Annotated in this window: 50 protein-coding genes, 2 pseudogenes and 1 riboswitch; of the genes and pseudogenes, 30 read left to right on the top strand and 22 right to left on the bottom strand. The window is 73.4% G+C overall.

Annotated elements, in window-relative coordinates:
- The coding region (locus AC07CM_RS20290; RefSeq protein WP_478877783.1) for a cbb3-type cytochrome c oxidase subunit I at positions 1 to 326 on the bottom strand (326 nt) is incomplete at its 3' end.
- A 106-nt stretch (positions 327 to 432) separates the two neighbouring features.
- Here AC07CM_RS20290 and AC07CM_RS20285 point away from each other — a divergent pair.
- Together AC07CM_RS20285 and AC07CM_RS20280 are read left to right on the top strand one after the other, a co-directional pair.
- Positions 433 to 996, top strand: coding sequence for an RNA polymerase sigma factor (locus tag AC07CM_RS20285; protein ID WP_478877782.1), 564 nt, complete (start codon positions 433 to 435; stop codon positions 994 to 996).
- Positions 989 to 2,011, top strand: coding sequence for a CU044_5270 family protein (locus AC07CM_RS20280; RefSeq protein WP_478877781.1), 1,023 nt, complete (start codon positions 989 to 991; stop codon positions 2,009 to 2,011). The genes AC07CM_RS20285 and AC07CM_RS20280 overlap by 8 nt, the downstream gene beginning before the upstream one ends.
- Here the strand turns inward: AC07CM_RS20280 and AC07CM_RS20275 are convergent, their stop codons facing one another.
- On the bottom strand, positions 2,012 to 2,860 hold the full coding sequence (locus AC07CM_RS20275; protein ID WP_478877780.1) for a bifunctional 5,10-methylenetetrahydrofolate dehydrogenase/5,10-methenyltetrahydrofolate cyclohydrolase: 849 nt from the start codon (positions 2,858 to 2,860) through the stop codon (positions 2,012 to 2,014). It abuts the gene before it with no gap.
- A gap of 22 nt (positions 2,861 to 2,882) precedes the next feature.
- Positions 2,883 to 2,963, bottom strand: a riboswitch (ZMP/ZTP riboswitch).
- Between the two features lie 217 nt (positions 2,964 to 3,180).
- Positions 3,181 to 4,080, bottom strand: coding sequence for a hypothetical protein (locus tag AC07CM_RS20270; RefSeq protein WP_478877779.1), 900 nt, complete (start codon positions 4,078 to 4,080; stop codon positions 3,181 to 3,183).
- Between the two features lie 60 nt (positions 4,081 to 4,140).
- On the opposite strand from AC07CM_RS20270, the gene AC07CM_RS20265 reads away from it, so the two are divergent.
- Positions 4,141 to 4,689, top strand: a complete 549-nt coding sequence (locus AC07CM_RS20265; RefSeq protein ID WP_478877778.1) for a MarR family winged helix-turn-helix transcriptional regulator — start codon at positions 4,141 to 4,143, stop codon at positions 4,687 to 4,689.
- Between the two features lie 24 nt (positions 4,690 to 4,713).
- Here AC07CM_RS20265 and AC07CM_RS20260 read toward each other — a convergent pair whose 3' ends face one another.
- Positions 4,714 to 5,079 (bottom strand): nuclear transport factor 2 family protein, encoded by a 366-nt coding sequence (locus AC07CM_RS20260; RefSeq protein ID WP_478877777.1) that lies wholly within the window; start codon positions 5,077 to 5,079, stop codon positions 4,714 to 4,716.
- A 172-nt stretch (positions 5,080 to 5,251) separates the two neighbouring features.
- Here AC07CM_RS20260 and AC07CM_RS20255 point away from each other — a divergent pair, with 172 nt between their 5' ends.
- The 6 genes from AC07CM_RS20255 to AC07CM_RS20230 all read left to right on the top strand — a co-directional run bounded on the left by AC07CM_RS20255 (position 5,252) and on the right by AC07CM_RS20230 (position 9,768).
- Positions 5,252 to 5,557, top strand: a complete 306-nt coding sequence (locus AC07CM_RS20255) for a hypothetical protein (RefSeq protein ID WP_478877776.1) — start codon at positions 5,252 to 5,254, stop codon at positions 5,555 to 5,557.
- Positions 5,558 to 5,841: 284 nt separating this feature from the next.
- On the top strand, positions 5,842 to 6,930 hold the full coding sequence (locus AC07CM_RS20250) for an S-(hydroxymethyl)mycothiol dehydrogenase (protein WP_478877775.1): 1,089 nt from the start codon (positions 5,842 to 5,844) through the stop codon (positions 6,928 to 6,930).
- Positions 6,930 to 7,559: an MBL fold metallo-hydrolase gene (locus AC07CM_RS20245; protein WP_478877774.1), complete on the top strand. Its 630-nt coding sequence runs from the start codon at positions 6,930 to 6,932 to the stop codon at positions 7,557 to 7,559. Before AC07CM_RS20250 ends, AC07CM_RS20245 begins: the two co-directional genes overlap by 1 nt.
- Before the next feature lie 28 nt (positions 7,560 to 7,587).
- Positions 7,588 to 7,956 carry a DUF4180 domain-containing protein gene (locus AC07CM_RS20240; protein WP_478877773.1) on the top strand — a complete coding sequence of 123 codons (369 nt, stop codon included), beginning with the start codon at positions 7,588 to 7,590 and terminating at the stop codon, positions 7,954 to 7,956.
- Between the two features lie 77 nt (positions 7,957 to 8,033).
- On the top strand, positions 8,034 to 8,948 hold the full coding sequence (locus AC07CM_RS20235; RefSeq protein WP_478877772.1) for an SDR family oxidoreductase: 915 nt from the start codon (positions 8,034 to 8,036) through the stop codon (positions 8,946 to 8,948).
- A gap of 31 nt (positions 8,949 to 8,979) precedes the next feature.
- Positions 8,980 to 9,768, top strand: coding sequence for an SDR family NAD(P)-dependent oxidoreductase (locus AC07CM_RS20230; RefSeq protein WP_478877771.1), 789 nt, complete (start codon positions 8,980 to 8,982; stop codon positions 9,766 to 9,768).
- A 4-nt stretch (positions 9,769 to 9,772) separates the two neighbouring features.
- Here the strand turns inward: AC07CM_RS20230 and AC07CM_RS20225 are convergent, their stop codons facing one another.
- The gene (locus AC07CM_RS20225) at positions 9,773 to 11,164 is read right to left on the bottom strand and encodes a pyridoxal phosphate-dependent decarboxylase family protein (RefSeq protein ID WP_478877770.1); all 1,392 of its coding nucleotides are present in this window, start codon (positions 11,162 to 11,164) and stop codon (positions 9,773 to 9,775) included.
- 62 nt (positions 11,165 to 11,226) lie between these two features.
- Between AC07CM_RS20225 and AC07CM_RS20220 the strand changes: the two genes are divergently transcribed.
- The 4 genes from AC07CM_RS20220 to AC07CM_RS20205 all read left to right on the top strand — a co-directional run bounded on the left by AC07CM_RS20220 (position 11,227) and on the right by AC07CM_RS20205 (position 14,161).
- A complete protein-coding gene (locus tag AC07CM_RS20220) occupies positions 11,227 to 11,961 on the top strand; it encodes a GntR family transcriptional regulator (protein ID WP_478877769.1) in 735 nt (244 codons plus the stop codon).
- Positions 11,847 to 12,617, top strand: a complete 771-nt coding sequence (locus AC07CM_RS20215; RefSeq protein WP_478877799.1) for an aminotransferase class I/II-fold pyridoxal phosphate-dependent enzyme — start codon at positions 11,847 to 11,849, stop codon at positions 12,615 to 12,617. The genes AC07CM_RS20220 and AC07CM_RS20215 overlap by 115 nt, the downstream gene beginning before the upstream one ends.
- 14 nt (positions 12,618 to 12,631) lie before the next feature.
- Positions 12,632 to 13,285, top strand: a complete 654-nt coding sequence (locus AC07CM_RS20210; RefSeq protein ID WP_478877768.1) for a maleylpyruvate isomerase N-terminal domain-containing protein — start codon at positions 12,632 to 12,634, stop codon at positions 13,283 to 13,285.
- Between the two features lie 180 nt (positions 13,286 to 13,465).
- Positions 13,466 to 14,161, top strand: a complete 696-nt coding sequence (locus tag AC07CM_RS20205; RefSeq protein ID WP_478877767.1) for a L,D-transpeptidase — start codon at positions 13,466 to 13,468, stop codon at positions 14,159 to 14,161.
- 37 nt (positions 14,162 to 14,198) lie between these two features.
- On the opposite strand, the gene AC07CM_RS20200 is transcribed toward AC07CM_RS20205, so the two are convergent.
- A complete protein-coding gene (locus tag AC07CM_RS20200; protein WP_478877766.1) occupies positions 14,199 to 15,401 on the bottom strand; it encodes a Gfo/Idh/MocA family protein in 1,203 nt (400 codons plus the stop codon).
- Positions 15,402 to 15,529: 128 nt separating this feature from the next.
- Here AC07CM_RS20200 and AC07CM_RS20195 point away from each other — a divergent pair, with 128 nt between their 5' ends.
- Together AC07CM_RS20195 and AC07CM_RS20190 are read left to right on the top strand one after the other, a co-directional pair.
- Complete coding sequence (locus tag AC07CM_RS20195; protein WP_478877765.1) at positions 15,530 to 16,678, top strand: ROK family protein; 1,149 nt, start codon at positions 15,530 to 15,532, stop codon at positions 16,676 to 16,678.
- A gap of 99 nt (positions 16,679 to 16,777) precedes the next feature.
- Positions 16,778 to 16,963, top strand: a complete 186-nt coding sequence (locus AC07CM_RS20190; RefSeq protein ID WP_478877764.1) for a hypothetical protein — start codon at positions 16,778 to 16,780, stop codon at positions 16,961 to 16,963.
- Between the two features lie 113 nt (positions 16,964 to 17,076).
- Here the strand turns inward: AC07CM_RS20190 and AC07CM_RS20185 are convergent, their stop codons facing one another.
- Positions 17,077 to 18,462, bottom strand: a complete 1,386-nt coding sequence (locus tag AC07CM_RS20185) for a S1 family peptidase (RefSeq protein ID WP_478877763.1) — start codon at positions 18,460 to 18,462, stop codon at positions 17,077 to 17,079.
- Between the two features lie 139 nt (positions 18,463 to 18,601).
- Positions 18,602 to 19,432 carry an SAM-dependent methyltransferase gene (locus tag AC07CM_RS20180; RefSeq protein WP_478877762.1) on the bottom strand — a complete coding sequence of 277 codons (831 nt, stop codon included), beginning with the start codon at positions 19,430 to 19,432 and terminating at the stop codon, positions 18,602 to 18,604.
- Positions 19,433 to 19,626: 194 nt separating this feature from the next.
- Here AC07CM_RS20180 and AC07CM_RS20175 point away from each other — a divergent pair, with 194 nt between their 5' ends.
- Together AC07CM_RS20175 and AC07CM_RS20170 are read left to right on the top strand one after the other, a co-directional pair.
- On the top strand, positions 19,627 to 20,805 hold the full coding sequence (locus AC07CM_RS20175) for a MalY/PatB family protein (protein ID WP_478877761.1): 1,179 nt from the start codon (positions 19,627 to 19,629) through the stop codon (positions 20,803 to 20,805).
- Between the two features lie 59 nt (positions 20,806 to 20,864).
- Positions 20,865 to 21,251 (top strand): PPOX class F420-dependent oxidoreductase, encoded by a 387-nt coding sequence (locus AC07CM_RS20170; RefSeq protein WP_478877760.1) that lies wholly within the window; start codon positions 20,865 to 20,867, stop codon positions 21,249 to 21,251.
- A 104-nt stretch (positions 21,252 to 21,355) separates the two neighbouring features.
- On the opposite strand, the gene AC07CM_RS20165 is transcribed toward AC07CM_RS20170, so the two are convergent.
- From AC07CM_RS20165 to AC07CM_RS20145, 5 genes are all read right to left on the bottom strand, one after another.
- Positions 21,356 to 24,121, bottom strand: coding sequence for a hypothetical protein (locus AC07CM_RS20165; RefSeq protein ID WP_478877759.1), 2,766 nt, complete (start codon positions 24,119 to 24,121; stop codon positions 21,356 to 21,358).
- Positions 24,122 to 24,364: 243 nt separating this feature from the next.
- Positions 24,365 to 24,481, bottom strand: coding sequence for a 3-hydroxyacyl-CoA dehydrogenase NAD-binding domain-containing protein (locus AC07CM_RS20160; RefSeq protein WP_478877758.1), 117 nt, complete (start codon positions 24,479 to 24,481; stop codon positions 24,365 to 24,367).
- A gap of 38 nt (positions 24,482 to 24,519) precedes the next feature.
- Positions 24,520 to 24,924: a nuclear transport factor 2 family protein gene (locus AC07CM_RS20155; RefSeq protein ID WP_478877757.1), complete on the bottom strand. Its 405-nt coding sequence runs from the start codon at positions 24,922 to 24,924 to the stop codon at positions 24,520 to 24,522.
- Between the two features lie 44 nt (positions 24,925 to 24,968).
- A complete protein-coding gene (locus AC07CM_RS20150) occupies positions 24,969 to 25,385 on the bottom strand; it encodes a Zn-ribbon domain-containing OB-fold protein (protein ID WP_478877756.1) in 417 nt (138 codons plus the stop codon).
- Positions 25,386 to 25,575: 190 nt separating this feature from the next.
- Positions 25,576 to 26,361 (bottom strand): TetR family transcriptional regulator, encoded by a 786-nt coding sequence (locus tag AC07CM_RS20145; protein WP_478877755.1) that lies wholly within the window; start codon positions 26,359 to 26,361, stop codon positions 25,576 to 25,578.
- 185 nt (positions 26,362 to 26,546) lie between these two features.
- Here AC07CM_RS20145 and AC07CM_RS20140 point away from each other — a divergent pair, with 185 nt between their 5' ends.
- The 7 genes and pseudogenes from AC07CM_RS20140 (at position 26,547) to AC07CM_RS20110 (ending at position 30,912) form a co-directional block, all read left to right on the top strand.
- Complete coding sequence (locus AC07CM_RS20140; RefSeq protein ID WP_478877754.1) at positions 26,547 to 27,644, top strand: substrate-binding domain-containing protein; 1,098 nt, start codon at positions 26,547 to 26,549, stop codon at positions 27,642 to 27,644.
- A gap of 146 nt (positions 27,645 to 27,790) precedes the next feature.
- The gene (locus AC07CM_RS20135; RefSeq protein ID WP_478877753.1) at positions 27,791 to 28,039 is read left to right on the top strand and encodes a hypothetical protein; all 249 of its coding nucleotides are present in this window, start codon (positions 27,791 to 27,793) and stop codon (positions 28,037 to 28,039) included.
- Positions 27,922 to 28,407 (top strand): annotated as a pseudogene (locus AC07CM_RS20130) (NAD(P)-dependent oxidoreductase); the annotation flags it as partial. The gene AC07CM_RS20135 and the pseudogene AC07CM_RS20130, both read left to right, overlap by 118 nt.
- A gap of 40 nt (positions 28,408 to 28,447) precedes the next feature.
- A pseudogene (locus tag AC07CM_RS20125) lies at positions 28,448 to 28,603 on the top strand (HAD-IA family hydrolase); the annotation flags it as partial.
- Positions 28,604 to 28,647: 44 nt separating this feature from the next.
- On the top strand, positions 28,648 to 29,406 hold the full coding sequence (locus tag AC07CM_RS20120) for an alkaline phosphatase family protein (RefSeq protein WP_478877752.1): 759 nt from the start codon (positions 28,648 to 28,650) through the stop codon (positions 29,404 to 29,406).
- Positions 29,334 to 29,915, top strand: coding sequence for an HAD-IA family hydrolase (locus tag AC07CM_RS20115; protein WP_478877751.1), 582 nt, complete (start codon positions 29,334 to 29,336; stop codon positions 29,913 to 29,915). The genes AC07CM_RS20120 and AC07CM_RS20115 overlap by 73 nt, the downstream gene beginning before the upstream one ends.
- Before the next feature lie 145 nt (positions 29,916 to 30,060).
- Positions 30,061 to 30,912 carry an ATP-grasp domain-containing protein gene (locus AC07CM_RS20110; protein WP_478877750.1) on the top strand — a complete coding sequence of 284 codons (852 nt, stop codon included), beginning with the start codon at positions 30,061 to 30,063 and terminating at the stop codon, positions 30,910 to 30,912.
- Here the strand turns inward: AC07CM_RS20110 and AC07CM_RS20105 are convergent.
- The gene (locus AC07CM_RS20105; protein WP_478877749.1) at positions 30,899 to 31,081 is read right to left on the bottom strand and encodes a hypothetical protein; all 183 of its coding nucleotides are present in this window, start codon (positions 31,079 to 31,081) and stop codon (positions 30,899 to 30,901) included. The two genes, AC07CM_RS20110 and AC07CM_RS20105, sit on opposite strands and share 14 nt — an antisense overlap.
- A 5-nt stretch (positions 31,082 to 31,086) precedes the next feature.
- Positions 31,087 to 31,356: a hypothetical protein gene (locus AC07CM_RS20100; RefSeq protein ID WP_478877748.1), complete on the bottom strand. Its 270-nt coding sequence runs from the start codon at positions 31,354 to 31,356 to the stop codon at positions 31,087 to 31,089.
- Positions 31,357 to 31,524: 168 nt separating this feature from the next.
- On the opposite strand from AC07CM_RS20100, the gene AC07CM_RS20095 reads away from it, so the two are divergent.
- A complete protein-coding gene (locus AC07CM_RS20095) occupies positions 31,525 to 32,274 on the top strand; it encodes a peptidoglycan-binding domain-containing protein (RefSeq protein ID WP_478877747.1) in 750 nt (249 codons plus the stop codon).
- Between the two features lie 115 nt (positions 32,275 to 32,389).
- On the top strand, positions 32,390 to 32,872 hold the full coding sequence (locus AC07CM_RS20090) for a flavin reductase family protein (protein WP_478877746.1): 483 nt from the start codon (positions 32,390 to 32,392) through the stop codon (positions 32,870 to 32,872).
- Positions 32,873 to 33,148: 276 nt separating this feature from the next.
- Here the strand turns inward: AC07CM_RS20090 and AC07CM_RS20085 are convergent, their stop codons facing one another.
- The 4 genes from AC07CM_RS20085 to AC07CM_RS20070 all read right to left on the bottom strand — a co-directional run bounded on the left by AC07CM_RS20085 (position 33,149) and on the right by AC07CM_RS20070 (position 39,234).
- Positions 33,149 to 35,548 carry a SpoIIE family protein phosphatase gene (locus AC07CM_RS20085; RefSeq protein ID WP_478877798.1) on the bottom strand — a complete coding sequence of 800 codons (2,400 nt, stop codon included), beginning with the start codon at positions 35,546 to 35,548 and terminating at the stop codon, positions 33,149 to 33,151.
- Between the two features lie 151 nt (positions 35,549 to 35,699).
- A complete protein-coding gene (locus AC07CM_RS20080; protein ID WP_478877745.1) occupies positions 35,700 to 36,074 on the bottom strand; it encodes a hypothetical protein in 375 nt (124 codons plus the stop codon).
- A 453-nt stretch (positions 36,075 to 36,527) separates the two neighbouring features.
- Entirely contained in the window at positions 36,528 to 37,445 is a 918-nt protein-coding gene (locus AC07CM_RS20075) for a MurR/RpiR family transcriptional regulator (protein ID WP_478877744.1), read from the bottom strand.
- A gap of 82 nt (positions 37,446 to 37,527) precedes the next feature.
- Entirely contained in the window at positions 37,528 to 39,234 is a 1,707-nt protein-coding gene (locus AC07CM_RS20070) for an ArnT family glycosyltransferase (protein WP_478877743.1), read from the bottom strand.
- A gap of 227 nt (positions 39,235 to 39,461) precedes the next feature.
- On the opposite strand from AC07CM_RS20070, the gene AC07CM_RS20065 reads away from it, so the two are divergent.
- Positions 39,462 to 39,614: a hypothetical protein gene (locus AC07CM_RS20065; RefSeq protein WP_478877742.1), complete on the top strand. Its 153-nt coding sequence runs from the start codon at positions 39,462 to 39,464 to the stop codon at positions 39,612 to 39,614.
- Between the two features lie 6 nt (positions 39,615 to 39,620).
- On the top strand, positions 39,621 to 41,450 hold the full coding sequence (locus tag AC07CM_RS20060) for a hypothetical protein (RefSeq protein WP_478877741.1): 1,830 nt from the start codon (positions 39,621 to 39,623) through the stop codon (positions 41,448 to 41,450).
- A 22-nt stretch (positions 41,451 to 41,472) separates the two neighbouring features.
- Here AC07CM_RS20060 and AC07CM_RS20055 read toward each other — a convergent pair whose 3' ends face one another.
- Positions 41,473 to 42,141 (bottom strand): nucleoside/nucleotide kinase family protein, encoded by a 669-nt coding sequence (locus AC07CM_RS20055; protein ID WP_478877740.1) that lies wholly within the window; start codon positions 42,139 to 42,141, stop codon positions 41,473 to 41,475.
- A gap of 119 nt (positions 42,142 to 42,260) precedes the next feature.
- Here AC07CM_RS20055 and AC07CM_RS20050 point away from each other — a divergent pair, with 119 nt between their 5' ends.
- Complete coding sequence (locus AC07CM_RS20050) at positions 42,261 to 43,001, top strand: HAD family hydrolase (RefSeq protein ID WP_478877739.1); 741 nt, start codon at positions 42,261 to 42,263, stop codon at positions 42,999 to 43,001.
- Positions 42,998 to 45,340 carry a glycoside hydrolase family 65 protein gene (locus AC07CM_RS20045; protein ID WP_478877738.1) on the top strand — a complete coding sequence of 781 codons (2,343 nt, stop codon included), beginning with the start codon at positions 42,998 to 43,000 and terminating at the stop codon, positions 45,338 to 45,340. The genes AC07CM_RS20050 and AC07CM_RS20045 overlap by 4 nt, the downstream gene beginning before the upstream one ends.
- 138 nt (positions 45,341 to 45,478) lie before the next feature.
- On the opposite strand, the gene AC07CM_RS20040 is transcribed toward AC07CM_RS20045, so the two are convergent.
- Together AC07CM_RS20040 and AC07CM_RS20035 are read right to left on the bottom strand one after the other, a co-directional pair.
- Positions 45,479 to 46,372: a M48 family metalloprotease gene (locus tag AC07CM_RS20040; RefSeq protein ID WP_478877737.1), complete on the bottom strand. Its 894-nt coding sequence runs from the start codon at positions 46,370 to 46,372 to the stop codon at positions 45,479 to 45,481.
- Positions 46,369 to 46,752, bottom strand: coding sequence for a BlaI/MecI/CopY family transcriptional regulator (locus AC07CM_RS20035; RefSeq protein ID WP_478877736.1), 384 nt, complete (start codon positions 46,750 to 46,752; stop codon positions 46,369 to 46,371). Before AC07CM_RS20035 ends, AC07CM_RS20040 begins: the two co-directional genes overlap by 4 nt.
- Positions 46,753 to 47,042: the final 290 nt, after the last annotated feature.

The raw sequence follows: 47,042 nt of genomic DNA, 5'->3' as shown, positions 1-47,042 counted from the left end.
AGCCAGTAGGCGAACATGTTCAGCCGCGGGAACGCCACGTCGGGCGCGCCGATCTGCAGCGGCATGATCCAGTTCGTGAAACCGGCGAACAGCGGGGTGGCGAACATCAGCAGCATGATCGTGCCGTGCATCGTGAACGCCTGGTTGAACTGCTCGTTCGACATGATCTGCAGGCCCGGCCGGGCCAGCTCGGCGCGCATCAGCAGCGCCATGACGCCACCGATCAGGAAGAACGCGAACGCCGTGACCAAGTAGAGCGTGCCGATCGTCTTGTGGTCGGTGGTCGTCAGCCACCGTACGGCCCTGATGTCTCTGATCCTCTTCACGCCCCGCCTGTGTCCGCGCCCCGCCCGTCGGTCACACTCGGACGGCGCGACGAGCGTCACGGAAGAAGGGTGTGACGATCCGGCCGGTGCCGGACACGAACCGAACATGAGCAACGACGAGATCTTCGCCGCTGCCTATCGCGAGCACTACTGGGCGGTCAGCCGCTATGTCGCCAGGCGACTTCAGGGGCCGGCCGGCGAGGTGGAGGAAGTGGTGGCGGAGGTGTTCACGGTCGCCTGGCGCCGCCGGGCCGACCTGCCCGGGGCACCGCTGCCCTGGCTGTACGGGGTGGCACGCAACTGCCTGGCGAACGCGGTACGCGGCTACGGGCGCCGACGCCGGCTGGTGGACCGCATCGGCAACGACGAGGCCGCGCACGGCCGGCACATCGTGGACAGCCCCGACGCGGAGGCCCCCGGCGCCTGGGTGCACGAGGCGCTGGACCGGCTCTCCCCGGCCGACCGGGAGGTGCTGCGCCTGGCCGCCTGGGAGGAACTCGGCGCCGACGAGATCGCGGTGGCCCTGGGCTGCGGCAGGCGGGCGGCGGCCATGCGCCTGCACCGGGCACGGGGTCGCCTGCGGGCCGAGATCGACCGGCTGCGTGCCCTGGTCCCGCATCCCGCGCCCACCACCGACGCGACCGTCCGTGAGGAGCACCGACATGGCTGACGAACTCGAACTCCTGCGCAGCGCCAACCCCGTGCCGGCCGGCGGACCCCACTTCGGCGACGGGCCGCTGGACCACCGTGCCGAGCGACAGCTGGAACGGCTGCTGCACGAGGCCCGCCCTCGGCGCCGTTTCCGGCCGCTCCCGCCGCTGCCCGGGCGTACCCCGCGCGCCCGGCTGCTCTGGGGCCTCGCCGCCACCGCCGTCGTCCTGGCGATCGCCGTCGACGCGGTGCTCGGCGGTCCGAGCACATCGCCGGCCGTCGCCGCGCCGCGCCCGCTGACCGTCCACGTCCACTCCACGCCCGTACCCCTGAAGGAGATGGTCGCCCTCGCCGACGCGTCGGCGGCGGGCGGCTCACCGGCCCTGCGCAAGGGCACACACGTGCAGTCGTGGAGCTTGGGAATGAGCGACGACAAACCGCCCGTCACCCTCCCCGAGGAACGCGTCGTGCGCTGGCGGGCGGACGACAGCCACACCGAGCTGGTCGTGGCGACCGACCCGCGCAGGCCGGGCCGCCCGGTCCTCACCGACGAGGGCGACACCCCTCACCTGGTGGCGGACGGCCATGTGATCAGCCGGACCACGTACCCGCCGATGTGGAGCGACGCCCCGCCCGAGGGAACGCCGCCGCACACGGCGGCGGCGCTGCGGGCCTACCTCACCGAGGTCGCGCGCCCCCAGGTCGACCGCGGCACCGCTGCACTGAGCACCGCCGAACTCCTCGACGCCGTCGCGGAACTGCTCGACCACTGGACCCCCGGTGCCCGTGAGTCGGCGGCCCTCGTCCGGCTGTTCGCGCAGGCCGAGGGGCTGCGGCCGGCCGGCGAGTTGACCGACCGCCTCGGCCGGCCCGGACAGGCCTACGTGTACGACACCGGCGGCATCCGGCACATGCTGATCCTGGAGCCGCGCACCGGTGCCGTCCTAGGCATGGAGAACACCTTCACCGAGGACGACCCGGAATACGGCGTGCGGGCCGGGGACGTCATGGGCTACAGCGCCTGGATGCGCTGATCACACCCCGAGCTGCCGGGCGGCGGCGGTCACGGTCTGCTCCAGCAGCGTGGCGATCGTCATCGGGCCGACACCGCCCGGCACCGGCGTGATCAGCGAGGCCCGCTCCACGGCCGAGTCGAAGTCGACGTCACCGACGTTGCCGGGGTTGTAGCCCGCGTCGATCACCACCGCGCCCGGCTTGATGTCCTGCCCCCGGATCAGGCGAGGCCGGCCGACGGCGGCCACGACGATGTCCGCCTCGCGGACCGCCGCCGACAGGTCCCGGGTGCGCGAGTGGCAGTACGTCACGGTCGCGTCGCGGGCGAGCAGGAGCATGCCCACCGGCTTGCCGAGGATGGCGCTGCGGCCCACGACCACGGCGCGCTTCCCGGCCGGGTCGACGCCGTACTCGTCGAGCAGCCGCAGGATGCCGCCGGGCGTGCACGACACGAAGCCCGGCAGCCCGAAGCTCATCGTGGCGAACGAGGCGAAGGTGACGCCGTCGACGTCCTTCTCCGGCGCGATCGCCTCGAACGCGGCCCGCTCGTCGACGTGGTCGCCCACCGGGTGTTGCAGCAGGATGCCGTGCACGCCCGGATCGGCCGACAACTCCCGCAGGGTTCCGACGAGTTCGTCGGTGGTCGTGGTGGCGGGCAGTGCCACGTGGCGGGACTCGACACCGGCCTTCCGGCACCGGTTCTGCTTCATCCGGACGTACGTCACGGACGCCGGGTCCGCACCGACCAGCACCGTGGCCAGACAGGGCGCGCCGCCCGTACGCGCGGTGAGGTCGGCGGCCTTCTTCGCGGTCTCCTCGACGATGCGGCGGGCCGGAGCGGTGCCGTCCATGAGCCGGGCCTGTGTCATCTGCACTCCTGGGCTGGTTGGCCTTCATCGCCCAGGCGCGCGGCATCCACCATGGACCGCTCCCCGGTGGTACTCCACCTCAGCGCCAGTCACGACCCGCCCACAGCGTAACCGAGCCCTCGAGCGGGGCTCTGGCCGCGTCCGGGGAACAGTTGATGTGAGCTGAGGGGAGCCGGTGCCGCGGAGTCCGTGGTGGGGCGCGGTTCGGGCCTCGAATCGGTGGAGTGGGTGCCGTTGCCGCCAAGTGGAGGGCGCGGGCGGCGCGCAGGCCGGGACCGGGGATGCGGGTGCCGGTCCCTGCCTGGGCCGCGGGCGATGGCTCAGGTCGTGCCCTGGGCGGTGGGGGCCGTGGTGTCTATGTCGAGGGCGTGGCTGGTGCTCGGGGCCGGAGCCTCGGCAGGTGGCGCCGTGGGGTCCTCACCGGCGAGGAAGGCGGTGGCCGTGGCCTCCAGGCGGGCGGCGCCGATGGCGTTGGCCCAGCGGGCGATCTCCGTCGTGATGGCGCGGGCCCCCGCCTCGTCGCCCGCGTCGCGTGCCAGCACCGCCAGCAGCAGCTGCTGGGAGAGGGTGCCGGGCACCGTGCCGGCCCCGGCGCCCAGCGCGGTGGCCCGGCGCCAGCGCTCGCCGGCCCGCTCGTGGTCGCCGGCGTCGTGGTCGTGGTCGCCGAGGTGCCGCAGGGCCTCACGGGCCAGCAGGTCGTCCGCGCCGTCCTCCGCGGCCCGCAGCGCGGCCGCGTAGTGCGTGGCGGCGGCCGGCCGGTCGGCGAAGTGGTTGTCCGCGATCAGCCCGCGGTACATCGCCGCCCAGCCCCGGCGCACCTCGTCCGGGGCCCGGTCGTGCAGGTCCCGAGCCCGGTCGCGGAGGGCGGCGAGCGCTTCGGGGTCCTTGCCGAAGGGGCCGATCCGCAGGCTGCCATGGACGAGGAGCAGCCGGCCGTAGGTGTGCCTGAGACCGAGGAAGTCCGTGTCCCAGTCACCGTCCGGGAACTCCTTCCCGGCCGCCTCGATCCACTCGGCCGCGGTGTCCGTCCCGGCGAACCAGTCGCGGTCCAGCGCGACTTCGGCCGCGGTCCGGGCGATCCGGGCGCGGTCGGCGGGCTCCTGGGCGGTGGCCGAGGCCAGCAGCCCCGCGGCCCGCTCCCAGCGGCCCGCGACGCTCAGTTCTCGTACAGCGGCGAGGAGTTCATCGACATCTATGAAGAGGTGCGCGGCAAGGGTCATGGCGGGCAAGGTAGTTATGCGAAAAACGATCCACAAGAAAACCACTGCGGGAGGCAGACAGTGCAGGACTCGGTGGACCGGCACGTGGCCGTCTGGGCGCGCGAACTGGACTGGCTGGACCCGGTCAGGGAGGCGATCGTCGCCCGGCTGGCGATCCTCGCCCGGCACACCGCCCAGGCCCGCCGGGACGTGCTGGACACCGACGGCCTGAAGTACTGGCAGTACAAGGTGCTGTTGATGCTGCGCAGGTCCGGGCCGCCCTACGAGTCCAGCCCCTCGCGGCTCGCCGACCGGCTCGGGCTGACCCGGGGCGCGCTGTCGGCGCGGTTGGGGCCCATCGAGGAGGCCGGGCTCATCACCCGTACCCACGAGACCGGCGATCGCCGGCGCGTGCGAGTACGGCTCACCGGGGCCGGGCACGCCGCGTTCGAGACGCACGCGGCAGCTGAGGACGCGGGTGAGGGCGCGCTGCTCTCAGCACTGAGCGAAGAAGAACGGCGGACACTCGCAGACCTGCTGCGGAAACTGGTCCTGGCCGCCGAGGGCGTGGCGGACGCGCCCGCCCCAGCCCCGCCCGAGCCGAGAAGGTCCAGGTCAACCGGGAGGTGACCTGGACCCTCGCGACCTTCCTCCCTACTCGTCCCATGCCTGGATCAGGATCTGTTCGGCGATCTTCCCGTCACGCAGCGTGATCATCGACTCGGCGAGGACGCGGGTGCCGTCGCCGTACTCGCAGGACTCGGTGAACGCGGCGTGGTCGCCCTGCACGACGCACTGGTCCAGCTTGTGCGTCATGTCGCGCTTGTAGACGTCGTCCAGCAGCTCGGCTATCTGTCCCCGGCCGTGCAGGACCTTGGGGTGGCTCGGCTGGGTGTTGCGGTCGATGATGCGGATCTCCGCGTCGTCCGCGTAGAGGGACAGCAGGGTGTTCCCCGTGTTCCCCTCTATCGCCCGGCGCAGCGTCTCGGTGTCGAAGGTGGAGCCTGTCGCGGTGCCCATGGTGACCTCCTTCAGGCGCCCGCGGCCCGGCGGGGAGCGGGCCGCCCGGACCCCACATTCGAGACTCCTCCGCCCCGGCGGCCTCGGCAAGCGCAGGGGCCGTGCTCCGCCTGACGAGTGAGCGCCGCCCGGCGGCCGTGTCCGACCGGGGGGAACCGCCGTTGCTGAGGGCATGATCTCAACACGACGCATCGTCGCCGCCGTCGGTCTGGCCGTCGGGGTCACGGGTCTCGCCGCACCGCTGGCCAACGCGGCCGGCGCGAGCGCACCGCACACCGGGCGGATCAACCCGATGACCACGCTGGACTCGCTCGCCGTCAGCGACATCCCGGAGCAGTACCAGGCCCGGATGCCGCGGGTCTCGGACCAGCTGCGCCCGATGAACCGGGTCGGCGAACTGAACCGGCTGAACGAACTGCACCAGGTCACCGACCTCGCCGCCCCCGCCACCGGCCTGCTGCCGGCCGTCCACGCCTGACCCGCCCGCGGATCCGAGGGGCCGCCCGGCCGGGGCGGCCCTCACCTACGCGTCCGTGCCACCTCGGCGACCAGGCGCGATCAGCGGGATCCGCAGACCACGCCCGCGAACGGCGCGGCCCGTCGGCGTGCCCCGCCCGGCGGGTAGTTGGCCCGCGCATTGATCGACGCGGCCGTCCGGCACGACAACCACTTCCTCGACATGATGGAGGAGCGGACGGACGAGCCGAGCGCCGATCGCGCGTAGGGTCGGTTCGGCAGACACATCGAGGAAAGGGCCAGGCCATGGCGCAGGAAGTACGCGGCGTGATCGCACCGGGGAAGGACGAGCCCGTACGGGTCGAGACGATCGTGGTCCCCGACCCGGGACCCGGCGAAGCCGTCGTACGCGTCCAGGCCTGCGGCGTCTGTCACACCGACCTGCACTACAAACAGGGCGGTATCTCGGACGACTTCCCCTTCCTGCTCGGCCACGAGGCCGCCGGTGTCGTGGAGTCGGTCGGCGAGGGCGTCACCGACGTCGCCCCCGGTGACTTCGTCGTCCTCAACTGGCGTGCCGTCTGCGGCCAGTGCCGTGCCTGCCTGCGCGGCCGGCCCTGGTACTGCTTCAACACCCACAACGCCACGCAGAAGATGACCCTCGCCGCCACCGGGCAGGAGCTCTCCCCGGCGCTCGGCATCGGCGCCTTCGCCGAGAAGACGCTCGTCGCGGCCGGACAGTGCACCAAGGTCGACCCGGCCGTCTCCCCGGCCGTGGCCGGGCTGCTCGGCTGCGGTGTGATGGCCGGCATCGGCGCCGCCCTCAACACCGGGAACGTCGGCCGCGGCGACTCCGTGGCCGTGATCGGCTGCGGCGGCGTCGGTGACGCGGCCATCGCCGGATCGAACCTCGCCGGCGCGGGGCGGATCATCGCCGTGGACATCGACGAGCGCAAGCTGGACAAGGCCCGCGCCCTGGGCGCCACGCACACCGTCAACTCCAAGGAGACCGACCCGGTCGAGGCCGTCCGCGAGCTGACCGGCGGCTTCGGCGCCGACGTCGTCATCGAGGCGGTCGGCCGCCCCGAGACCTACAAGCAGGCCTTCTACGCCCGCGACCTCGCCGGCACCGTCGTCCTGGTCGGCGTGCCCACCCCCGAGATGAAGCTCGAACTGCCCCTGCTGGACGTCTTCGGGCGCGGCGGCGCGCTCAAGTCCAGCTGGTACGGCGACTGCCTGCCCTCCCGGGACTTCCCGATGCTCATCGACCTCCACCTGCAGGGCAGGCTGCCGCTCGACGCGTTCGTCACCGAGACCATCCGACTGGACGAGGTGGAGCAGGCGTTCGAGCGGATGCACCAGGGCGACGTGCTGCGCTCGGTGGTGGAGCTCTGATGACCGTACGCATCGAACGTCTCGTCACCTCAGGGCGGTTCACCCTCGACGGCGGCACCTGGGACGTCGAGAACAACGTGTGGATCGTCGGCGACGAGCGGGAGGTGATCGTCATCGACGCCGCGCACGACGCCGAGGCGATCGCCCGCGCCGTGGACGACCGGCGGCTGATCGCGATCGTGTGCACCCACGCCCACAACGACCACATCGACGCGGCCCCCGCCCTCGCCGACCTCACCGGCGCCACCATCTGGCTCCACCCCGACGACCTGCCGCTGTGGAAGCTCACCCACCCCGACCGCGACCCCGACCGGCACCTCCAGGACGGCCAGGTCATCGAGGCCGCCGGCGCCGACCTGACCGTCCTGCACACGCCCGGTCACGCGCCCGGCGCCGTCTGCCTGTACGACCCCGGGCTCGGGACCGTCTTCACCGGCGACACCCTCTTCCAGGGCGGCCCGGGCGCCACCGGACGGTCGTACTCCCACTTCCCGACGATCATCGACTCCATCCGCGACCGGCTGCTCACCCTCCCGCCGGAGACCAAGGTGCTCACCGGACACGGCGACTCCACGACCATCGGGGCCGAGGCACCGCACCTGGAGGAGTGGATCGAACGCGGGCACTGATCCGGGTCCCGGCCGTACGATCACGGCCATGACCACCAACACGCTCGAAACACTCCACGACGTGCCCGTTCTGCGCTGCGCCCCCGAAGGCCCCGTCCTCGACAGCGAGGGCGCGGCCCTCGATCTGATCGGTGACGCGCTGGGGCAGGGTGCGGAACTGGTCGTGGTGCCCGTGCAGCGGGTCGCGGACGAGTTCTTCCGGCTGCGGTCGGGCGTCGCCGGCGCGGTCGTGCAGAAGTTCGTGACCTACCGGCTGCGGCTCGCCGTCGTCGGCGACATCTCCCGGCACGTCGACGCGAGCGACGCACTGCGGGACTTCGTGTACGAGTCGAACCAGGGCCGCCAGCTCTGGTTCGTCACCGACCACCAGGACCTGGACGGCCGGCTGCGCCGCTGAGAAAAGGCGACAGTGGATGTCCGGCTTTCCCGTGAGAGTGGACGACGATGAGAGTCGTACCGCACGGGAGGTCGGACATGTCGGGTCCGTTGCAGGGCAGGGTGGCGCTGGTCGCAGGGGCGACCCGGGGCGCCGGGCGGGGCATCGCCGTGGAACTCGGCGCGGCCGGCGCCACCGTGTACGTCACCGGACGCAGCACCCGCGCCCACCGCTCCGAGTACGACCGCCCCGAGACCATCGAGGACACCGCCGACCTCGTCTCGGCGGCCGGCGGACAAGGCATCGCCGTCCGCGTCGACCACCTGGAGAAGTCCGCGGTGCGGGCCCTGGTGGAGCGCATCGCGGACGAGCAGGGCCGCCTGGACGTCCTCGTCAACGACATCTGGGGCGGCGAGAAACTCTTCGAGTGGGACGCGCCGGTGTGGGAGCACGACCTCGACAACGGGCTCAGGCTCCTCCGGCTCGCCGTCGAAACGCACGCCGTCACCAGCCACTTCGCGCTGCCGCTGCTGCTGCGCCGGCCCGGCGGCCTGGTCGTGGAGGTCACCGACGGCACCGCCGCCTACAACCGCGACACCTACCGCGTGAACCTCTTCTACGACCTCGCCAAGACCTCCGTGCTGCGCATGGCCTTCGCGCTCGGTCACGAACTCGGCCCGCGCGGCGCCACCGCGCTCGCCCTGACCCCCGGCTGGCTGCGCTCGGAGATCATGCTCGACGCCTTCGGCGTACGCGAGGACAACTGGCGCGACGCCCTCGACCGCGAACCGCACTTCGCCATCTCCGAGACCCCGCGCTACGTCGGCCGCGCCGTCGCCGCGCTCGCCGGCGACCCCGACGTGTCCCGCTTCAACGGGCAGTCCCTCTCCAGCGGGGGCCTCGCCCGGGTGTACGGCTTCACCGACCTCGACGGCAGCCGGCCCGACGCCTGGCGGTACCTCGTCGAGGTGCAGGACGCGGGGAAGCCGGCGGACGTGACCGGATACCGGTGAAACCGGGACCGCGCGGCCCTACGGTCACCCCATGACCGATCTCAAGCGCTTCGCAGGACACGGAGTTCTCGTCACGGGCGCGGCCCGCGGCATCGGCGCCGCCACCGCACGGCGGCTCGCCGAGGAGGGCGGGCAGGTGCTCGTGACCGACCGGGACGCGGCCGAGGCGGAGTGGACCGCGGCCGGACTGCGCCGGCTCGGCCTGACCGCCGAGGCGTTCGCCTGCGACGTCGCCGACCGGGACTCCGTCGAGGCGGCGGTGGCCCGCGCCGTAGACGCCTTCGGCTCGCTCGACGTGCTGGTCAACTGCGCGGCCAGCTGCAGCCCCGACGTGCCGCTCTTCGAGGACGACCCGGACGAGACCTGGGCCCGCGACCTCGACATCACCCTCACCGGCGCCTACCGCTGCTGCCGGGCCGCGCTGCCCCATCTCGCGGCCTCCGGACGCGGCGCCGTCGTCGGCGTCGGATCCGTCAACGGCCTGCAGGACTTCGGCAACCACGCCTACAGCGCGGCCAAGGCCGGCCTCGCCTCCCTGACCCGGACCCTGGCCGGGCACGCCGCCGTCCGCGGGGTCCGGGTGAACCTCGTGGCACCGGGCACGGTCCGTACCTCGGCCTGGGACGGGCGCGACGACGAACTCGCCGCCGTCCGTGCCCTCTACCCGCTCGGCCGGGTCGGCGAACCCGGGGACATCGCCGCCGCGGTGGCCTTCCTCGCCTCGCGCGACGCCGCCTGGATCACCGGCACCACCCTCGTGGTCGACGGCGGACTCACCGCCGTGCACACCGGGTTCAGGGCCGCACTGCGGCAACGGTGAGCCATCAGGGGGCGGTTGCGGCGAGCACGTCCAGGACCCGGCGCGTGTCGGCCTCGGTGGTGCGCCAGTTGCTGAACGCGGCCCGCAGCGCGGGCACCCCGGCATACACCGTCGGCGTCAGATACGCCTCCCCGGACTCGGCGACCGCCCGGGCCAGCGCGTCCACCCGCTCCTGCCCGGGCCGGTCGGCGGCGAGCGTGAAGCACACGACGTTGAGCCGCACCGGGGCCAGCAGGCGCAGGCCCGGCAGGGCGTCGACCCCCTCGCCCAGCAGTCGGGCGAGGGCCACGTTCCGCTCGACGATCTCGCGGTGCCCGGACCGCCCGTAGGCCACCAGGGAGAACCAGGCCGGCAGGGCCCGCAGCCGCCGGGAGTTCTCCGGGGTGAGGTGCAGGAAGTCGGGCTCGCCGGTGGGCGGGCCCAGGTACGGCGAGGCGTTGTGGAACACCGCCACCTGCAGGTCGCGGCGCCTGGTGAACTGGACGGCCGCGTCATAGGGCACGTTGAGCCACTTGTGCAGGTCCACACAGACCGAGTCGGCCGCGTCGAGTCCGTCGAGCAGGGCGGCGTACGCGGGGGAGAGGGCGGCGAAGCCGCCGAACGCGGCGTCCACGTGCAGCCAGAAGTCGTGGCGCTCCTTCAGGGCGGCGATCGCCCGCAGATCGTCGAAGTCGACGGTGTTCACCGTGCCGGCGTTCGCGACGACGACCGCCGGCCGCCCACCCAGCTCCGCGAGCGCCGTGTCCAGCGCGGCCACGTCCACGGCCTCCCGGTTGCCCGGCAGCAGCGGCACCCGCCGCAGCCGGTCCCGGCCCACGCCCAGCACCGACAGGGCCTTGGCGACACTGGAGTGCGGGCTGCCGGAGAGCACGTCCACCGGGCCGAGCGCGGCCGCGCCCGCGCGGGAGACGTCCACTCCGAGCCGTTCGCCGAGCCACTCGCGGGCGATCGCAAGACCGACCGTGTTGGACGCGGTAGCCCCGGTCACGAACGCCCCGCTGTGCGCCTCGCCCAGCCCGAACAGCTCCCGCAGCCAAGCCACGGTCTCCCGCTCCAGCTCCGCGGCCCACGAGCCGCCCGCCCCGGCGACGTTCTGGTCGAACGCGGACGTCAGCCAGTCCCCGGCCACCGACGCGGGCGTGGCGCCGCCGGTGACGAAGCCCAGATACCGGGGCCCGGCCGAGCCGGAGAAGCCCGGCGACCACCGCTCGGCGAACCGCGCGAGGGCGCCCGCGCCGCCCACTCCCTCGTCGGGCAGGGGCGCGCGCCTGGGCGCCCGCCCGGCTGCTGCGACCGGCCGCTCGGCCAGGCCGGCGACCTCGCGCGCGGCGAAGTCGCGGGTGGACTGCAGGAGTTCGGGAAGCCGGGAGAGATCCTCGGCGAGTGTGCGGTGCATGAGCCGCAGCGTAGGGCCACGGGGGAGTCGTACGCCTGGTCCACTTGGGGGAAACTGGACCGGTGGAGACAGGTTTCGTCGCCGCGCTCGGCGACTGGCGCGCCCGCTCGGGCCCCCTCGCCCGCTCCCTCGCGACGGCGGTGCGCGAGGCCGTCGTCGACGGCCGGCTCCCGGCCGGCGCCCGCCTGCCCTCGGAACGGGAACTCGCCCGCACCCTGCGCCTCAGCCGCGGCACGGTCGTCACCGCGCTGACCCTGCTGCGCGACGACGGCTGGCTCGCCACCCGGCACGGCAGCGGCAGCGTCGTCCGCCTGCCCGCCCGGCTCACCGAGCGCACCACCCCCTGGTCCCAGGACCGGGGCGGCGCCCCCGACGCCGACCTCGACCTCACCCTCGCGGTCACCGCCGCACCCCACGAGGCCTACCTGGCCGCGCTCGCCCGCGCCGCCGGGCGCAGCGCGGCCCTGCTCGTCGACTCCGGTGTCACGGGTGCGGGCCTGCCCCGCCTGCGCGAACTGCTCGCCGACCGCTACACCCGCGGCGGCCTCGCCACCCGCCCCGAGCAGATCCTCGTCACCGCGGGCGCCCAGGCGGCCCTCAGCCTGCTCTGGACCACCTGCACACCGACCGCCGGTCCCCCGTCGTCGTGGAGAACCCCACCTACCCCGGCGCCCTCGCCGTCCTGCGCGCGCGCCGCACCCGCCTGCTGCCCGTCCCCGTCACGGCACTCGGCGGCTGGGACACCGCCCGCCTCACCGACGCGGTACGCCACGACCGGCCCCGACTCGCCTATCTGATGCCCGACTTCCACAACCCGACCGGCGCCCACATGGACCCGCCGACCCGCCGCACGATCGCCTCCCTCGCCGACCGGTACGGCCTGACCGTCCTCGCCGACGAGACGATGCGCGACCTGGACCTGAGAATCCCGCCCGGCACCGAACCCCACCTCGCCGGGGCCCGGGTGGTCCAGATCGGCTCGGCGAGCAAGGTCCTGTGGAGCGGCCTGCGGATCGGCTGGATCAGGGCGGACGCCGACCTCGTACGACAGTTGCGGCGCGGCCCGCTCCAGGCGCAGCTGTCCCCGCCCCCGCTGGAACAGCTCATCGCCGCCGAACTCCTCGGCGCACCGCTCCCGGACCTGCTCGCAGACCGCAGGGACCGGCTGCGCGCCCAGCGCGACCACCTCGCGACGCTGCTCGCCGCGACCGGATGGACGTACACCGTCCCCGACGGCGGCCTGACCCTGTGGCTGCGCCTCGGGGACGGCGCGAGCGCCACCGACCTCGCGGCCCGGGCCGCCGCACGCGGACTCGCGGTGACCCCCGGACCGCACTTCGCCGCCGACCGCGCCACCCTCACCCGGTACCTGCGCCTGCCGTTCACGGCGACCGAGGAGACGCTGACACGGGCGGTGGACGTGCTGACGGAGTGCGCGCGAGCGGCGCGCTGACGTACCGTGCCGCGGTGGACCTCTTCTCACGCTCGTGGACGGCGTTGCGCTCGGCGGTCGCCGAACTCGCGGACGAGGACTTCGACCGGCCGTCGGGATGCACCGGCTGGCTCGTGCGGGACCTGGTCTGCCATCTGGTCATCGACGCCCAGGACGTCCTCATCACCCTGGTCACGCCCGCCGAGACCGAACCGACCGTGGACGCGGTCACCTACTGGCAGCTCGTCGAACCACCCACCGGCGAGGACCCCCTCGACGCGCTGATTCCCCGGCTGGCCGCCGCGTACGGCGAGCCCCGGCTGCTCAAGTTCCACCTGGACGACGTCGGTTCCGCCGCTGGCCGCGCCGCCGCGCTCGCCGATCCCGCCGCCCGGGTCGCCACCCGTGACGAGGTGCTGACCGCCGCCGACTACCTGTCGGCGTACGTGCTCGAATGGACCCTGCACCACCTCGACCTGATCGCGCATCTGCCGTCGGCCGCGGAGCCGCCCGCCGAGACCCTCGCGGCGGCACGCGCGTCGCTGGAGAAGATCGCCGGGACCCCGTTCCCCGCCTCGTTCCCCGACCGGGACGTGCTGCTGATCGGCACCGGCCGCCGCACACCGACCGACCCGCAGCAGGCCGCCCTGGGCGACGCCGCCGACAGGCTCCCCCTCATCCTCGGCTGAGCGGCCCGTACCCCGCCGGCCGGCCGCGCGGCGACGAAGTTCACCGTTTCGTCACAGCCTGGCCGGAACCACAACCGTCGGGCACCCGCGCAGGTCTAGTAGGCCGAAGTCGCGGGAATCGCGAAGAGAACCACCCGGGGGAGGCCCTGGGGAAAAAGGGGAGAAGGGGAAGAAGCCGACATGGGGGACATACGCAGACGAGGTGCCGTCGCGCTCGGTGTCACCGGGCTGGTGGCGCCGCTCACGCTCGCCTTCACCGCGGCACCGGCCCAGGCCGCGAGCTGCACCACGCAGGCGGGGCCGTATCAGAAGCAGGTGGAGAAGTTCCTCGGCCGCCCGGTCGACGGCAAGCAGTCCGCCACCGACTGCAAGGCCATCCAGGCCTTCCAGAACAAGCACGGCATCACGCCCGCCGTGGGTTACGCGGGTCCCGTCACCTGGGGCGTGATGGACCTGATGAACAAGCAGAAGGCCGTGGGGAGCAATCCCAACAAGGACGGCAAGTGCCCGGTGAACAAGGGCCGGATCGCCTGCGTGAACCTCACGCTCCAGCTGAGCTGGATCCAGGACGGCAGCAGGCTCGTCTACGGGCCCGTGCCGGTGCGCACCGGCCGTGACGGCTACGAGACCCGCACCGGTCTGAAAAAGATCTACTGGCGGGACATCGACCACGTCTCGAACATCTACAACGTGCCGATGCCCTACAGCCAGTTCTTCGACGGCGGCCAGGCCTTCCACTCGGTGAACCTCAGCATGTGGAACCCGCCGGGTTCGCACGGCTGCGTCAACATGACCACCACCACGGCAAAGAAGTACTGGTCGCTGCTGAAGACGGGTGACGACGTCTTCGTGTACGGCCGCAAGCCGGGCACCTGAGCCGCCACGGGCACCCGGCCCCCGAGCGCCCGGGGGCTCAGCTCCCGGGCGCGTCCCCGAAGTCCGGGATCTCCAGCCGGACCCCGCCCTGCCGCGCGGAGTCGTGCGCGACGATGCCCGGCAGGGTGTAGCGGGCTGCCACCCACGCGTTCACCGACGGCAGTGCGCGCGAGTTGACGGCGGTCACGAAGTCGTCCACCAGGAAGTGGTGGCTGCCCTCGTGTCCGTTGTGGAGGTGGTCGAACTCCCGCGGCAGCCGCGCCCGGTCGTGCACCGGCGCCGAACCCGAGGTGAAGGCGGCCCGCAGCTCCGGCGCGATGTGCCGCAGCGACGGATCGTCGGGCGCCAGGGTCGGCTTGGGCTCCAGCAGCTCGCTGATGTCCTTCACGCCGTTCTTGTCCTGCCACAGCGCCACCGTCGCCAGCTGCTCCATGCTGGCCTCCGTGCCGAAGAACCGGAAGCGGGACTCGCGTATGTGCGAGGGATAGCCGACCCGCCGGAACTCGTTCGTGCGGAACGAGCCGCCGCCCGCCACCTCGAACAGCGCGGTCGCGTTGGACATGTCGTTGCCGAACTGACTGACCGAACGGTCGAAGACGCCGTCGTCGCGGTCGTCGCGCACGCCGATCGCCGACACGCTCACCGCGTGCGTCCGCCAGGCCCCGAGCACCCCGCCCACCGAGTGCGTCGGGTACAGCAGCGGCGGATAGCTGGCGGTCGCCTTCCAGTTCTCGCCGCCGCTGTAGCGGTAGGCGTCGTAGAAGCCGAGGTCCATGTCGTGGACGTAGTCGCCCTCGGCGTAGAACAGCCGGCCGAAGGCGCCCTCGGCGATCTGGTTGCGGGCGTGGACTGTGGCCGGGTTGTACTGACTGGTCTCGCCCATCATGTACGTCAGCCCGGTCGCCCGGACCGCGTCGATGATCGCGGCCGTCTCCTCGACGGTGATCGCCATCGGCACCGCCGAGTACACGTGCTTGCCCGCGCCCAGGCCCGCCAGGACCAGCGGGCCGTGGGTCCAGCGCTGCGTGAAGATCGCGACCGCGTCCACGGCCGGCGACTCCAGCATGGCCTCGTAGGACGGGAAGGTGCCCGTGAGCCGCTGCGCGGCCGCGAGCCGCTCGGCCCGCTCGGGCAGCAGGTCGGTGACGTAGACGTCGCCCACGCCCGGGTGGGCCTGGAACAGCGTCGCGAACTGGCCGGAGAACTGGCCGGCGCCGACGATACCGAGGGAGAAGGTCATGCGCGTTACTTTCACGTCGGAAGAATCAGTCCGTCAAGAGGGTGGTCACCGTTGCGCTTGGCGCGACCGTGTCCCAGTAGAGTGTGCATGTTACTTTCGACTCAAAAGAAACGCAGAGGTCGGACCTCATGACCAGTTGGCTGCCGCTGAGCCCGGGTGAGCGCTCCGTCGCGATCGAGGTCCTCGTGCACGGGCCGCTGTCGCGCACCGAGCTGGCCCGCCGCCTGGACCTCTCGCAGGGCAGCCTGACCCGGCTGACCAAACCGCTCATCGAGTCCGGCCTCCTGGTCGAGGTGGCCGAGGCGGGTGCCTCGGCGGAGGTCCGCCAGGGCCGGCCGTCGCAGCCGCTCGACATCGTCGCCGAGTCCCGTTCCTTTCTCGGCTTCAAGATCGCCGAGGACATGGTCTACGGCGTCGTCACCACCCTGCGCAGCGACGTCGTCACCCGCCTCGACCGGCCGCTCCCCGGCCGCGACCCCGCGGGCGTCGCCGACCTGCTCGCGGAGATGACCGCCGAACTGGCCGCCCGCCATCCGGCGCTCGCCGGCATCGGCATCGGAGTAGGCGGCCTCGTGCGCGGACGCGCGGTGGTGGGCGAGTCGCCCTTCCTGCACTGGCGGGACGTTCCGCTCGCCGAGCTGGTCCGGGAGCGCACCGGGCTGCCGGTGGTCGTGGAGAACGACCTGGCCGCCCTGGTCGAGGCCGAGACCTGGTTCGGGGCGGGCCGGGGACTCGACCGCTTCGTGGTCCTGACCATCGGCGCCGGCATCGGCTACGGGCTGGTGCTGGGCGGGAAGCGGGTGCCCTGTCCCGAGGACGGCCGCGGCTTCGGCCGGCACTGGATCATCGACCCGCACGGCCCGCTCACACCGAGCGGCGAACGCGGCAGCGCCGTGTCCCTGCTCACCATCCCGAGCATCCGCTACCAGATCCAGGCGGCCACCGGCCGCGACGCCGGCTACGAGGAGATCCTCGCCGGCGCCGCCGCGCGCGAGCCGATGGCCTCCCGGGTGATCGACGAGGCCGCCCGGGCCCTGGGCACACTGGTCGCGCAGATCGCCAACTTCGTGATGCCGCAGAAGATCCTGCTCGCCGGCGAGGGCGTCGGCCTCATGGATGTGGCGGGGGACACGGTGCGGGCGACCCTCCGCGGCCACCGGCATCCGTCGGCCGCGCCGGTCGACCTGGAGACCAAGGTCTCCGACTTCCACGACTGGGCGCGCGGTGCGGCGGTACTGGCCATCCAGGTGCTCGTACTCGGAGCGGCGCGGGACTGAACTTCCGCCCCCGCTCGGCTCATTGACGTGATGAGTAACACGGTCCGATATGTCCATATCGGGGGTACTTACTCACAACGCCTTCACGTCCAGCGGCATATGCTTCACAGCATGTCCACCACTGTTGAAGCCGCCTCCGAGCGATCGGCCGCGGAGGTCAACGAGGAGATCAGGGCCCTGTGGCGCCGGTCGGGCGGGACACTGACCAGCGAGCAGCGCGCGGAGTACCAGCGCCTCGTGCTGGAGTGGGCCGCAGCGGCCCCGCAGCCGCACCGGGCGGCCTGAAACCGGCCGGCGGACCACCGCCGAAGCGTCCGGGCACCCGTGAGCCCACGGGTGCCCTTCTCATAGGACCTCCCAGCAGCCGAACGGCTGCCGGCCTTTCTCGTCAGCTCTCGTCAGCCCCACGTGGCCGAGTAGTACCGCTGGTACGCCTTGCGGTCCTGCTCGGCGCGGAAGTAGCGGGTGGCGACGAGCGCGATCAGACTGCCCGCGATCACCAGCAGCCCGGGACCGACGTTCCGGGTGTCCGTCAGCCGTGCCAGCAGCGTCTGCCCCTCGGCGGCGCCCGTGACCGGTGCCGAGGAGCCCGGGGAGGCCGCGCTCGGCGCCACCGAACCCTGCCCGGCCGGTGCGGACGGTGCGGGGGAGGACGGGGCGTTCTGCGCACCGCCGGCGTTCTGCGCCGACACGATCAGCCGGACGTTCAGCGCCGCCATCGCCTTCGTCACCGGCTGGAAGAACGTCGTACCGCCCGTGGTGCAGTCGCCGCTGCCGCCCGAGGTGACGCCCAGCGCCACGCCCTCGGAGAACAGCGGGCCGCCGCTGTCGCCGGGTTCGGCGCACACGTTGGTCTCGATCAGTCCGGTGACGGTGCCCTCGGGATAGTTCACGGTCGCGTTCAGCGCGCTCACCTGGCCGTCGTGCAGACCGCTGGTGCTGCCGCTGCGGAACACCCGCTGCCCCACCGCCGGATCGGCCACCCCGGTGATCCGCACACCCTTGCCGCCGCCGATCGCGACCACGTCGGCGCCGTCACCGGCCTTGCCGGAGTTGTACTGGACGAGCGAGAAGTCGTTGCCTGGGAAGGTGCTGCTGACCGTCCTGCCCAGCTGCTGGTTTCCCTGGTTGTCGGCGAACCAGGTCGATCCGGACGGCCCGCAGTGGCCGGCGGTGAGAATGAAGTCGGTCTGCCCGTTGGTGACGTTGAACCCCGCCGAGCAGCGGCCGCCCGTGGACAGGATCGGCTGCGCCCCGTTCAGCCGCGTCGTGAAGGTGCCCTGCGTGCGCTCCATGTGCACGAAGCTGCCGATGCCGGAGGCGACTTGGGTCATCCGGGACCAGTCGGACGCCGACACCGTGCGGTCCGCCTGTACCACGACCCGGTTGGTCCGGTAGTCCACCGACCACGCGGTGCCCGCCACCCGGGGCGCCGAACGCAGCGTGGCGGTGGCCGACTTCAGCTCGTTCATGCTGTGCGACACGAGCTTCGCCTCGGCCCCCGCCCGCCGCACGGTCCGTGCCGTCTCGGAGTCGGTCACCGCAACGACCGGACGCCCGTCGCCGCCGATCCAGTTGCCCGCCGTCCGCGCCGAGCCGAGCCGCGCCACCAGCGCGGCTCCGGTGTCACCGGTCGTCCCGGCCGCACGCAACGCTCTGGCGGACGCCGGGGGAGTCTCGCTCGCCATGGCCGCCTGAGCGACCATCCCGCCTCCCAGGAGGAGTCCGCCGACCGCCGCCAGCCGTGTCACTCGCCGGACGACCCGTCGTCGTGCGTGCCTCATGCATGGCTCCCGAACCCCGAACGCGCGATGCCCGGCCGGCACCGCGGGGCCCTCCGGTCGTCGAGCGCCCGACCGTGAGTACGTGCCCCGGCCCGGTGGCGTTCACGACGGCGGTGATCCTCTCGGCCCGGGCGCGGGGTCAGTTCTTGCGGGCCACCCCGCCGAACATGGCGACCTCCTCGGGCTCGGCCCCGTGGCCGTTGTCCGGCCGCCAGCGCGAGCAGGACACCACGCCCGGCTCCAGCAGCTCCAGGCCGTCGAAGAACCGCGTGACGTCCTGCGGGGTCCGCTGGGTCAGCTTCGGAGTGCCGTGCTCGTTCCAGAACTTGACCGCCTCGTCCACGTCCGGCATCGACGGACTGGTGATCGTGTGCGACAGCACCAGATGACTGCCGGACGGCAGCCGGTCCGTCAACTGCCGTACCAGTCCGTAGGGGTCTTCGTCGTCACCGATGAAGATGACCACGCCGAGCAGCATCAGCGCGACCGGCTGACTGAAGTCGATCGTCTTCGCCGCGTGTTCGAGGATCGCGTCGACGTTGCGCAGATCCTCGTCCAGATAGTCGGTACGGCCCTCGGGCGTGCTGGTGAGCAGGGCACGGGCGTGCGCGAGGACGAGCGGGTCGTTGTCGACGTACACGATCCGTGTCTCCGGCGCGATGCGCTGCGCGACCTCGTGCGTGTTGTCGGCTGTGGGCAGCCCCGTGCCGATGTCGAGGAACTGCCGGATGCCGAGATCGCCGACCAGGTGACGCACGGCCCGGCCCAGGAACAGCCGGTCGGCCCGCGCGTACTCCCCGATGCCCGGGTGCAAGTGGCGGATCTGGTCGCCGGCCGCGCGGTCGACCTCGTAGTTGTCCTTGCCGCCGAGCCAGTAGTTCCATATCCGGGCCGTGTGCGGCTGGCTGGTGTTGATGCGGGCGCGCAGCGACACGGCCACGTCGTTCGTGGCTGCCGGGTTGTCGGTCACGTGGGTCAGCTCCTGGATGACTGATGAGAGGTGCGCCGGTTCAAGACGCAATCTAGACGCCCGAGTTGATCTGTGCCGCAGGTCCGGGCTTTTCCGCGGCCGGGCCGGGCCGCGACCGGCTGTGCCGCCACCCGGGCCCACCTGCCCGGCTCGCCCCGCTTCCGCACGCGCCACAGCCCCCTATCGTGAGCCCCATGAGCGGCATCCCGCACGACACACCCGGCGAACCCGACCCGCTGCGCGCCCTCTCCCTGGACCGGCTGCGACGTCGCACGAGCATGAAGTGGCGCACCTACCCCGAGGACGTGCTGCCGCTGTGGGTGGCCGAGATGGACGTCCCCCTCGCCGAGGTGGTCGTCCGCGCCGTCACCGACGCCCTCGCCCTCGGGGACACCGGCTACCCGGCGGGCACCGCCTACGCCGAAGCACTGGCCGGCTTCGCCGCCAAGCGCTGGAATTGGCACGGACTCGCCGTGGAGCGCACCGCGATCGTCCCGGACGTGATGCTCGGCGTGGTCGAAATGCTCAAGCTGGTCACCGGGCCCGGCGATCCGGTGATCGTGAACTCTCCGGTGTACCCGCCGTTCTACCAGTTCGTCACCCACATGGACCGCCGCGTGGTGGAGGCCCCGCTCGGCGCCGGCCTGCGCATCGACCTCGATCTGCTGGCGGACACGTTCCGGCGCGCGACCGCCGGCGGCGGCCGCGCCGCCTTCCTGCTGTGCAGCCCGCACAACCCCACCGGCACCGTGCACACCGCCGCCGAACTGGCCGCCGTCGCGGACCTGGCCGAACACCACGGCGTCCGGGTCGTCGCGGACGAGATCCACGCCCCGCTGGTCGCCCCCGGCGTCACCTTCGCGCCGTACCTGAGCGTGCCCGGGGCCGGACGCGGCCTGTCGCTGATGTCCGCGTCCAAGGGCTGGAACCTGGCCGGACTCAAGGCCGCGCTCGCCCTGGCCGGACCGGGAGCGGCCGCCGACCTCGCCCGGCTGCCCGAGGAGGTGGGCCACGGCCCCAGCCACATCGGCGTCATCGCCCACACGGCCGCCCTGAATGACGGCATCGGTTGGCTGGACGCCCTGCTGGCCGGTCTCGACACCAACCGGCGCCTGCTCACCGCCCTGCTCGCCGAGCACCTGCCCGCGATCCGCCCCTGTCCCGCCGAGGCCACCTTCCTGGCCTGGCTCGACTGCCGTGCCCTCGGCCTCGGCGACGACCCCGCCGAGGTGTTCCTGGAGCGCGGCCGGATAGCTCTCAGCTCGGGCCTCCCCTTCGGCAGCGGCGGTGCCGGGCACGCACGCCTGAACCTGGCGACCTCCCCGGAGATCCTGACGGAGGCGGTACGGCGCATGGCGGCGGCGCTCGCCTGAGCGGTGGCCGCACGGCAGGGGTGTCCCGCGAGGGAACGCGGCCTCCTAGACTGCCGGACATGGACGACACACGGCGGGACCCGCTCGGCTCCGGCAAGTACCTGCTGGTCACCAGCTACCGCAAGGACGGCAGCTCCGTCGCCACCCCGGTGTGGGTGGTCCCGGACGGCGACGCCCTCGGGGTGTGGACGGCCGCCGACAGCTGGAAGGTCAAGCGGATCCGCCGGCGCGCGGACGTCCTCGTCGGCCCCTGCGACGTGCGCGGCCGTCCCACCGGGGACCAGCACCCGGCCACCGCCGAGATCGCCGACGCGGCCACCACCGCCCGCTACCGCACCCTCATCGCCCGCAAGTACGGCGTCCTCGGCCGGCTCACGCTGCTGGGCAGCCGGCTGCGGCGCGGCCTGGACGGCACGGTCGGGATCCGGGTGACCCTGGAGCCGTGATCCGGACGGTCGGGATCCGGGGGACCCCGAAGCCGTGATCAGGTCGCGCGTCGTGGTGTCCCGGGGCCCCGGGGAAGCCGCCGTGTCCCCGGGGCCCCGGGCGGCTACGACGCGTCCAGCAACGTGCCGGTGAACTCCAGCCCACCGGGCTGCGGTTCGCCGGTCTGCTGGTCGATCTGCCGGAACCGCACCGACTCGGCCGGCTCCGTCACCCGGTCCTTGCCCGTGGGAATGGTGACGTCCGCGCTGGTGCTGCCCGCCGGGACGCCCACCCACAGATAGAGACCGCCGTCCAGCTTGGACAGGGGCCGTTCCGGGTCGGGCGACGCGCCGGTGGTGTCCCGCAGCCAGCGTGCGGTCACGTCCTTGGTGGACAGCTCGGGGCCGGTGGCCGGGGCGACGGCCGTGAAGACCGCGCCCATGTCCACGTCGACGGGTTCGGACAGCGACAGCCGCCACTTCAGGGCCTGCCCCTCGGTCACCTTGTCGGCGACCGGGGTGACGGTCATCCTGGGCGCCGGGTCGTCGTCGTGCACGGTGATCCCGCCCCGGTACGAGCCGACGACCGCGCCCCGGACCGCCTTGACGGCGATGTCGTACGACACGTCGGAGCCGTAGCGCGTGTTGCCCTTCACCTCGACCGGAACATCGATGTCGTGGCCGCCCGGACGCACGGTGACCAGCCGGTCCTTGCCCCGGCCGGTGGCCGGGTCCAGAACGTACACCCGGACCTGGCCGCTGCCGTGTCCCGAGACGTCCACGGGCACGTGGTAGGTGCGCACGCCGGAGTCGCCCTCGTCGACGGTCGTCCGGCCGACGTCCACCCGGGGCAGAGCCGCGGCCCGCACCGCCGGCAGACCGGGCCGCCAGCCCCAGGCGTCCATCAGCCACGCCCGGCCGGAGCCCGAACGCGGGGTCAGCTCCAGGGACTTGACCGTGTGCAGGTCGAGCCCGGCACGGCCGGCCGCCGCCAGCGGGACCCGGATCTCGCGCGCCCAGTAGGAGGCGGTGCGCTCGCTGCCGGGCAGCCCGTCGATCCGGACCTTGCCCAGGACCGCCCTGCGGCCGGAGGCGTCGGTGACGGACACGTCCAGGCGCGTGTTCCGGGAGTTCGGGGGCACGAACAGCCGCAGCGCCAGCGCCTTGTCACCGGCCAGCGAGACCGGGTTCTTCACCCGCACCCGAGCAGGGGTGCCGGCGCGGGTCCAGCGCAGGGCGATCGCGCTGCGGCCGGTCTCCCGGTCCGTCTGCCACTGCGCGAAGTGCGGCGAGATGCCCTTGGCGCCCTGGCCCAGGCAGGCCTTGGCCGGTGCGGGATCCACCACCGCGCAGAGCCGGCCGCCGGTAACGGACACCCCGCCGTCCGGCAGGAACCCGGCATCGCGGCGCCCGCCCACGGCGTGGGTGAGGACACGGGCCGGGTCCGCCGACGGCGCCCGCTTCCCGGAACCGTCCAGCAGCGGCCGCACCCGGTCGTCACCGGCGAGGAACAGCCGCGCGGCGGCAGCGATGTAGGTCGAGCCGGCCCGGTGCTGCTGGTCGGCGGTCAGCCGGGTGGCGGCGTGTTTGGAGCAGACCGGGTCGTGCCGCTGCGGGTCGTCCGAGAAGTCGTCCTCGGCGGGGGCGGCCGCCTGCCCCGGCGTCCACTCGGAGTTGAAGAAGTTGTGGTTGGCGCCGAGGACGTACACCGCGCTGTGCAGGGCGCTGCCGCGGCTGACCGCGCGCGTCCCGTCGACGTACACCTCGCCCTGGAGGTCGGAGACGTCGCCGTCGCAGCCGGGCAGGATGGTCGCCGACGGCACGTCGGGCACCGGGTTCTGGCCGAAGACGGTGGGGCCGATGAGGACCAGACCGCGGATGGTCCAGCGCACCGGTCCGTGGTAGCCGTCCTGCGCGGCGGGCGGCGGGTAGAGGCTGTCCAGCGCCGCCCGGTTCACGCCCTCGCCACCGCGCGAGTGCCCGACCAGCAGAACGCGGGACAGATCGGCCCGGGGTGCGTCCCGGACGACCGCCGGTGCCGTGTCGGGGTGTTCGGCCCAGTCGGCCCACCGCGCCAGGTGCAGACGCACGAGGGAGGAACGCGCCTGCGCGCCGCCGTCCTCGGCCGCCCAGTCCTGGCCGTTGATGCCGTTCGCGGAGATCGACACGGTCACATAGCCCTGGGACGCCAGCAGTTTCTGGTCCCGCAGATAACCGCGATGGCTCGGCACCGGCTTGGTCCCGGCCGCGCAGGGCCAGTCACCGGTGATGTCGTGGCCCTTGTAGCACGTGTAGTGGCGGCCGTGCAGGAACAGCGCCAGCGGGCGGGGCCCTCGGGCGCCGGTCGGGGCGACGACCACCGCTCGCATCTCCACCGGCGCCGAGAGGCCCGGCAGCCGGACCGACTCGAGTCGGTACTCACCCGACCTGGTGTGGTAGGAACCCGGCTTGCCCGGGTCCACGGAGTTGGCCGGCAGCGGCGCCGGCGGCCGGCCGGCCGACGTGGCCGGGGCGGGGCTCGCGCCGTCCAGCCGGCGTCCGCCGGACCACACTTGAAGCCCGCGCAGCGCCTCGGGGCGCCGGCCGTCGAGCCGCAGCCGGAAGGTGCGACCGTCCGCGGCGGGCCGCGGAACACCCAGCAGCCGTCCGCCGGAACGGAATTCGACACGCGCGTCGCCCATGGGCACAGGCCGGCCGGACCGCCACACCAGCTGCGGCGTCGCACGGCCGCCGGTGATGCCCCACCCGGGCGGCAGCGTCCCGTCTGCCCCGGCGGTCAACGCCGCGGGCGATGACGGTGGTTGACCTTGTGCGACTGCCGATCCCGGGGACGCTCCCGCCACCGCGAGTAACGCGGCGGCGGTGACCCATATGCGCCGGGCACGGACCACAGTTCCTCCTCTGACCACGACCTCGGGCGTCCCGGCGGTCCCGGGCGCCCCTCGCCCCCGGAGGACGGGCAGGAGACTCTGTGGGTTGCCTGTGCAGGGCAGTTGTTCGATCACATCGGGCGGTCAGCGGCCCGACGGACGGCACCCGCGCGGTTCCCGAGCCGGACGCCCGGTGGCGATCTCGTCCGCGACGAGCCGCCCGGCCACGGGAGCCCGGGTGGCGGCGGAGTGCGCGACGGCCGGTCACCCCGGCGGCCGGGCGTGGCGCCCGATCGACAGGGTGACCGGCACACCCCGGCGGGCCGGGTGACGGGCGATGGAGGAACCGAGGATCCCGGCACCCACGACCACGACGGACATGGCATTGCACCCTCGGCCCGGGCTCGACGGCGGTCCGGCTATGCGTCCCCGGACGGCACCGGAGTGGCCTGGTGGTAGTACATCCGCCAGCCCGAGTGCTCGTCCCTGCGGCGCCACAGCGAACTGCGGCGCGCACGGCGGCCGTCGAGCACCGTCTCGTACGTCAGATGCACCAGACCCGGGGCGAGCCGAACCCCCTTGAACTCCGAGGGCTCGTAACGCGGGCCCTGCTCCGTGCCGCCCGCCATGTCCGGCAGCTCGGCCAGGAGGTCCTCCAGGGTCCATCGCCTGCCCGAGGCGCCGACCTCGACGAAGTCCGGGTCGAGCCACTGCCGCGCCAGGTCCCGCGAGGCGCGCACCGTGGGGTCCATGAGCCGAAGCTCACCCTCTACGGCCGCGCGCACCTGCTCCGATGCCGATTCCGATGCTGATTGCGTGCTCATGCAGGCATCTTGACCCGGATCGCGGGTCCGCCGTCGGCATGCCCTCAGGTCCAGGCGCGGTACGGCTCGTCGAGCAGTTGGAAGACCGGCTCGCCGCGCACCGGGTCCTTGGCCGTGGACAGCCGGACCCGGTCCCCGCTGTGGATGCCGACGGGCGGGCCCATGACCCGGCCCCGCACCACGAACCCCTCGGCCATCTCGATCAGCGACACATTGCGCGCCGCGGGCGTGTTGCGGTGCACCACGGTGGAGTGGCGCACGGTACCCGTGCCCTCGCTGCGCTCCGTGCGCAACTCGCTGCCCTGGCAAACCGGACACAGCAGCCGGTGGTACATCGCGGTGCCGCACCAGGTGCAGCGCTGGAAGACGATGGCGTCCCTGGAGTCCGCGGCAGCGGGGTCGAGAACACCCGCCGCGGAGCCGGCCGCCGGATACGAGGTGCTTGCTGAGTGGTGGTACACGCTGGTCAACTCCCTGCGCTCGGCCGGAATCCCGCGCGCCCGGCGCGAACCGCGCACGCATGTGCGCGGCTCCGGTGCCACCGTGCACGCCGACAGAGTATGGCACTCAGTGTCACTCGTAAAGGCACTCCGTACCCCGAATCTGCGGAGGCTTTGTGCAGGGACGCCAGCCGGGCCGGCGCCCGCCGGCTCAGGCCCGGCCGAGTGCCGACTCGAACCGCTGCACCACCCGCCACAGCGGCGCGTTCCGGCGGGCGACCAGCACGATCACGTCGTCGGGGCGCTCGATGCCGGGGTCCTCGACGTCGGGCTGCCCGGCCCGCCCCGTGTCGTACCCGAGGACCGCGGGACTGGAGTGGGCCGGGGTGGGACGCGGGTGTGCCGCGTGACCGAAGGCCGCCTGGACGTACCCCAGGGCGTGGTCCACCGCCGCGCCCGCGTCGTCCTTGCCGTCCGAACGCAGCCAGGAGCGCAGGGCGTTGTTGTGCGCGGCGACGACCGAGGCCGCGATCACGTCGGCGCGCAGCGTCCCGTCGGGCCGGCCCGCGAACCGCTCGCGCAGGTACTCGGCGAGCGCGCGCTCGTAGCGCCACACCACCGACAGCTCGTAGGCGCGCAGCCCGGGCACCTCCTTGGTGAGCCGGTAGCGCTGCACGGAGAAGGTCGGGTTCTCCGCATACATCCGCAGCACCAGCCGGGCCGCGTCGCACACGCGCCGCACCGGCTCGTCCGCCTCGTCGCTCGCTGCGAGGAACGCGGTCATGTCCGCGAGACAGCGCTCGTGGTCGGGGAAGACCACGTCCTCCTTCGAGGGGAAGTAGCGGAAGAACGAGCGCCGGCCGACCCCGGCCAGCGTCACGATGTCGTCCACGGTGGTCTGCTCGTACCCGCGTTCCAGGAAGAGCCGGAAGGCCGCCTCGACCAGGGCGTCCCGCATCGGCGGCTTGGCGGCCGACGCCGCGCTGCTGGAGCTCATGGACGGGAACGTAGCACCCGGCCCGGATTCATGACACTCAGTGCAGCAGGAACTCCCAAGCAGGGGAACTGAGTGCACTGCAGCCGCGATTCCGAACACCGGAGCGATCGAATTGATTGGAAACGATCGATACGATTGTGGGCGTAGAGTAAGTCACTCGGGATCACTGTTCCAGGGGGAGCCCCATGCGACTGCACGTCGACCAGCGCCACGAGCGGGTGCTCGAACTCGTCCGGGAGCGGGGCAGTCTCCGCGTCGCCGAACTGGCGGCCGAACTCGGCGTCTCCGCGGTCACACTGAGGCGCGACGTGGAGGCGCTGGCGGCCCAGGGCCGGGTGCACCGGCTGCACGGGGCGGTCGTCTGGCCCGGTGACACCGCGGCGGCCCCCGAGCGCCGGCGGGAGCCCGCCGAAGGCGCCGTGATCGGCATGATCGTGCCCACCACGAACTACATCTTCGCCGACATCGTGCGCGGCGCCCGCGAGGCGGTCGGCGCCCAGGGCGGCCGGCTGGTGCTCGGCGTCTCCGGCTATGTCGACACCGAGGACCCCGTCCAGGCGGAACACCTGGTCGCGGGCGGTGCCCAGGGGCTCCTGGTGGCGCCCAGCTGGTTCGGCGGCGTCCCCGAGGACGGCCAGGAGAAGTGGCTCATGGAGTGCGAGGTGCCCACCGTCCTGGTCGAGCGCTCCGCGCTGCCCGGCAACCCCGCGGCCGACCTCGACCGGGTGCGCACCGACCGCGCCCACGGCGCCGCCGTCGCCGTCGGCCACTTCGCCGCCCTCGGTCACCGCCGGATCACCGCCGTCCTCCAGGAGGGCCCGCATGCCGTCCAGATCAGCGCCGGCTTCCAGGCCGCCGTGCGCTCGCGCGGCATCGACGTCGACCAGGGCGCCCCGAGCGTGCGTGAACACGGCGACTACGACGCTTCCGTCGACTACCTCGTGCAGGCGGTGCGCGAACGCGGGGTGACCGCCGCGCTGGTGCACAGCGACGAGGACGCCATCGTGCTGGTGCCCCGGCTCCAGGCGCGCGGCGTACGGGTGCCCGACGACCTGGCCCTCATCGCCTACGACGACGAGGTCGCCGGACTCGCCGACGTGCCCCTGTCCGCCATCGCCCCGCCCAAGCGCGCGGTGGGCGAACTCGCCGCGAAGCTGCTGCTGCGCCGCCTCGCCGAGCGGACCGCGGGCCGTCGGCCCGGTCCCCGGCAACACCTCGACCTGCTCCCCGAGTTGCGGATCCGCTCCTCGTGCGGGGGAGTGGCGCCCGTCGACGGCTCCTGACGGCACCAGAAGAAGCGCACGAGCGAACTGATCGGATCGCGATCGTTTTGATTATCTTGCGCGAACGTTCTTGGCGCTGATCGTGTCGGCACAAAAGATGTCCTGCGACCGCCTCTTCCCGTACGAGGTCTCGTAGGAGCCGTGCCATGACGCGTACGTCACGATCGTTCCGTGCAGCCGTAACCGCCGCCCTCGCCGCCCTGGGTCTGCTCGCCACCGCCTGCGGCGGCAGCGGCGGTTCCACCGGTGCCGCGTCCGACGGCAAGCCGGTGACCATCGACTACTGGACCTGCACGTCCTGCTCCACGACCCGTACCTCGACCCCACCGAGGCCCACGCGCTCGGCACCGAGCCCGTCGGCCTGGACGAACTGGCCGCGCGCAGCCATGTGGTGACCATCCACGCCCCGCAACTACCCGAGACACACCACATGCTCGACGCCCGCCGACTCGCCCTCCTGCCGGACGGCGCGACGCTCGTCAACACCGCCCGCGGCTCCCTCGTCGACACCGACGCCCTCGTCGCCCACCTGCTCACCGGCCGCCTCAACGCCGTCCTCGACGTCACCGAACCCGACGTGCCCCCGGCCGACTCCCCCCTCTACCGCTTGCCGAACGTACTGCTCACCCCGCACGTAGCCGGCTCCCTGGGCAACGAACTGGGCCGCATGACCGACTGGGCCGTCGAGGAGGTCGCCCGCTACGCACGCGGCCTGCCGTTCGCGCACGGCGTCGGCCCCGAGGAGCTGAGCCGGTCGGCGTGACGCCTCACAGCCCCGACTCCCGTGCCCCGAAAGGACCTTCATGCCCGCCCAGCGTGTCCTCGTCGTCGGCGTCGACGGCGTACGCATCGACGTCCTGCGCCTCCTGCCCACCCCGCGCCTCGACGCCCTGGCCGCCGACGGCTTCCTCACCCACGTCGAGGTCGACGACGACACCCCCACCATGTCGGGCCCCTGCTGGGCGACGATCGTCACCGGTGTGGGCGTCGCCAAGCACGGTGTGTGGAGCAACGACCTCTCCGCCACCGTCTCGACGTCTTCCCGGACTTCGCCACCCGCCTCGACCGGCTCGACGGCCGCCGCACCTTCGTCGCCGCCGGCCGGCGCCCGCTGCTGCAGCCGCGCGACGGCGGCCCCCTCTTCCGCGCCCCCTCCGGCTCGGTGCACATCGCCCCGCGCGCCGACACCCCCGAGGCTTGGGAGGAGTGCGACGAGCGGATCACCGAGGCCGCCGCGCGCGTCCTGGCCGAGGACGACGTCGACGCCGCCTTCGTCCATCTCGGCGCACCCGACGAGACCGCACACGCCATCGGCTGCGGGAAGGCGTACGAGACGTCGGTGCGCCGCGCCGACGCCCGTCCGGGCAGACTGCTCGCCGCCGTGCGCTCCCGCCCCGCCCATGCCGACGAGCAGTGGACGTACCTGGTGGTCACCGATCACGGCCACGTCGACGCGGGCGGACACGGCGGCCGGTCCGGCGCCGAGCGCACCGCCTGGCCGGCCGCCGCCGGTCGCGGCATCGGCCGCGCACCGGACCGGATCCGGCACGCCGACGTCGCCGCCCAGGTGTTCGCCGCGCTCGGCCGCCGTCCGGACCGCCACTGGACGCTCGACGGCCGCCCCTTCGCCGCCCGGCCGGACGCGGTCCTGCTCGACATGGACGGCACCCTCGTCGACACCGAGTCCCTGTGGCTGCGCACGGTCCGCGAGACGGCACCCGGCATCGACCCGGACGACCTGTTCGCCGCCCTCGGCCGCTAGGCCGCCGACACCGCGGCCCACCTGCACACCCTCACCGGCACCGACCCCGACGCCCTCGCCGCCGGTTCCTCGGCGCCGTCGAGCAGCAGGCGACGCCCCTGCCGGGGGCGCTGGAACTCCTCGCTCTGCTCCGGGAGTCGGACATTCCCGCGGCCCTCGTCACCGCGTCCTCCCGGCCGGTCGTGGACGCCGTCCTGAAGGTGCTCGCACCGGAGGGCGCCGAGGTCCTGCGCACCACGGTCGCCGCGGGCGGCACCGCACGTACCAAGCCCGCACCCGACCCCTATCCGGCCGCCGCCCGCGCCCTCGCCGTGGACCCCGCCGCGTGCCTGGCCGTCGAGGACTCACCCACCGGCGTCGCCGCCGCCGAGGCGGCCGGCTGCAGGGTGCTCGCCGTCCCGTCGTACACACCGATCGTCCCGGCACCCCGCCGCAGCGTGCGCCGCGGCCTGACCGGCATCGGCGTCGAGGAGCTGTGGGCGGCCGGGCTGCGGATCCCGCACAGCTGACGAGTGCTGCCGGGCACTGCCGGGCACTGCCGGGCACTGACGGGCAGGGCCGCCGGATGTCGCCCGCACCCTGCGACGTAACCTTTCTCCACCGCTGCCGCCACCGGCCCCGTGCCGCGCCCGGCCCCGCCCGAGGAGAACCCGCATGCCCACCGCCCGCCCCCGCGTCCTCTACGTCACCGACCTGGCGTACCCGGCCCGCGGGCGCCGCTACTGCGACGAGGACATCTTCCTCACCTCCCGGCTGCGCGAGCACTTCGACCTCGCCCTGTGCCACCCGCTGGACGCGGCCGCGCTGATGGACGGGCACGACGCCGTCGTCGTCCGCAACAGCGGGCCCGTCCTCGGCTACCAGAAGGAGTACGACGCCTTCCGCGCGCGTGCGCTCGACAGCGGGATCCGGGTGTACAACCCGCTCACCGGCAGGGCCGACATGGCCGGCAAGCAGTACCTGGTCGACCTGAGCGCCGCCGGCTTCCCGGTCATCCCCACCGTCGACCGCGCCGAGGACCTGCACCTGCTGCCGACGGCCGAGCGGTACGTGGTCAAGCCCAAGCTCGGCGCCGACTCCTTCGGCCTGCGGGTCCTGCCCGCCGACCGGCTCGGCCTGCTCGCCGACGGCAGCGTCCTCGTCCAGCCGTGCGTCGACTTCGCCTACGAGGTGTCCTTCTACTTCGTGGACGACGACTTCCAGTACGCCCTGTACGCACCCGACCCGGAGCGCCGCTGGGAACTGACGCCGTACGCGGCCACCGCCGCCGACCTGGAGTTCGCCCGGCGCTTCATCGACTGGAACGGCCTCGGCCACGGCATCCAGCGCGTCGACGCCTGCCGCGCGCCGGACGGCGAACTGCTGCTGGTCGAGCTGGAGGACCTCAACCCCTATCTGTCCCTGGACGCCCTGCCCGAGGAGGCCAGGGACGCCTTCGTCACCGCGCTGACGGCGTCCCTGAGCCGGTTCGTCCACGGGGAGCGGGCGGCGCTCATCCCAGCCTGACGGTGATCCGCTGCGTCGCGCCCGCCGTCGCGGTCAGGTCCCCGAAGGCCAGCGTCAACGCGGAGCCCGTGGCCGACGAGGACAGCGTGGCCGGCGCCGACGTCACCGCCTTCACCGCCCGCCGCCAGGTCAGGGTCAGGCTCGTGCGCATGCGCATCGGATCGCTCACCGCGATCACCGTGGTGCCGTCGGCCCTCTCGGTGAGCCGGTCGCCGGGGCCATCGTGGAGAGCAGCCCGCTCGCCGTGGTGCCCAGGCCGGCGAGCCGGGACCGGAACGGTTCGGCGGTCGGGGCGAAACCCTCGCCGAGAATCAGGGTGCGCCACTTCGCCCGCAGCGTCGCGAACTCGTCCGACGCGGCGACGGCCGGGGTGCCGAGTCCGAGGGCGACGGCGGTGCCTGCGGAAGCGGTCCGGAAAACACGGCGTGACCATGGAGTCGTCATGACGGCGGTATCTAGCATGCATTCGCTCAAACGCTCAATGGTTCTTGCTGTGTTGAGCGTTTCGATCGTTCCGAGGAGGCCGGCACCCCTGAACGGGGCCGCCGTTCGTGCCGTATCTCAGCACGGGGACCGCGGACGCCCGTGTCCACGGGACGGAAGGAGAGCAGGGTGCCGACACCGCTCGACCCTGAACAGCCGCACCCAGGACCGGTTCTCGAGCCCGTCCGCGTGGTGCGGCTGCGCCGCTTCGACGCCCTCGCGGAGCTGATGCGCGAGATGCACCCGGAGCCGGAGGCGTACGAATCCTTCGGCACGGCCCCCCGACCGGGCGCCGCCACGCCCCGGTCTCCTCAGGACGCAGAGGACGAGACCCAGGAACTGCCTCCGTTCCCCACGCCCGCGCGGACCTCGCCGCCCGGCACCGGCCGGACCGCCCGCGACGCCTTCGGACTCGGCCCCGGACCGCGCCGCGCCGCCGTCGCCGTGGCCGTCGGCGCCGCCGCGCTCGTCGGCTTCGCGTGCGCCTTGCTGCTCCCGGCCCGCCAGCAGGCAGCCGGCGCCACCGTGCGGCCCTCCCACCCTGCCCTCACGGCACCGGCGACCAGGGCACCGGCCACCAGCGCCTCCGTCACATCCGCCCCCGTCTCACCCGCCCCCGCCGCCTCCGCCGACCCCGACGGCGCCGGCACCCTCCGTCAGGGCGACACCGGACCCGAGGTCACCGAGCTGCAGCAACGCCTGCTGCGCGTCCCCGACGTCTACCGCGACGGCTCGGTCGGCGGCACCTACGACGCCGTGCTCACCGCCGCCGTGGCCCGCTTCCAGCTCTGGTACGGCATCAGCGGCGACGAGACCGGCGTCTACGGGAACGACACCCGCCGCGCGCTGGAGTCCCGCACCGGCCTCGCCGGCGGCTGATCACCCACGCCGGCGCATTGGCTCCGTCCTCCGGGGGCACTCCGAGGGTGCGGGGAGGACTGCGAGGCCGGGCGGCCGGCGAGGCCGGCTGGGACAGGGACGGGAGCGGAGCGGCATGACGGGCGTGGACGGCATCTTCCATCGGCTGGATCCCGAGATGTACGTGGTCACGGCCGTGGCGGGCGGTGAGCGGGCCGGCTGTCTGGTGGGCTTCGCCTCGCAGTGCTCCATCCGGCCGCCGAGGTTCGCGGTATGGCTGTCCAAGGCCAACCACACCTACCGGGTGGCCCGGGCCGCGCACTGCCTCGCCGTGCACCTGCTCACCCGGGACCAGCGGGACCTCGCGGTGGTCTTCGGCGGCGAGACGGGCGACGAGGTCGACAAGTTCACCCAGGTGGACTGGCGGGAGGAGCCCGGCGGCGCGGCCGTCCTGACGGGCGCGGCGGGCTGGTTCGTCGGCGACATCCTGCACCGAACCGACGGCGGAGACCACGTCGGCTTCGTCCTCGACCCGGTGCGCTGGGGCGAAGGGCCCGGCGGGCCCCTGCTCCGGCTGACCGACGCGCTCCCGATCGAGCCCGGTCACCCGGTGGACTGACCCGGCTCGAACGCCGGGCAACGCCTCGGAAAAGCCCCGCGATCGTCCGGTTGTCCGGGCCCCACCATGGGCACTCGTTCCGCGGCACCCCGCCGGGCGCACCCCGCACCCCGCACCACGACCGAAGGCCACGCCGATGACCGGCTCCCGCATCCCGGGCCTGCTAGTGCCCATCGTCTTCCTGCTGGCCCTGGCCATCGGCTTCTGCTGGTACTGGCGCCACCGCGACGACGACTGACGACGTCCCGCGGCGACGTGCGGGCCGGCAGGACCCGGCTACTCCGCCTCCAGCGGCATCCTGATGTCCAGCACGCACACGTCGTCCCGGCGCTCGTCGGCCAGCAGCGTGTCGAGGAGCGCCTCCAGGGACCCGGCCCGGCCGCGGCCGTGGGTGCGGACCGCGTCGGCCAGCCGGGCGAAGCCCGCGTCGAGGCCCTCGCCGAGGCGCTCCACCAGGCCGTCGGTGTACAGCAGCAGCCGGTCACCGGGTTCCAGGCGGATCTCCGCCGACTCGAAGACCGGGCTCGCGCTGGCGCCGAGCAGCATGCCGCCGGGCCGGGTGAGGTAGCGCACCTCGCCGCGGCGCACGAGCAGCGGCGGCGGATGGCCGGCCTGGGCCCACGTCAGGACGTGGGTCGCGGGCTCGTAGCGGGCGAGGACCATGGTGGCCGTGGCCCGGCTGTCCCGGGAGTGCAGCAGCAGCTGGTTCAGCCGCGCCAGTGCTCCGGTCAGCGAGGAGCCCGTGCTCACCATGCCCTTTGCGGTGAACCGGAGCTGGGCCATCGTCGCCACGGCGCCGATGCCGTGTCCCGCGACGTCACCGACGACGAACAGCGCGGCATCGTCGGGCAGTTCGATGGCGCTGAACCAGTCACCGCCGACGTGGATGCCCGACTGGGCGGGCAGATAGGCCACCTCGATCCGCAGCCCGGCCAGCCGCACCGGCTTGCTGGGCAGCGGCAGCAGCGCGTGCTGCAGCCGGGCGGCCAGGGCCCGCTCCGCCTGCAGCACCCCGCGCTGCAGCAGCATCGCGCGTTCGCTCTCGACCAGGGCGAGTTCGGCGCTGCGCTGCGCGGTGAGGTTCTGCACGAAGCCGTGCACGTCGGCGGGCGTGCCGTCCGGTTCCGTCACGGCCTCCGCGACGATCCTCAGGTGCCGCACGCCCTCGGGCGCCTGGATGCGGAACGGCACGTCGAACGGCCGGGCGTGCCGGATGAGTTCGGCGATCGCGTGGGCCAGCGGACCCGCGTCCTGGGGCAGCGCCAGGTCCGGCAGCCGCTCCAGCCGGACCGGTCCGTGCGCGAGGTCGCGGCCGAGCACGGCGTAGGCCTGCGGGGACCAGGTGATGTCCTGGGTGACCAGGTTCCAGTTGGCCCAGCCGAGGTTGCCGAGCCGCTGGACGTCGGCCAGACGCTGCTCCTGACGCTCCACCGGGTCGTGCCGCAGCCAGGTCACCAGCAGCCCGTCGGCCAGCGGCGCCGCCCGCACCGAGTAGGTCGCGGTCACCGGCACCCCCTCGGACACGTCCTGGTAGGCGAACGGATCGCTCTCGAACGGCACCCCGGTCACGAGCGCGTCCAGGTAGCCGTGCCACAGTGGCTCGCCCGCGACGGACGGATAGCTCTCCAGGATGTGCTTGCCGACCATGTCCCGCCCGGTCCGGCCGAACACGTCGACGGCGTCGGCGGTCGCGGCGTCGATGCGGTAGTCCTCCACCTCGCCGGACGGAGCGCGCAGCGGGGTCAGCAGGATCGCCGCCCCTGGCACCGCGTCGAGCACGGCCTGCACGGCCTGGGCGATGCCCTCGTCGGTGCCTTCCTGAGGGGCGTCGAAGGCCCGCAGCCGGCCCGCGCACAGCCGGGCCACGGCCCGCAGCAGCTCCCGCTCGCGCGGTGCGAACGCGCCGTGCCGCCGGCGCAGCACGCCGAGGGCGACCCCCGCGTTGCCTCCGGTGGACACGGGCAGCCAGGCCCGTGACAGCCACCGCTCGGGAGAGTCCCCGATGAGCAGGTAGCGCTGCCGGTCCCTGGCGATGTCCTCCAGCCAGCGCGGCTCGCCGGTCTTCAGGACCTCGAGCGGGGTGACCCCGCTCAGGGGCGGCACCTGGCGCCACTGCGAGGCGAGCGTCGCGTCCACCCCGGTGTGCCCGATCAGCTCGAGCCCGCCCTCGGGCAGCCGCTCGTACAGCATCACGGCGTCCGCACCCACCTCGGGCGCCAGATGCTTCAGCAGGCATCCGGCCAGCTCCTGCGGGGAGTTGACCCCGACCAGATCCCGGCCGACCTGGCCGAGCACGTCCACGACGTCGCCGGTCCCGGTGGGCCAGGACTCCCAGGCGGCGGTCGTGGCGTGTCCCGTGCCCGCCCCCTCGGCGGGCTGTGGCTTCAGCGGCACCAGACCGCCCAGGGTGAGCCAGCACTCCTCGAGGAGCGTGCGGTTGCCGGCCTTGGCGCGCTGCAGCAGTTCCTCCTGCGCGGCGTCGGGGGAGCAGCCGGTCGTCGCCATCAGCGCGCCCTTGGCGCGCTCCAGGACGGCCGAGGTCGCGGCCAGGTCCCGCAGCCGCGCCATCTCGGCGCGCTGACGGGCCACGACCTTGGCCAATGCCACCAGATCGGCACCGGTGCCCGGGTCCACCGAGGGCGCTGGCTCGCTCGTCACGCGATGAGCATTGCACATCTCGGGCCGTTCGATCACTCGTCTGCCACGTCCGGCTTTCCGGGCAGGACATGTCCGGCTTTCCAGGGTGGAAAGGAGGCCTCGGAGGCCCGCACCGCCGCGGCCGCGCACGGCGGCCGGGAAGGCCTTCCGGCAGGTCGCGGCCGGGCGGTCAGCGGCCGGTGCCGCGTCCGGCCAGCGCCTCGCTGACCGCGCGGACACTGCGCGCTATGTGCTGGAGCTGCAGCACCTCGGCCGCGTACAGCTTGATCGTGTGCTCGATGACCGCCTCGGGCACCCCGAGCACGGGCAGCTCGGCCCGGGCGGTCTGCAGCGCGGTCCGCGCCACCCGGATCTCCTGCTGGACCTGGATCTGCGCGTGCCGGGCGAGCAGCACGGGGTGCCGGATCAGCGTCGGGTAGCTGGCGTAGCGCGCCGGGATCAGTTCGCGCAGCCACTTGGCCGCCGAGCGTTCCCAGTCGTAGCTGCCGGGCATCTTGACCTGGCAGGGCCAGTCGGGGCTGAGGCGCGTGGTGGTCAGGGGCATGATCACTTCCGGTGTGCGGCGTCGTGAGGGTGGTCCGACGGTTGGGGCGGCCCCGGCCTAGGGGATGGCCGGGGCCGCCACGGGCGCGCCGCCGGGGCGGTGCGCCACCGAACATCCCGGGCGCCGACGTGGGTAGGGAACGGCGGCATGGGATGTCCGTGCGGGGGCCCCGGATGCAGGGGACCGGCGCGGCGGGAGTGCTTGCGTGCGCATGGGCGGTCCGTCGGCTTTCTCGGGGCGTGGTGCGAGCGGTGAGTCCGCGGGTGCGGAACGTGCCCGGGGGTGGGCCGGGCGCGATCCGTGAGCAGTATTTATATATGCCGTCCGCTTTGCAAGACGTATGAAAACATTCATGCGAGATATGCGGTGAATGATCCCCGTGGGCCGAATGATCCCGGCCCCGGCGGCTCGCGGCAGGAAGATCTGCGGTCACCTGCGCCGAAGACGGCAGGATCAGTCCCTGAGGAAGAACTGCTGCTGGTCCGCCACCTGTTCGTACTTCTCCAGCCGGGCCTGCGTGCGCTCCGGATCGGCGTCCGTCATGGCCTGCAGCAGGGCCGCGGCCAGCAGTCCGGGCGCGGCGTAGGAGTCGAAGACCAGGCGGGAGCCGGGGCCGGTGGTGAAGGTGACGTCGGCCTCGTCGGCCAGCGGGCCGAGTGCCAGGTCGGTGATCAGGGCGACCTTCAGGCCCGCCTCGCGCGCCACGCGCAGCGCGGTGAGCGTCTCCTGCGCGTGCCGGGGCATGGCGAACGCCAGCACCCAGGTGCCGCCGGCCTCGCGCGACTGCAGCAGCGCGTCGTAGGCCACGCTGCCGCCGCGCGTCACCAGCCGTACATCGGGATGGATGCGGCGGGCCGCATAGCCGAAGTACTCGGCGAGCGACACGGAGATGCGCAGGCCCAGCACGGTCAGCGGGGTGGAGCGGGACAGCGCGCGGCCGACCCGGATCACCCGGTCGGGGTCGGCGAAGTCGCGGCGCAGGTTCTCCAGGTTCTGGATCTCGGCGTCGACGGCCGCCTGGAGTTCGTTGGCGCGGTCCACCTCGCCCGGTCCGCCGGCCAGCTGGCTCAGCGCGATCGCCTGGAGCTTCTCCCGCAGCGCGGGGTAGCCGCTGAAGCCGACGGCGGCGGCGAAGCGGGTGACGGAGGGCTGGCTGACGCCCACGCGGTCCGCCAGCTCGGTGATCGACAGGAACGCCGCCTCGGTGATGTGCTCGATCAGGTACTGGGCGACACGGCGCTGACCCGGGGACAGCCGGGGTCCGTCGAAGAGCTCTCTGAGCTGGGAAGTCGGTGCGGCCCCGGCCTCCGGCGCGATCTTGCCCGAGGTGATCGCTGACGCCTGGGCGCGTGCCTGCTGCGGCGAGGGCACCGGCTCGCCTCCTTTGTCTCCCACGAACACTCAACATAGCTCACCGACCGTGGTGACCAGGGGGTGTGACGGCCCGACAGGCTCACCGCCGGTACAGGGTGATCGAATGACCCACTTGATCGACCGGACGGCTGGAGTCGATCAATTCGGCCAGTTCGCCGTGCGCCTTGGCCACCGCGGAGTCCGACACGACCAGCAGTCCGTGGACCCGGCCCGGTGGCACCTTGCGCGGATCGGAGGCATCGATCCCGTAGTACGACGGCACACCGCTGCCCTTGTAGACCAGCCACACCCGCTCGCCCGGATACCGCTGCCGCAGGCGGTCGGCGAGCCGACCCAGGTCCTGGCCCCAGTCCACGTTGGAGTCGTGCAGCAGCCGGTGGGTGTGCTCCGGCCCGCCGAACGCCTCGTTGGCGTACGGCAGGTAGTACGGGAACGTGCGCAGCGAACTCACCGCCACCAGCAGCACCAGCAGCCCCACCGCCGACGGCGCCCACCGCCGGCGCGGCGCGAGCACACCCGCTCCCGCCACCGCGAGGAACACCGGCACGAACAGGGCGTACCGCGTCCCGAAGTCCCGCGAGCCCGTCATCGCCACCGCCAGCAGCACAGCGGGCGGCAGCAGCAGATACGGCGCCGCGGGCCTCAGCCGCCGTACCGCCACGGTGGCCACGGCACCGGCCGCACCCAGCGCCAGCAACCCCAGAGGGGTCTTCACCAGCAGGGCGGCCGGCAGGTAGTACCAGAGCGAGCCCGTGTACAGGTGCCCGAACAGGTAGCCCTGCCAGGGATAGTCCTCGAGACCGAACTGCACCCGCATCCCGTCCCGGTAGGCGTGCGGCAGCGGCAGCAGATCGGTGAGACGCCCGCGCAGCCCGTGCACGGCCGGCACCGGCTCCGCGGGCGTGAACCGCAGCCGGGGATCGACCGCCAGATAGGCGACCCAGACCACGGCGACGGCCACCAGCGCCACGACCGCCGCACCCGCGAGCCCCAGGAGCAGCTTCCGGCGCCGGTCGGCCCCGCTGCGGGCCGCCCACACCGACACCACCGCGAGGAGCATCGCCACGGGGACCGCGGGCAGCGCGCTCATCTTGGTCGCCACGGCCGCCCCCAGGGCCGCCCCGGCGAGCGGCAGCCACAGCCGGGGCCGGTGCCGCGCCCGCCACAGCAGCCAGGCGGACGTCAGCACGAACCCGGTCGCCGGCATGTCCAGCGTGGCCAGCGAGCCGTGCGCGATCACATCCGGGGAGAAGGCGTACAGCGCGAGCGCCACCAGGCCGGCCACCCTGCCCGCCACCTCCCGGGCGAAGGCGAACACGACGAGTCCGAACAGCAGGGTCAGCGTGATCACCGGCAGCCGCGCCCACAGCATCAGCCGCCAGGGATCGTTGCCCGACTCGTACAGCAGATGCCGTCCCACCTCACCCTGCGTGCCGGTGTACGACGGGTCGTAGTGCGGGTCGGCCACCGCCACACCGGCCGCGATCAGCAGCTTGCCGAGCGGCGGGTGCTCGGGGTTGTAGCGCAGCCGGTGCTCGCGCAGGTAGTCGGTGGCCGTGGCCACGTACACGGGTTCGTCGATGGTGGGCGTCTGCTGCACGGCCGTGGTGACCATCGCGGCGGCCATCTGGGCCAGCAGCAGCGCCACCAGGAGCGGCACCAGGCGGCGCCGCCGGCGGTACAGTCCGGCCCGCAAACGGTCCCGGGCCGTACTCCGTCCCGGGCTGTCGTCTCCGGAGGTTTCGGGCCCGAGGAGCTGGGCCGTGTGCTGTGCGTGCGCCATCATCCGCCCCGCGGTGGCACCGGCCGTGCGGTGGCGGGAGCGAGCCGGGACCTGATCATGGCCCCACTGTCGCACCGCTCCCGCCGCCGGGGGAGTCACCGCTTCACGAGTCGTACCGGCAGACCTTCTGCCGTGTGTACACCGGTACGGTCCGCAGCCCGTCGGAGTTCACCACCACCCGGCCGGACCGCCCGCGCGCAGGGTGACCTCCAGGGTGCGGAGTCCTGGGCGTGGCCGCCGCGCACCGGCTGCCGCTCCGCGACCCGGAGGGTGGCGCGATGTTCGCCATGGCGACGCCGGCTCTCCTCCCCGAGCTCATCTGCTTCCTCGTCTGCCGGAAGAGACTGGTGGGCTGTCTGGCGACCACCGGAACGAAGGGCTGATCCCGCGTGCATCTGCCGTACCAGCGCCGCCCGTTGCACGACCTGCCCGACACCCCCGAGGCGTACGACGCCGTCCTCGCCGACGTCACCGAGCAGGCCCTGGCCCGGCTGACCCCCGAGGGCAGCCTCGAACACCCCGACGCGCTGAACGACGTCGGCGACACCTCCCTCGGCATCACCTCCCTGCTCGCGCTCGCCTGGCAGCGCGGCAAGGACCCCCGGCTGCCGGAGGCGGTGCGCCGCAGCCTCGCCTTCCACCTGCGCGAGCGCGTCCACACCGCGGACAACCCCGGCTACCCGAACCTCCGCATCGCCGACTCCGGTCTGCCGTACGCGCGTTACGTGCCGGCGGCGGGCGCGCATCCCATCGGCGACTGGCCCAGCACGGTGTGGGCGCTGCTCCAGGCGGTGAACGTCCTCGACGCGGCGGACGGCCTCCTGGCGGACGGACAGCGGACCGCGCTCACCGAGGTGGCACACGGCTACTGGCGCCGGCTGACCGAGGCGACCTTCTTCAACCCCCAGGAGGCGGGCAACCAGGCCATCGGCTGCGTGGTCGGCGGCCTGATGCTGGCCCGCCGTCTTCCCGCGGAGAAAGGGGAGTCGGTCCGTGCCCGCGCGCTCGCCCTGTACACCGACGAGATCCGCGCCCACCGGGGCCGCGACCGAGGCGCCCTGCTGCCGCCCGAGCACGGCGGGGCGTACGACAACAACTACGGCCCGATATCCCTGTCCTTCCTCGCCCAGGCCCACCGGATCAGCGGCGAGGCGGTGTTCGCCGAGGACGGCGAGATGCTCGCCCGCTACCTCGACGCCCGCCTGACGAACGGCGGCTTCGACCTCGGCGGCCCCCGCTACAGCGAACAGCACTCCGGGTTCGAATCCGTCCTGGGCCTGCGCTACTTCGGCGCGCGCGTCGGCTCGGACCTGGGCCGCTACCGGGGCGACACCCGGTGGGCGCGGCACGCGGTCCAGCGGGACGGCCGGATCGACGGGCACTTCGCCTTCATGCTGGTCTGGCAGATCCAGGACACCACCCGCTGGCACCGCACCCCCTCGGCGGCCCCCGCCCGCCACCAACTGCGCGCCGGCACGGTCTCCGTGGCCTTCGACAGCCGGATGACCCCGTCGCTGATCGAGGCGGCCGGCACCTACTACCTGCCCGCGGCCGTACGCAGGCAGCACGGGTTCGGGCCGGTGACGGACGGCTTCCTGCTGTGCCGTCCCATGGGGCAGGTGCGTGTGCGGGACGTACGCGCCGACGGGCTCGTGGCGAAGCTGGTCACCAAGCCGGTCGTCGGCCGCGACCATGTCCTGCGCCATGTGCGGTCGCTGTACGTCACCGACGGCACCGGCCTGTGGGTGACGGTCGCCGTGCAGCGGCTCGACGGGGCGCCCTACCTGCTGTCCGGGATGCCGTACGCCGCCGACGACGGAGACCGGGTGCGCCGCACCGCCGAGGGCGAGGTCGCCTCCGCGGGCGGGCTGCGCCTCACGCATCCCACGGACGCCGGCCCCGACCACTTCGACGCCCGCGCCGAACTCACCCAGGAACAGGCCGCGTTCGCGCTGGCGGCCGACCCGCGCGGCTACGGCGACCCCGACGAGGGCTGGCGCCACCTGCTCGCCTCCAGCGCGCTGGAGGCCGGCCCGGCGCCGGGTGCCCCGGAGGGGCTGCACGTGTTCGCCGTGCGGTACGGGCCCGGCGGCCCCTTCGCGCCCGCCTTCGACGAGGACGAACGCGGGCTGACGGTGCGCACGGAGGCGTTCACCGCCCTGCTCGGGGATCCACGCGGTGACGCGGGCGGTGTGCCCGAACTGACGTTGCGCGCCTGAGCGGGCGGGTCGCGGCGCGCGCTCAGCCCGTCTCCGGCGCCCCGTGCGGCGAGGGCAGCGCGCCGGGCGGCACGACGAGGTCCGCCCGGTCCCGCGTCGTCGCGATCAGGTCCGCGTTGCGCTGGTCCGTCCCCAGCACCCAGGCCACGGCTGCCCCGTGAGGCTTGCCGAACTCCTCGTGCCGGGCGACCAGCCGCCGGACGCGCTCCCGCTCGTCGATCTCGCAGAACCACACCTCGTCCAGGCAGGCCCGCACCCGGGCCCACGAACTCTCCCGCAGCAGAAGGTAGTTGCCCTCGGTGACCACCAGACGGGCGGCCGGCGGCACCGGGATCGCGCCCGCGATCGGCTGTTCCAGCACCCGCTCGAACCCGGGTGCGTACACCACCTCGTCGCTCTCCTCGCGAAGCCGCCGCAGCAGGGCCGCGTATCCGGCCGCGTCGAAGGTGTCCGGCGCGCCCTTGCGGTCCCGGCGGCCCAGCCGGTCCAGTTCGACGTCGGCGAGATGGAAGCCGTCCATGGGGACGTGCGCCACCCAGGGCGGCCCGTCGGCGTTCAGGGCGCGCACCAGCTGCTCGGCCAGCGTCGTCTTGCCGGCGCCGGGGCCGCCCGCGATCCCGAGGATCGCGCGCCGCCCGCCCGCGGTGAGGGCGCGGGCACGGGTGAGGAGGTCGTCGAAGGTCAGCGGCACACAGCAGAGTGTGTCACCAGCGGCGCGCGCGGTGAGACACAGGTGTGAAGATGCGAAAGTATGGCTCATGTGGCGCTCGACACCCACTGGAAGGCGCCCCATGGGGAACAGTGCTGGGTATGACTCAGCTCGGTCTGCCCGACACCATCCAGGCCTGTCTCTTCGACCTCGACGGCGTCGTCACCAGGACGGCCGTCGTGCACGCGGCCGCCTGGAAGGAGACGTTCGACGCGTTCCTGCGCGAGTACGAGGGCCCCGGGGCGCGGCCGTTCGACGATGTCGCCGACTACGACGAGTACGTCGACGGACGCCCGCGCGCCGACGGGGTCCGCTCCTTCCTCGCCTCGCGCGGCATCCACCTGCCCGAGGGCGGCCCCGAGGACCCACCGGACGCCCGCACCGTGCACGGCCTCGGCAACCGCAAGAACGACCTGCTGCTGGAGAAGATCCGCACCGGCGGGGTCGAGGCCTACGAGGGCACGCTGCGCTATCTGGAGGCCGTGCGCGCGCTGGGTCTGCGCACCGCGATCGTCTCCTCCAGCGCCAACTGCCGTGACGTGCTGCGGGCCGTCGGCGCCGAGCACTTCTTCGACGTGCGGATCGACGGCGTGGTGGCCGCCGAGCGCAACCTGCCGGGCAAGCCGCACCCCGACACCTTCCTGGCCGCCGCACGCGACCTGGGTGTCGAGGCGGCGCGGGCGGCCGTCTTCGAGGACGCGCTGGCCGGCATGGACGCGGGCCGCGCCGGCGGCTTCGGCCATGTCGTCGGCGTCGACCGCGTCGGACAGGCCGACGCGCTGTACGCCCACGGCGCGAACGTCGTCGTCAAGGACCTCGTCGAGCTGGGAGGCAAGCAGTGATCACCCACCGGGCGTACACGGTCGAGCCGTGGAGCGTGCGCGAGACGGAGCTGGGCCTCGACGTCCTCGCCCAGAGCGAGTCGGTGTTCGCGCTCTCCAACGGCCATGTCGGCTGGCGCGGCAACCTGGACGAGGGCGAACCGCACGGCCTGCCCGGCAGCTACCTCAACGGGGTGCACGAGGTGCACCCGCTGCCGTACGCGGAGGCCGGCTACGGCTATCCGGAGTCCGGGCAGACGGTCATCAACGTCACCAACGGCAAGATCCTCAGGCTCCTGGTGGACGACGAGCCGTTCGACCTGCGCTACGGCCGGCTCGTCGCCCACGAGCGCGTCCTCGACCTGCGCCGCGGGGTGCTGGAGCGGACCTGTGAGTGGACGTCGCCGGCCGGTTCCACGGTCCGGGTGCGCTCGACGCGGCTGGTGTCGCTGACCCAGCGGGCGGTGGCCGCCGTGGCCTACGAAGTGGAGGCCGTCGGCAACCGCAGCCGGGTGGTGATCCAGTCGGAGCTGGTCGCCAACGAGCAGCTGCCCGATGCGAACGGCGACCCGCGCGCGGCGATGGCCCTGCAGTCGCCGCTGGAGCCGGAGGACGACTTCGCCTCCGGCAGCCGGCTGCGGCTGGTGCACCGCACCCGGCGCAGCGGCCTCAGGGTGGCGGTCGCCGCCGACCACGTCGTCACCGGTCCCGAGCGCACCACGACCCGCAGCGAGAGCGGCACCGACGTCGCCCGGCTCACCGTCACCTCCGTGCTGGAGCCGGGCCAGACGCTGCGTGTGGAGAAGCTCGTCGCCCACGGCTGGTCCGGTACCCGCTCGCTGCCCGCGATGGCCGACCAGGTCGACGCGGCCCTCGCGGCCGCCGCGCACGACGGCTGGCAGGGCCTCCTGGACGACCAGCGCGCCCACCTGGACGACTTCTGGGCCCGCGCGGACGTCGAGGTGGACGGCGACGAGGAGATCCAGCAGGCCGTGCGGTTCGCCCTCTTCCACGTCCTGCAGGCCGGCGCCCGCGCCGAACAGCGGGCGATACCCGCCAAGGGGCTGACCGGCTCCGGGTACGACGGGCACGCGTTCTGGGACACCGAGACGTTCGTACTGCCCCTGCTCACCCACACCGCCCCCGAGTCCGTCGCCGAGGCACTGCGCTGGCGGTACAACACCCTGGACGAGGCCCGCGAACGCGCCACCCAACTGGGCCTGGGCGGAGCGGCGTTCCCCTGGCGGACCATCCAGGGGGCGGAGGGCTCGGCGTACTGGCCGGCCGGCACCGCCGCCTTCCACGTGAACGCCGACATCGCCGACGCGGTCGTCCGCTACGTCGAGGCAACCGGCGACACCGCCTTCGAACGGGAGGTGGGGGTGGAACTGCTGGTGGAGACCGCACGCCTGTGGCGCTCGCTCGGCCACCACGACCACCGCGGTGTCTTCCACATCGACGGCGTGACCGGCCCCGACGAGTACAGCGCGGTCGCCGACGACAACACCTACACCAACCTGATGGCCCGGCAGAACCTGCTCGCCGCCGCCGCCGCCGTCCAGCGGCATCCGCGCGAGGCGGAGCGCCTGGGCGTGGACGAGGAGGAGAGCGCTGCCTGGCGGGACGCCGCCGAGGCCGTGCACATCCCCTACAACGACGAACTCGGTGTGCACGAGCAGCACGCCGGGTTCACCCGCTACCAGCGCTGGGACTTCCCGAACACCCGCCCCGACCAGTACCCGCTGCTGCTGAACTTCCCCTACTTCGACCTGTACCGCAAACAGGTCGTCAAGCAGGCCGACCTGGTACTGGCCATGTACACGTGCGGCGACCGCTTCGACGACGAGCAGATCGCCCGCAACTTCGCCTACTACGAGCCGCTGACCGTACGCGACTCCTCCCTGTCCGCCTGCTGCCAGGCCGTCATCGCCGCCCAGACGGGCCATCTTCGGCTCGCCTACGACTACACGGCCGAGGCGGCCCTGATGGACCTGGCGGACCTGGAGCACAACACCCGGGACGGACTGCACATCGCCTCGCTGGCCGGCACCTGGATGGCGCTGGTCGCGGGCTTCGGCGGGCTGCGCCGCGGCGGCGCCGGACTGCGCTTCGCGCCGCGTCTGCCGGAGCGGCTGCGCCGCCTGGCCTTCAACCTGCAGTTCCGCGGCCGCCGGCTCCGGGTGGAGATCGGCGCGGACAAGGCGACGTACACGCTCCTCGACGGGTCGCCGCTCCGGCTCCACCACCACGGGGAGCCGCTCCGGGTGAGCACCGACGAGCCGGCCGTCCGCGCGGTGCCGCCGGCCGCGCCCCGTCCGGCCCCGGAGCAGCCACCGCACAGGGCGCCGAACCGTGGCTGAGGGTCAGTGGGGTCTGGAGTGCCGCGATCCGGCGGGTGACGGCCCGGTCGGTGAAGTTCAGGGCACACGCCGGCCGGGGGCGGCTCGTGGTCAGGGCACGGGCGGCGTCCACGCCGGGCGCCGAACCGTGGCTGAGGGTCAGTTGAGTGCGCCGGACAGGAGGCCGAGGAGGTCGCCCGTCGCGTCGGCGGCGAGGAGGGCGGGGAGCGCGCCCAGGGCGAGGACGGCCGCCGCGGCGGGCCACAGGTAGGGGGGCGGGTTGGTCTGGAGTGCCGCGATCCGGCGGGTGACGGCCCGGTCGGTGAAGTTCAGGGCACACGCCGGCCGGGCGCGGCCCACGGTGAGCGCGGCACGGGCCAGCGCACGGGCGGCGACCCGCCGGTCCCCGACGGCGTCCGCCGCCTGCTCGTCGGCCCAGCGTTCCACCAGGAACACCACGGCCGAACGGACCGGCACGAGCAGCGGGTTGGCGGCGGCCGCCAGCGTGACCGCTGTCACCAGCGGCCCGTGCCGGTGGGCCAGATGCGCACGCTCGTGGGCCAGCAGCACCCGCCGCTCGGACGGCTCCAGCGCGCTCAGCATCGCGGAGGTGACCAGAATCCGGCCCGGCCGGCCCGGAATCGCGAACGCCCGGGGCACCTCGGAGGCGGCGACGATCAGCTCCGTGTCGGTGGGCCGGCCGGCGCACAGCCGCCGCAGCGCCCGCCGGGTGCGCCGCTCGGCGCGCAGCGCCCGGTGCACCCGCCAGACGACCACGGCCAGCGCCACACCGGCGGCGACCCCGATCACCTCCGGCACCGGACTCACCAGCCGATGCCCGTCCTCCCGCGCCTCGCGCACCACGGGCGGCGCGTCCCCGAGCAGCGCGGCCACCAGCAGCACCAACGACCAGGTCGTGGCCGCGGCCGTGAGCACCGCCGCCGACGTCAGCACGCGCGCGGCGAGCGCCGGGGCGACCCGGCCGCCGATCACCGGGGCGACGACGGACAGCAGCAGCGACAGCAAGAGCGGGGTGTAGACGTCGAATCTCATGCGCCGCCTCCGGCGAGCAACTCGCGCAGCGCCCGCTCCTCGTCGGGGCTCAGACCGGTCACGAACTGCTGGAGCGCGGCGATGGGATCCGGACCTCGGTCCAGGGCCTCGTGCATCGCCTCGGCCGTCAGTTCCGCCGCGTTCTTCGCCGGCCGGTACGCACCGCGCCGCCCGTCGGCGTCGCGCAGCACCAGCCCCTTGTCGTACAGGCGTTTGAGGATGGTGTGGACCGTGTTGTAGGCGAGTCCGCCGCCGATCTCGCCCTGGATCTCCGCGGGGGTCAGCGGCCGCTCCGTGGCCCACAGGGCGGCCAGGACCTCGCTCTCCAGCGCCCCGGCGCTGCGCCGCTCCGCCCTGCCGCGGGACCCTGTGCCAGCCATGCCCCAACCTTACAGCGCGTAGGGCCGTGGGTCCGGACGGCCCTGTCTGCCCTGCGACGGCCCGTGATCCACGCTAGTTTGGCTGTGTTTCCCCCGATTCCCGTCTTCGACCCTACGGGCTGTAGGGTAGCGACCCTACGAGTTGTAGGGACAGAGGGGTGATCATGGTCGGCAGCGCGCACGCCACCGCCGACGCGGCCCGGGGGGGGGGGGGGGGGGGGGGGTTCTCCGGTGTCTGTCGGCCTCGGGCGGGTCGGCCGTTTGCTGTTTTCTCGTTCGACTTCTCGCGT

The organism is Streptomyces sp. NPDC044061 (assembly GCF_056434305.1).
The sequence above is the reverse complement of the archived record's forward strand: the minus strand, read 5'-3'. Positions and strand labels throughout refer to the sequence as shown.

Excerpts from the sequence above, each read along its gene's own strand:
- AC07CM_RS20285 (WP_478877782.1), top strand. The coding sequence starts at position 433 with ATGAGCAACGACGAGATCTTCGCCGCTGCCTATCGCGAGCACTACTGG.
- AC07CM_RS20280 (WP_478877781.1), top strand. The coding sequence starts at position 989 with ATGGCTGACGAACTCGAACTCCTGCGCAGCGCCAACCCCGTGCCGGCC.
- AC07CM_RS20275 (WP_478877780.1), bottom strand. The coding sequence starts at position 2,860 with ATGACACAGGCCCGGCTCATGGACGGCACCGCTCCGGCCCGCCGCATC.
- AC07CM_RS20270 (WP_478877779.1), bottom strand. The coding sequence starts at position 4,080 with ATGACCCTTGCCGCGCACCTCTTCATAGATGTCGATGAACTCCTCGCC.
- AC07CM_RS20260 (WP_478877777.1), bottom strand. The coding sequence starts at position 5,079 with ATGGGCACCGCGACAGGCTCCACCTTCGACACCGAGACGCTGCGCCGG.
- AC07CM_RS20255 (WP_478877776.1), top strand. The coding sequence starts at position 5,252 with ATGATCTCAACACGACGCATCGTCGCCGCCGTCGGTCTGGCCGTCGGG.
- AC07CM_RS20250 (WP_478877775.1), top strand. The coding sequence starts at position 5,842 with ATGGCGCAGGAAGTACGCGGCGTGATCGCACCGGGGAAGGACGAGCCC.
- AC07CM_RS20245 (WP_478877774.1), top strand. The coding sequence starts at position 6,930 with ATGACCGTACGCATCGAACGTCTCGTCACCTCAGGGCGGTTCACCCTC.
- AC07CM_RS20240 (WP_478877773.1), top strand. The coding sequence starts at position 7,588 with ATGACCACCAACACGCTCGAAACACTCCACGACGTGCCCGTTCTGCGC.
- AC07CM_RS20235 (WP_478877772.1), top strand. The coding sequence starts at position 8,034 with ATGTCGGGTCCGTTGCAGGGCAGGGTGGCGCTGGTCGCAGGGGCGACC.
- AC07CM_RS20230 (WP_478877771.1), top strand. The coding sequence starts at position 8,980 with ATGACCGATCTCAAGCGCTTCGCAGGACACGGAGTTCTCGTCACGGGC.
- AC07CM_RS20225 (WP_478877770.1), bottom strand. The coding sequence starts at position 11,164 with ATGCACCGCACACTCGCCGAGGATCTCTCCCGGCTTCCCGAACTCCTG.
- AC07CM_RS20205 (WP_478877767.1), top strand. The coding sequence starts at position 13,466 with ATGGGGGACATACGCAGACGAGGTGCCGTCGCGCTCGGTGTCACCGGG.
- AC07CM_RS20200 (WP_478877766.1), bottom strand. The coding sequence starts at position 15,401 with ATGACCTTCTCCCTCGGTATCGTCGGCGCCGGCCAGTTCTCCGGCCAG.
- AC07CM_RS20195 (WP_478877765.1), top strand. The coding sequence starts at position 15,530 with ATGACCAGTTGGCTGCCGCTGAGCCCGGGTGAGCGCTCCGTCGCGATC.
- AC07CM_RS20190 (WP_478877764.1), top strand. The coding sequence starts at position 16,778 with ATGCTTCACAGCATGTCCACCACTGTTGAAGCCGCCTCCGAGCGATCG.
- AC07CM_RS20185 (WP_478877763.1), bottom strand. The coding sequence starts at position 18,462 with ATGAGGCACGCACGACGACGGGTCGTCCGGCGAGTGACACGGCTGGCG.
- AC07CM_RS20175 (WP_478877761.1), top strand. The coding sequence starts at position 19,627 with ATGAGCGGCATCCCGCACGACACACCCGGCGAACCCGACCCGCTGCGC.
- AC07CM_RS20170 (WP_478877760.1), top strand. The coding sequence starts at position 20,865 with ATGGACGACACACGGCGGGACCCGCTCGGCTCCGGCAAGTACCTGCTG.
- AC07CM_RS20160 (WP_478877758.1), bottom strand. The coding sequence starts at position 24,481 with ATGTCCGTCGTGGTCGTGGGTGCCGGGATCCTCGGTTCCTCCATCGCC.
- AC07CM_RS20155 (WP_478877757.1), bottom strand. The coding sequence starts at position 24,924 with ATGAGCACGCAATCAGCATCGGAATCGGCATCGGAGCAGGTGCGCGCG.
- AC07CM_RS20145 (WP_478877755.1), bottom strand. The coding sequence starts at position 26,361 with ATGAGCTCCAGCAGCGCGGCGTCGGCCGCCAAGCCGCCGATGCGGGAC.
- AC07CM_RS20140 (WP_478877754.1), top strand. The coding sequence starts at position 26,547 with ATGCGACTGCACGTCGACCAGCGCCACGAGCGGGTGCTCGAACTCGTC.
- AC07CM_RS20135 (WP_478877753.1), top strand. The coding sequence starts at position 27,791 with ATGACGCGTACGTCACGATCGTTCCGTGCAGCCGTAACCGCCGCCCTC.
- AC07CM_RS20110 (WP_478877750.1), top strand. The coding sequence starts at position 30,061 with ATGCCCACCGCCCGCCCCCGCGTCCTCTACGTCACCGACCTGGCGTAC.
- AC07CM_RS20100 (WP_478877748.1), bottom strand. The coding sequence starts at position 31,356 with ATGACGACTCCATGGTCACGCCGTGTTTTCCGGACCGCTTCCGCAGGC.
- AC07CM_RS20090 (WP_478877746.1), top strand. The coding sequence starts at position 32,390 with ATGACGGGCGTGGACGGCATCTTCCATCGGCTGGATCCCGAGATGTAC.
- AC07CM_RS20085 (WP_478877798.1), bottom strand. The coding sequence starts at position 35,548 with ATGTGCAATGCTCATCGCGTGACGAGCGAGCCAGCGCCCTCGGTGGAC.
- AC07CM_RS20080 (WP_478877745.1), bottom strand. The coding sequence starts at position 36,074 with ATGCCCCTGACCACCACGCGCCTCAGCCCCGACTGGCCCTGCCAGGTC.
- AC07CM_RS20070 (WP_478877743.1), bottom strand. The coding sequence starts at position 39,234 with ATGATGGCGCACGCACAGCACACGGCCCAGCTCCTCGGGCCCGAAACC.
- AC07CM_RS20050 (WP_478877739.1), top strand. The coding sequence starts at position 42,261 with ATGACTCAGCTCGGTCTGCCCGACACCATCCAGGCCTGTCTCTTCGAC.
- AC07CM_RS20040 (WP_478877737.1), bottom strand. The coding sequence starts at position 46,372 with ATGAGATTCGACGTCTACACCCCGCTCTTGCTGTCGCTGCTGCTGTCC.
- AC07CM_RS20035 (WP_478877736.1), bottom strand. The coding sequence starts at position 46,752 with ATGGCTGGCACAGGGTCCCGCGGCAGGGCGGAGCGGCGCAGCGCCGGG.